The sequence below is a fragment of the Streptomyces sp. NPDC050508 genome (assembly GCF_040655155.1).
In the GTDB taxonomy this organism is placed as follows: Bacteria; Actinomycetota; Actinomycetes; order Streptomycetales; family Streptomycetaceae; genus Streptomyces.
Genome location: NZ_JBFAJJ010000026.1, coordinates 57672 through 109295, shown reverse-complemented (window position 1 = coordinate 109295; position 51624 = coordinate 57672). Strand labels below are relative to the sequence as shown.

Annotated in this window: 38 protein-coding genes and 1 pseudogene (1 of these 39 cut by a window edge); 16 read left to right on the top strand and 23 right to left on the bottom strand. The window is 70.2% G+C overall.

All coding sequences use genetic code 11. From position 1 onward, the window contains the following. Window positions 1-138 precede the first annotated feature (138 nt). Genes AB0I69_RS44120 through AB0I69_RS44100 form a run of 5 tightly spaced genes read right to left on the bottom strand, consistent with a single transcriptional unit; the run spans window position 139 to window position 5764 of the window. Window positions 139-1449, bottom strand: a complete 1311-nt coding sequence (locus tag AB0I69_RS44120; RefSeq protein WP_363101465.1) for a DUF58 domain-containing protein — start codon at window positions 1447-1449, stop codon at window positions 139-141. Continuing rightward, complete coding sequence (locus AB0I69_RS44115) at window positions 1449-2441, bottom strand: MoxR family ATPase (protein ID WP_363101464.1); 993 nt, start codon at window positions 2439-2441, stop codon at window positions 1449-1451. Before AB0I69_RS44115 ends, AB0I69_RS44120 begins: the two co-directional genes overlap by 1 nt. Then, window positions 2438-3631 (bottom strand): DUF4350 domain-containing protein, encoded by a 1194-nt coding sequence (locus AB0I69_RS44110; protein ID WP_363101463.1) that lies wholly within the window; start codon window positions 3629-3631, stop codon window positions 2438-2440. Before AB0I69_RS44110 ends, AB0I69_RS44115 begins: the two co-directional genes overlap by 4 nt. Continuing rightward, on the bottom strand, window positions 3628-4413 hold the full coding sequence (locus tag AB0I69_RS44105) for a DUF4129 domain-containing protein (RefSeq protein WP_363101462.1): 786 nt from the start codon (window positions 4411-4413) through the stop codon (window positions 3628-3630). Before AB0I69_RS44105 ends, AB0I69_RS44110 begins: the two co-directional genes overlap by 4 nt. 4 nt (window positions 4414-4417) lie before the next feature. Continuing rightward, a complete protein-coding gene (locus tag AB0I69_RS44100) occupies window positions 4418-5764 on the bottom strand; it encodes a hypothetical protein (protein WP_363101461.1) in 1347 nt (448 codons plus the stop codon). Window positions 5765-5904: 140 nt separating this feature from the next. Here AB0I69_RS44100 and mtnA point away from each other — a divergent pair, with 140 nt between their 5' ends. The 8 genes and pseudogenes from mtnA to AB0I69_RS44060 all read left to right on the top strand — a co-directional run bounded on the left by mtnA (window position 5905) and on the right by AB0I69_RS44060 (window position 15365). Further along, entirely contained in the window at window positions 5905-7044 is a 1140-nt protein-coding gene (gene mtnA / locus AB0I69_RS44095; RefSeq protein WP_363101460.1) for an S-methyl-5-thioribose-1-phosphate isomerase, read from the top strand. Between the two features lie 8 nt (window positions 7045-7052). Beyond that, window positions 7053-7742: a two-component system response regulator MtrA gene (gene mtrA / locus AB0I69_RS44090; protein ID WP_187284748.1), complete on the top strand. Its 690-nt coding sequence runs from the start codon at window positions 7053-7055 to the stop codon at window positions 7740-7742. A 1-nt stretch (window position 7743) separates the two neighbouring features. Beyond that, window positions 7744-9822, top strand: coding sequence for an MtrAB system histidine kinase MtrB (mtrB, locus tag AB0I69_RS44085; protein ID WP_363101459.1), 2079 nt, complete (start codon window positions 7744-7746; stop codon window positions 9820-9822). Next, complete coding sequence (locus tag AB0I69_RS44080) at window positions 9812-11650, top strand: LpqB family beta-propeller domain-containing protein (RefSeq protein WP_363101458.1); 1839 nt, start codon at window positions 9812-9814, stop codon at window positions 11648-11650. The genes mtrB and AB0I69_RS44080 overlap by 11 nt, the downstream gene beginning before the upstream one ends. A gap of 208 nt (window positions 11651-11858) precedes the next feature. Further along, window positions 11859-12149, top strand: a pseudogene (locus AB0I69_RS44075) (ComF family protein); the annotation flags it as partial. Between the two features lie 519 nt (window positions 12150-12668). Further along, window positions 12669-13406 (top strand): hypothetical protein, encoded by a 738-nt coding sequence (locus AB0I69_RS44070; protein ID WP_363101472.1) that lies wholly within the window; start codon window positions 12669-12671, stop codon window positions 13404-13406. 313 nt (window positions 13407-13719) lie between these two features. Next, entirely contained in the window at window positions 13720-14412 is a 693-nt protein-coding gene (gene raiA, locus AB0I69_RS44065; protein WP_363101457.1) for a ribosome-associated translation inhibitor RaiA, read from the top strand. Window positions 14413-14618: 206 nt separating this feature from the next. Next, window positions 14619-15365, top strand: a complete 747-nt coding sequence (locus AB0I69_RS44060; protein WP_363101456.1) for a response regulator transcription factor — start codon at window positions 14619-14621, stop codon at window positions 15363-15365. Window positions 15366-15368: 3 nt separating this feature from the next. Here AB0I69_RS44060 and AB0I69_RS44055 read toward each other — a convergent pair whose 3' ends face one another. Together AB0I69_RS44055 and AB0I69_RS44050 are read right to left on the bottom strand one after the other, a co-directional pair. Continuing rightward, window positions 15369-16544, bottom strand: coding sequence for a crosslink repair DNA glycosylase YcaQ family protein (locus AB0I69_RS44055; RefSeq protein ID WP_363101455.1), 1176 nt, complete (start codon window positions 16542-16544; stop codon window positions 15369-15371). A gap of 58 nt (window positions 16545-16602) precedes the next feature. Then, window positions 16603-17172, bottom strand: coding sequence for a GNAT family N-acetyltransferase (locus tag AB0I69_RS44050; RefSeq protein ID WP_363101454.1), 570 nt, complete (start codon window positions 17170-17172; stop codon window positions 16603-16605). 268 nt (window positions 17173-17440) lie between these two features. Between AB0I69_RS44050 and secA the strand changes: the two genes are divergently transcribed. Further along, window positions 17441-20254, top strand: coding sequence for a preprotein translocase subunit SecA (gene secA, locus AB0I69_RS44045; protein WP_363101453.1), 2814 nt, complete (start codon window positions 17441-17443; stop codon window positions 20252-20254). 148 nt (window positions 20255-20402) lie between these two features. On the opposite strand, the gene AB0I69_RS44040 is transcribed toward secA, so the two are convergent. Continuing rightward, window positions 20403-21056: an Rv3235 family protein gene (locus AB0I69_RS44040; protein WP_363101452.1), complete on the bottom strand. Its 654-nt coding sequence runs from the start codon at window positions 21054-21056 to the stop codon at window positions 20403-20405. Window positions 21057-21389: 333 nt separating this feature from the next. Between AB0I69_RS44040 and AB0I69_RS44035 the strand changes: the two genes are divergently transcribed. Beyond that, the gene (locus AB0I69_RS44035; protein WP_363101451.1) at window positions 21390-21905 is read left to right on the top strand and encodes a hypothetical protein; all 516 of its coding nucleotides are present in this window, start codon (window positions 21390-21392) and stop codon (window positions 21903-21905) included. 86 nt (window positions 21906-21991) lie between these two features. Then, entirely contained in the window at window positions 21992-22657 is a 666-nt protein-coding gene (locus AB0I69_RS44030) for an HAD family hydrolase (RefSeq protein WP_363101450.1), read from the top strand. Window positions 22658-22769: 112 nt separating this feature from the next. Here the strand turns inward: AB0I69_RS44030 and AB0I69_RS44025 are convergent, their stop codons facing one another. After that, window positions 22770-23336 carry a DJ-1/PfpI family protein gene (locus tag AB0I69_RS44025; protein WP_019056759.1) on the bottom strand — a complete coding sequence of 189 codons (567 nt, stop codon included), beginning with the start codon at window positions 23334-23336 and terminating at the stop codon, window positions 22770-22772. 633 nt (window positions 23337-23969) lie between these two features. Here AB0I69_RS44025 and AB0I69_RS44020 point away from each other — a divergent pair. Further along, window positions 23970-28901 (top strand): NAD-glutamate dehydrogenase, encoded by a 4932-nt coding sequence (locus tag AB0I69_RS44020; protein WP_363101449.1) that lies wholly within the window; start codon window positions 23970-23972, stop codon window positions 28899-28901. A 136-nt stretch (window positions 28902-29037) separates the two neighbouring features. Next, window positions 29038-29490, top strand: coding sequence for a GtrA family protein (locus AB0I69_RS44015; RefSeq protein WP_363101448.1), 453 nt, complete (start codon window positions 29038-29040; stop codon window positions 29488-29490). On the opposite strand, the gene AB0I69_RS44010 is transcribed toward AB0I69_RS44015, so the two are convergent. Both AB0I69_RS44010 and AB0I69_RS44005 read right to left on the bottom strand, forming a co-directional pair. Further along, complete coding sequence (locus tag AB0I69_RS44010) at window positions 29487-30335, bottom strand: ABC transporter ATP-binding protein (protein ID WP_363101447.1); 849 nt, start codon at window positions 30333-30335, stop codon at window positions 29487-29489. The two genes, AB0I69_RS44015 and AB0I69_RS44010, sit on opposite strands and share 4 nt — an antisense overlap. After that, window positions 30328-31245, bottom strand: a complete 918-nt coding sequence (locus AB0I69_RS44005; protein ID WP_363101446.1) for an ABC transporter permease — start codon at window positions 31243-31245, stop codon at window positions 30328-30330. The genes AB0I69_RS44010 and AB0I69_RS44005 overlap by 8 nt, the downstream gene beginning before the upstream one ends. A gap of 363 nt (window positions 31246-31608) precedes the next feature. Here AB0I69_RS44005 and AB0I69_RS44000 point away from each other — a divergent pair, with 363 nt between their 5' ends. After that, entirely contained in the window at window positions 31609-32235 is a 627-nt protein-coding gene (locus AB0I69_RS44000) for a TetR/AcrR family transcriptional regulator (protein ID WP_363101445.1), read from the top strand. An 84-nt stretch (window positions 32236-32319) separates the two neighbouring features. Here the strand turns inward: AB0I69_RS44000 and AB0I69_RS43995 are convergent, their stop codons facing one another. The 3 genes from AB0I69_RS43995 to AB0I69_RS43985 form a co-directional block, all read right to left on the bottom strand. After that, window positions 32320-33282, bottom strand: a complete 963-nt coding sequence (locus AB0I69_RS43995; RefSeq protein WP_363101444.1) for an ADP-ribosylglycohydrolase family protein — start codon at window positions 33280-33282, stop codon at window positions 32320-32322. Continuing rightward, a complete protein-coding gene (gene galE, locus AB0I69_RS43990) occupies window positions 33282-34262 on the bottom strand; it encodes a UDP-glucose 4-epimerase GalE (RefSeq protein ID WP_363101443.1) in 981 nt (326 codons plus the stop codon). Before galE ends, AB0I69_RS43995 begins: the two co-directional genes overlap by 1 nt. A 75-nt stretch (window positions 34263-34337) precedes the next feature. Continuing rightward, window positions 34338-35609, bottom strand: coding sequence for a glycosyltransferase family 87 protein (locus tag AB0I69_RS43985; RefSeq protein ID WP_363101471.1), 1272 nt, complete (start codon window positions 35607-35609; stop codon window positions 34338-34340). 92 nt (window positions 35610-35701) lie between these two features. Here AB0I69_RS43985 and AB0I69_RS43980 point away from each other — a divergent pair, with 92 nt between their 5' ends. Next, window positions 35702-37276, top strand: coding sequence for a glycosyltransferase family 39 protein (locus AB0I69_RS43980; protein ID WP_363101442.1), 1575 nt, complete (start codon window positions 35702-35704; stop codon window positions 37274-37276). On the opposite strand, the gene AB0I69_RS43975 is transcribed toward AB0I69_RS43980, so the two are convergent. After that, on the bottom strand, window positions 37218-37709 hold the full coding sequence (locus AB0I69_RS43975; protein ID WP_363101441.1) for a MarR family transcriptional regulator: 492 nt from the start codon (window positions 37707-37709) through the stop codon (window positions 37218-37220). The genes AB0I69_RS43980 and AB0I69_RS43975 overlap by 59 nt on opposite strands. Window positions 37710-37857: 148 nt before the next feature. Between AB0I69_RS43975 and AB0I69_RS43970 the strand changes: the two genes are divergently transcribed. Continuing rightward, a complete protein-coding gene (locus tag AB0I69_RS43970) occupies window positions 37858-38271 on the top strand; it encodes an organic hydroperoxide resistance protein (protein ID WP_019056748.1) in 414 nt (137 codons plus the stop codon). Window positions 38272-38345: 74 nt separating this feature from the next. Here the strand turns inward: AB0I69_RS43970 and AB0I69_RS43965 are convergent, their stop codons facing one another. From AB0I69_RS43965 to AB0I69_RS43930, 8 genes are all read right to left on the bottom strand, one after another. Then, window positions 38346-39644, bottom strand: a complete 1299-nt coding sequence (locus tag AB0I69_RS43965; protein ID WP_363101440.1) for a hypothetical protein — start codon at window positions 39642-39644, stop codon at window positions 38346-38348. After that, the gene (locus AB0I69_RS43960; RefSeq protein ID WP_363101439.1) at window positions 39641-41863 is read right to left on the bottom strand and encodes a CDP-glycerol glycerophosphotransferase family protein; all 2223 of its coding nucleotides are present in this window, start codon (window positions 41861-41863) and stop codon (window positions 39641-39643) included. The genes AB0I69_RS43965 and AB0I69_RS43960 overlap by 4 nt, the downstream gene beginning before the upstream one ends. Window positions 41864-41870: 7 nt before the next feature. Next, on the bottom strand, window positions 41871-44063 hold the full coding sequence (locus AB0I69_RS43955) for a CDP-glycerol glycerophosphotransferase family protein (protein ID WP_363101438.1): 2193 nt from the start codon (window positions 44061-44063) through the stop codon (window positions 41871-41873). Between the two features lie 150 nt (window positions 44064-44213). Next, window positions 44214-46475 carry a bifunctional glycosyltransferase family 2 protein/CDP-glycerol:glycerophosphate glycerophosphotransferase gene (locus AB0I69_RS43950; RefSeq protein ID WP_363101437.1) on the bottom strand — a complete coding sequence of 754 codons (2262 nt, stop codon included), beginning with the start codon at window positions 46473-46475 and terminating at the stop codon, window positions 44214-44216. 165 nt (window positions 46476-46640) lie between these two features. Continuing rightward, window positions 46641-47549, bottom strand: a complete 909-nt coding sequence (locus tag AB0I69_RS43945; RefSeq protein WP_363101436.1) for a carbohydrate ABC transporter permease — start codon at window positions 47547-47549, stop codon at window positions 46641-46643. Then, window positions 47546-48886: a sugar ABC transporter permease gene (locus tag AB0I69_RS43940; protein WP_363101435.1), complete on the bottom strand. Its 1341-nt coding sequence runs from the start codon at window positions 48884-48886 to the stop codon at window positions 47546-47548. The genes AB0I69_RS43945 and AB0I69_RS43940 overlap by 4 nt, the downstream gene beginning before the upstream one ends. 7 nt (window positions 48887-48893) lie before the next feature. After that, window positions 48894-50279, bottom strand: a complete 1386-nt coding sequence (locus tag AB0I69_RS43935) for an ABC transporter substrate-binding protein (protein WP_363101434.1) — start codon at window positions 50277-50279, stop codon at window positions 48894-48896. A 155-nt stretch (window positions 50280-50434) separates the two neighbouring features. Then, on the bottom strand, window positions 50435-51624 hold the final stretch of the coding sequence (locus AB0I69_RS43930) for an FHA domain-containing protein (RefSeq protein WP_363101470.1). 2464 nt of this gene lie beyond the right edge of the window; the window shows 1190 of its 3654 coding nt (coding positions 2465-3654); its start codon lies off the right edge, out of view; the stop codon is at window positions 50435-50437.

Sequence of the window (51624 nt, the reverse complement as noted above, 5' to 3'; positions counted from 1 at the left end):
CTGCAGGGGGGACCCTGTGGGAGAGTAGGACGCCGCCGAACAAATATTGCGAAAACCCCTGTACCGTTTATTCGGTACGGGGGTTTTCTGCGTTTAAGGGTCCTGTAAAAGGCTCTGCTTTTCAAGCAGGCCCTCTTATTACAGGCGTCCCGCACTCTTGAGAGCCAGATACGCGTCCGCCAATGCCGGCGCGAGATCGTCCGGTGTCGCGTCGACGATGGTGACGCCGGCCCGGCGGAGTTTTTCCGCGGTGCGGTCGCGTTCGGTCTGGGCGCGTGCCGCAGCCGCCGCCTCGTAGACCGCCTCCGTGTTTCCACGGGCCGTAGCCATGCGGGCGATATGCGGGTCTGCCACGGATGCCACCAGAACCGTATGGCGCTGGGTGAGTTGGGAGAGCACAGGGAGCAGGCCCTCTTCGACCGGAGCCGTGTCGAGGCTTGTCAGCAGGACGATCAGGGAGCGGCGGGGTGCTGTGCGGATCGCGGTGGCTGCCAGGCCTCGGGCGTCTGTTTCGACGAGTTCCGGTTCGAGTGTTGCCATGGCGTTGACCAGGGACGGGAGTACGTCGCGTGCCGTGCGGCCCTGGACGAGGGCGCGGACCCGGCGGTCGTAGGCGAGGAGGTCCACGCGGTCGCCGGCGCGGGATGCCAGGGCTGCCAGGAGCAGGGCTGCGTCCATGGAGGAGTCGAGGCGGGGGGCGTCACCGACGCGGCCCGCCGATGTGCGGCCGGTGTCGAGGACGAGGAGGATGTGGCGGTCGCGTTCGGGGCGCCAGGTGCGTACCGCGACCGTGGTCTGGCGGGCGGTGGCGCGCCAGTCGATGGAGCGGGTGTCGTCGCCGGGGACGTATTCGCGCAGGCTGTCGAATTCCGTGCCCTCGCCGCGGGTCAGCACGCTGGTGCGGCCGTCGAGTTCGCGCAGGCGGGCGAGCTTCGACGGGAGGTGCTTGCGGCTGGTGAACGGGGGCAGGACGCGTACCGCCCAGGGGACCGCGTGGGTGCCCTGGCGGGTGAGGAGGCCGAGAGGGCCGTAGGAGCGGATGGTCACTCGGTCTGCGTGGCGGTCGCCTCGGCGGGTGGGGCGTAGGCGGGTGGTGAGGCGGCGGCGTTCGCCGGGCGGGACCGTCAGGTGGTGGCGGGATGCTGCGAATTCTGTGCCGGGGAGCCAGCTGCTGGGGGGCCAGGCGTCGCGGATGCGGGCCCGGAGCGGGCGGCGGGACGGGTTGGTGAGCGTCAGGGTGACGTCGGCGGATTCGCCCAGGCGTACGGAGGTGTCGCCCGAGCGGGTCAGGCTCAGACGGCGTACCGGGGCGGCCAGGGCGAAGTCGCAGGCGCAGGCCACCGCCAGGGGGACGTTGACGGCCAGGATGCCCGTCCAGCTGGGCTCCCAGATGCCTACGGGGAGGGAGCCCAGGGCTGCGAGGAGGGCGGCGCGTCCGGTGAGTGCCATCAGCGGGGGACCGGGACGTGGGCGAGGATCGCGTTGATGACGGAGTCCGCTGTCACGCCCTCCATCTCGGCCTCGGGGCGCAGCTGTACGCGGTGGCGGAGGGTGGGGAGGGCGAGGGCCTTCACGTCGTCCGGGATGACGTAGTCGCGGCCGGTGAGCCAGGCCCACGCGCGCGAGGTGGCCAGGAGGGCGGTGGCACCGCGGGGGGACACGCCGAGGGTGAGGGACGGCGATTCGCGGGTGGCGCGGCAGATGTCGACCACGTAGGCGGTGATCTCGGGGGAGATCGTCGTCTTGGCGACGGCCGTGCGGGCCGCTTCGAGGTCGGCGGGGCCGGCCACGGGGCGCAGGCCGGCGGCGTGGAGGTCGCGTGGGTTGAAGCCCTCGGAGTGGCGGGTGAGGACGTCGATCTCGTCCTGGCGGGAGGGGAGAGGGATCGTCAGTTTGAGGAGGAAGCGGTCGAGTTGGGCCTCGGGGAGGGGGTACGTGCCCTCGTACTCGACGGGGTTCTGCGTCGCCGCGACCAGGAACGGGTCGGGGAGCGGGCGCGGGGTGCCGTCGACCGTGACCTGACGTTCCTCCATCGCTTCGAGGAGGGACGACTGGGTCTTCGGAGGGGTGCGGTTGATCTCGTCCGCGAGGAGGAGGTTGGTGAAGACCGGGCCGGGCTGGAAGCGGAACTCGGCGGAGCGGGTGTCGTAGACCAGGGAGCCGGTGACGTCGCTGGGCATCAGGTCCGGAGTGAACTGGATGCGCTTGGTTTCGAGTTCGAGCGCGGATGCGAGGGCGCGCACGAGCAACGTTTTGGCGACTCCAGGGACTCCTTCTAGGAGAACGTGTCCGCGGCAGAGGAGGGCGACGACGAGGCCGGTCACGGCGGGGTCCTGGCCGACCACGGCTTTGGCGATCTCGGCTCGCAGGGATTCGAGGGAGGCTCGGGCGGTGCCCGCATCCCCTGTGTACCCGGCGTTGTCAGTGGTCGGGTCCATCATGAACGGCGTACCTCTCTTTCGAGGGCGTCGAGTTGGTCGGCAAGTGCGATGAGGGCCGCGTCGTCGCTGGGCGGCGGGCCGAAGAGGAGGGCGTGCAGGGTCTGTCCGTCGCCGTGGAGGTGGGCGGAGAGCGCGGGGAGCAGGGCTTCGGGCGCGTGCGCTTGGGAGACGGGGACGCCTACGAGGGGGGCGAGGCGAGTGCGGGTGGTGGAGCGCAGGGCGTTGGCCGCGCGGTCGCGGGCGTTGGCCTTGCGGTAGAGGCGGGCGCGGCCTTCGACGGTTTCGGAGGCGCGGATCGCCACGGGGAGTCTTTCGGGCACCAGGGGGCCGAGTCGGCGTGCCCGCCACAGGGCGGCTACGCCTGCTGCGATGAACAGTTGCAAGGTGCCCCAGAGCCAGCCCGAGGGGAGCAGGTCGAAGAAGCTCTGGCTGCCGGAGTCGGTGGCCGTGGTGTCGGACAGCGAGGGGAGGTACCAGACCAGATGGGGGCGGGAGCCGAGGAGTTGGAGGGCGAGCGAGGCGTTGCCCTGCTTGTCGAGGCGGTTGTTGAGGAGGATGTCGGGCGAGCCGATGACGACGGTGTCGCCGCCCCCGGATGCGTCCGGGAGCCGGAGCAGGGTCGGCATGCCGTCGCTGGGGTAGCACTCGTCGGCGCCGGTGGCGCTGGTCGTGTACCGGTAGCCGCCGGTTTCCGCGTCGCCCGCGCGCTGGGCGGCGGGCAGGGAGCAGTCGGGGGAGAGCGGCGGCATGAGACCGGGGCCGGAGTCCGTGGTGACCTCGGGGGCGAGCCGGTCCAGGGACGGGGCTCCGGGGGCGACGAGGACCGTACGGCTCCCGGAGTTCGCGAACGCCGAGTGCAGGCCGGACTGTTGATGGTTGGTCAGCAGGTCGGGGACGGCGACCAGGAGGGTGGTGTCCGGGCCGGCCGCGGCGCGGGCCTGGGCGAGGGTGGTGACCACGCGGGTGGACACGCCCCGGTCGCCGAGGAGTTCGGCGACGGCGCGGCTGCCGTAGGGATCGGCGGAGCGCGGGTCGAGGCTGCCGTGTCGGGCGTCGGAGCGGATCGCGGCTATCGCCACGGCGGCGGCCAGGAGGATCACGAGCGCGAGGACGATGCCCCGCGCGCGGGTCCACACCTGGCGGGCGGTCGGCGAGGCCGAGGTGGCGGGGAGCGCGGCCTCCGTGGTCATTCGGCGGCCCCCTGGCTGGTGTGGTGGGCCGTGCTGTGGGCGCTGCTCGTGAGGACGGGCCTGGTCCGCTCCAGGTCGCGGTCGAGGTCGGCGATGCGACGGTACGACTGTTCGCTCGCGCCGCGTCCGCCGTATGTCACGTCGTCGAAGTGTCCGGCGGCGGCGCGCAGTTCGTCCGTGTGCGTCGGCAGTGCACGGCTTGCTTCCGCGACTGCCTCGTCGGCTGTTCGGCCGGGGCGGACATCGAGCAGGGCCCGTTCCTCCAGGGAGCGGACGATGGCACGCATGCGTTCCTGTACGGCGGGGTTCCAGTGTCCCTGGGCGGCGTGTGCCTCGGCGGCCGAGCGGTGTTCGGCGGCGCTTCGGGGGCGGTCGTCGAACAGGGCAGCGGCGGAGGTGGGTTGGCGGTGCGGGGTGCCGAGGCGCCACCACAGGGCGGCGCCGACTGCGAGGACGACCAGGATGACGACGATCAGGCCGACCGTTCCGCCGGGTGTCGCCGCCGACGCCCTGCCGAACAGCTTGTCGACCCAGTCCCAGACGGCGTTGATGGCCCGCTGCACCAGGCTGGGGTCGTTCTCGTGGTACATCTGCTTGGACAGTTCACGCCGGGCCGCTTCCCGCGCGGGGTCGCGCGGGATCGTCACCGGCGGTTCGTCGCCTGAGAGGGCCGACGCCCGTATGACTGTGCCGTGGGCGCGCAGCAGCGCTCCCGCGGTCGATTCGACGGCGTGCGGCAGCGCCGCGGGTACCGCTGTGAGAACTCCCCCCGCCAGGCTCACCGCATCAACTCCCGGGAGTAGGGCCGTGGGCGGCGGTGCCGTAGTCCTGGACGCCGGAGGCGCGGGCCAGGTCGAGGTCGAGGGCCTCGCGGCGGATGCGCTGGTCGATGTACAGGAGCACGGTGACGCCCGCCGTGATCGGGAACGAGATCATGCGGCCGATCACCGAGCCGACGCCGCTGATGATGAGGAACGTCCAGCCGAGGTCGCCGGTGCCGTTGACGAGGCCGCTGAGGCCGTCGCCGCTCAGCAGTCCGGCGATGAGGGCGAACGGGATCACGAGGATGGAAGACAGGATGCTCGCGATGATCTGGGCGAGCAGCTGGATGCCGAAGATCCGCCACCAGGAGCCGCGCACCAGCTTGGCGGAGCGGCTCATCGACTTCACGATGCCCTGCTTCTCCAGCATCAGTGCGGGCGAGGCCAGGGAGAAGCGGATCGCCAGCCAGAGGGTGAGGACGCAGCCGACGAGGCCACCGATGACGGCGAGCGCGATGCCCGCGTCCTGCGACCCGGTGACCGCCACGACGATGCCGGGCACGGTGGGGACGCCGATCAGGGCGATGGCCATGAGGATCAGCAGGATGATCAGGCCGAACAGCTTGACCACCTGGGGGCGGGCGTCGCGCCAGGCTTCTCCGGCGGTCACCGGCTTGCCGAGCACGGCGCGGCTGGTGACGGTCGTGAGCAGGGCGGTGGCGACGACCGTGCCGATGAGGACGACCAGGTAGACGACGCCGGTGCTGAGGAAGGCCTCGCTCATGCCGCGGGTCACTTCGGAGGCGCTGGCGTTCGGGTCGTCCAGGGCGTTGGTGCTGGTGAGGTCGCTGAAGGCGAAGCCCTGGACGAGGACGACGATGGTCTGCATGACGACCGCGACGCTGAGCGAGACGCCCAGGACCGTGCGCCAGTAGGTGCGCATGGTGGAGACGGCGCCGTCGAGGATCTCGCCCACACCGAGCGGGCGGAGCGGGATCACACCGGGCTTGGCCGCGGGCGGGGGACCGCCCCAGCCGGCTCCCCAGCCGCCGGGAGCGCCGTAGCCGCCAGGGCCGCCGTATCCCCCGGGGCCTCCGGGGCCGGCCGGGCCGCCGGGGTGGCCGCCGCCCCAGCCCGGGCCCGGCGGTGGGGGCGGTGGTGCCTGGCCCTGGCCCGGGGCGCCGGTGGGCGCGGACCACTGGGCGGGGGGCGGCTGCTCCTTGGACCACTGCGGGCCGTGGCCCGACGGGTCCGTGCCCGGCTGGTCCGCGGTTTGTGCGGGGCCGGGGCCGTCAGCGGGACCGGACGCGCCGGGCTCGGGCCCGTCGGGCGGGGCGGATCCGGGCGAGGCCCAGCCCGGAGTGTCGTTCATCGTCGCTCCTTCACGGTGCCCGTCCGCGGGCGCGGCGGCAGGTTGGCAGCCATCGTGCCATGGGGTGGCCGACCCGTGACCGGCCGCGGTATGGGCTGCACACCTTCAATTGTCCGCCGGATACGGGGCAGACTGACCGCATGGCTGATCAGTACGCGCAATCCGGCGAGGGCGGCCGGCCGACCGAGATACCCGCGATCCGCTGGGACGAGCCTCCCGAGGGTCCTGTGCTGGTCCTCCTCGACCAGACGAGACTGCCGGCCGAGGAGGTCGAGCTCGTGTGCACGGACGCGTCCGCGCTGGTGGACGCGATCCGCTCGCTGGCGGTGCGCGGGGCGCCGCTGCTCGGCATCGCGGGGGCGTACGGCGTCGCGCTCGCCGCCGCGCGGGGCTTCGACGTGGACGAGGCCGCGATCGCGTTGGCGGGCGCCCGGCCGACCGCGGTGAACCTCTCCGTCGGCGTGCGCAGGGCCCAGGCCGCGCACCGCGAAGCGGTGGCCAAGGGAGGTGGCCCGGAGCAGGCGGCCGGGGCAGCGTTGGCGGCGGCGCGGCGGTTGCACCGGGAGGATGCCGAGGCCAGCGCACGGATGGCCGCGCACGGGCTGGCACTGCTGGACGAGTTGCTGCCCGGCGGTGGGCACCGGATTCTGACGCACTGCAACACCGGGGCGCTGGTGTCGGGGGGTGAGGGCACGGCCTTCGCGGTCGCGCTCGCGGCGCACCGGGACGGGCGGCTGAGGCGGCTCTGGGTGGACGAAACGCGCCCGTTGCTGCAAGGTGCTCGCCTGACGGCATATGAGGCGGCGCGCAACGGTATGGCGTACACCTTGCTCACGGACAACGCGGCGGGCTCTTTGTTCGCGGCCGGGGAGGTGGATGCGGTGCTGATCGGGGCGGACCGGATCGCCGCCGACGGTTCGGTGGCGAACAAGGTGGGGAGCTATCCGCTCGCCGTGCTCGCCAGGTATCACCATGTGCCGTTCATCGTGGTGGCGCCGGTGACGACGGTGGATCCGGACACGCCGGACGGGGCGTCCATCGAGGTGGAACAGCGCCCCGGCTTTGAGGTGACGGAGATCACGTCACCCCAAGTGACGATGTCGGGACCGGGAGGGGGAATTCCGGTGGCACCCCTGGGGACCCAGGCGTACAACCCGGCGTTCGACGTGACGCCTCCCGAGCTGGTGACGGCGATCGTCACCGAAGAAGGTGCCGTTTCGCCCGTGACGGCAGAGGCGCTTGCAGAGCTGTGTGACAGGTCACGACAGGTAACGATTTAGTTAATGGGATGATGTCGTTTATGAAGGGACGAGTCCTTGTCGTCGATGACGACACCGCACTGGCCGAGATGCTCGGCATTGTGTTGCGTGGTGAAGGTTTTGAGCCGTCTTTCGTAGCCGACGGCGACAAGGCGCTGGCCGCTTTCCGTGAGAGCAAGCCCGACCTGGTGCTCCTGGACCTGATGCTGCCCGGACGGGACGGTATCGAGGTGTGCCGCCTGATCAGGGCGGAGTCCGGGGTGCCGATCGTGATGCTCACGGCGAAGAGCGACACCGTCGATGTCGTGGTGGGCCTGGAGTCGGGCGCCGACGACTACATCGTGAAGCCGTTCAAGCCGAAGGAGCTGGTCGCCCGGATCCGGGCGCGGCTGCGGAGGTCGGAGGAGCCGGCGCCCGAGCAGCTCGCCATAGGCGATCTGGTCATCGACGTGGCCGGTCACTCCGTGAAGCGGGACGGGCAGTCGATCGCGCTGACGCCGCTGGAGTTCGACCTGCTGGTCGCGCTGGCCCGTAAGCCCTGGCAGGTGTTCACGCGTGAGGTGCTCCTGGAGCAGGTCTGGGGCTACCGGCACGCGGCGGACACCCGGCTGGTCAACGTGCATGTCCAGCGGCTGCGCTCCAAGGTCGAGAAGGACCCGGAGCGGCCGGAGATCGTGGTGACCGTCCGTGGGGTCGGTTACAAGGCGGGACCGAGCTGACATGTCCAGGGACAGTGCCGCTTCGGTGTCCGGGGGATCCGGGGCCCGCGCGGGGCGGCCTGTCGGCCGGACGGCGGCGGGCTCCCGCTGGGGACGCCTGTTGGAGGGCGGGCTGCTGCAGGGCGGTGTCCAGGGCAGCCCGGTCCTCCGCCTGTTCATGCGCTGGGTGCGCCGGCCGCTGCTGCCGGTCATGCGGTTGTGGCGGCGCAACATCCAGCTCAAGGTCGTCGCCACCACCCTGTTGATGTCGTTGGGCGTCGTCCTGCTGCTGGGCTTCGTCGTCATCGGCCAGGTGCGCAACGGCCTGCTGGACGCCAAGGTGAAGGCCTCGCAGAGCCAGGCCACGGGCGGGTTCGCCGTGGCCAAGCAGAGGGCCGACGAGGCGGCCAGCGGCACTGCCGACGACGGTTCCGCGACCGACGGCAGCTCCTCGCAGAACGTCATCCAGTGGATGAGCGACCTCGTGTCGTCGCTGTCCAGCGGCGGTCAGGGCGCCTTCGACGTGGTCACGCTGCCCGCGGGCGTGGACAGCGGCGGCGGACGCAGCCCGCGCGGCTCCGGGTACGTCGACCCGTCCGCGAGCGTGCCCGAAGACCTGCGTGAGCGGGTCAACGACAGTACGACGGCGGCCCAGAGCTACACCCGCATCATCTACAGCAACGGCAAGGAGTCCCAACCGGCGCTGGTCGTGGGCAAGCAGGTCAACGACCCGAACAGCGATCCGTACCAGCTGTACTACCTCTTCCCGCTCACCCAGGAGGAGAAGTCGCTCAGCCTGGTCAAGGGAACCCTTGCCACGGCCGGGCTCTTCGTCGTCGTACTCCTCGGGGCCATCGCCTGGCTCGTGGTGCGGCAGGTCGTCACCCCGGTGCGGATGGCCGCCGGGATCGCCGAACGGCTGTCCGCCGGGCGGCTGCAGGAGCGGATGAAGGTCACCGGCGAGGACGACATCGCGCGGCTCGGCGAGGCCTTCAACAAGATGGCGCAGAACCTCCAGCTGAAGATCCAGCAGTTGGAGGACCTGTCGCGGATGCAGCGGCGGTTCGTGTCCGACGTGTCGCACGAGCTGCGGACGCCGCTGACGACCGTACGGATGGCGGCCGATGTCATCCATGACGCGCGCGTGGACTTCGATCCGATGACCGCGCGGTCCGCCGAGCTGCTGGCCGACCAACTGGACCGCTTCGAGACGCTGCTCGCGGACCTGCTGGAGATCAGCCGCTTCGACGCGGGCGCGGCGGCCCTGGAGGCCGAGCCGATAGACCTCAGGGAGGTCGTACGGCGGGTCCTCAGCGGCGCCGAGCCGCTCGCCGAGCGCAAGGGCACGCAGATCCGGGTCGTCGGCGATCAGCAGCCCGTCGTCGCCGAGGCCGATGCCCGCCGGGTGGAGCGGGTGCTGCGCAATCTCGTCGTCAACGCCGTCGAACACGGCGACGGCAAGGACGTCATAGTCAAGCTCGCCACCGCGGGCGGGGCCGTCGCCATCGCGGTGCGCGACTACGGAGTCGGGCTCAAGCCCGGTGAGGCGACCCGGGTGTTCAGCCGCTTCTGGCGGGCGGACCCGGCACGCGCGCGTACGACCGGTGGTACGGGTCTGGGGCTGTCCATCGCCCTGGAGGACGCGCGGTTGCACGGCGGCTGGCTGCAGGCGTGGGGTGAGCCGGGCGGCGGCTCGCAGTTCCGGCTGACGCTGCCGCGGACCGCGGACGAACCGCTACGGGGCTCGCCGATACCCCTGGAGCCCAAGGACTCACGCCGTAACCGCGGACTCAGCGACGCCGGTCTGCCGAGCGGGGGCGGGGACAAGCGCGCGACGGTGCCGGTGCAGCCCATGGGCGACCAGGTGCCGCCGATACCCTCGCGGGCCCCGATCAACCCGAGGCTCACCACTCCCACCGCGGACCCGACGGCGCTGCCCGGCAACGGCGCGCGCGTGGTGCCCCGGCCGACCGGCGGTACCCGGCGGCAGGAGGAGCGGTCGCCCGCGGACACTCTTCGGAGCGACAGCGCGCGCAGCACGGACCCGGCCGCCGCGCCGGAGGACTCGAACAAGCAGGGGGAGGCATCTCGTGGGCGCTGACCGCGAGGGAGGCGCTCGGCGGAAGCCGGCACGCGCGGCGGCGTACGTCGCATGTGGCGTCGTAGTGCTGGCGGGATGTGCCTCGATGCCCGACAGCGGGGACCTCCGGGGTGTCGAGTCGACGCCGCGGCAGGACACCCAGGTGCGGGTTTTCGCGATGCCACCCCAGGAGGACGCGTCGCAGGGGGAGATCGTGCAGGGCTTCCTGGAGGCGCTGACCAGCGACGATCCGCACTACAAGACGGCACGCATGTACCTGACCGCCAAGGCGGCGCGGAACTGGCAGCCGGAACTGTCCACCACGGTGCTCGCCGACGGCCCGAGCACGGAGGTCCTGCGGCCTCCCGGCGGCCGGGAGGACACCGGCACCTTCACGTACACACTGACCGGCGACCGCGTCGCCACGGTGGACTCGCAGCAGGCGTACGCGCCGGCGGACGGGAAGTACAGCAAGGCCGTACACCTGACGAAGGATGCGAAGAGCGGGCAGTGGCGCATCGACGGGCTGCCGCAGGGCGTCGTCATGGGCAACTCGGACTTCCAGCGCAACTACATGTCGGTCAACAAGTACTACTTCGCGTCGAACACGTCGGCCGGGACGACCTCACAGCCGATCGCTGTGGCGGACCCCGTGTTCGTACGGCGGCGGGTGGACCCCATGACGCAGATGGTGCGTTCGCTCCTGAACGGGCCGACCAGTTGGCTCGGGCCGGTGGTCAGGTCGAGCTTCCCCACCGGGACGGCGTTGCGAAAGGGGGTCACCTCGTTGACCCCCGACGACCAGAACAAGCTGACGGTCCCGTTGAACCAGAAGGCCTCGCGGGTGGGGCTGACCCGGTGCAACGAGATGGCGACGCAGATCCTCTACACGCTCCAGACGATGACGCCCACGGTGGACGAGGTCGAGCTGCAGGCCGCCAACGGCGCGCAGTTGTGCGTGTTCGCCGAGAACAGCGCGAAGGGCTTCGCGGCACACGGCCCCATAAAGCGCCCCGAGTACCTGTACCTCCTCGACGACAAGCACCGGCTGGTGCGGATACCCAGCGGCAGCCATGGCACGAGTGTCGTCCCGGTGCCGGGCGCGCTGGGCGAGGGCGACAAGCAGCTGCGATCGGTGGCGGTGTCGCGTGACGAGGAGACCGCGGCCGGCGTCGGCCTCGACGGGAAGTCGCTCTACGTCGGGTCGATGGTGTCGGGCGCCTCGCTCGGGGACCCCGTGCTGACCAGCCAGGGCAAGACGGAGGCGGACCGGCTGACGGCGCCCAGCTGGGACGCGCAGGGCGACCTCTGGGTGGCCGACCGGGACCCGAAGAACCCCCGGCTGCTCATGCTGCAGAAGGGCGCGGGTCAGCCGATCGCGGTGGAGACGCCGGGGCTGGACGGCCGTATCGAGTCGGTGCGGGTGGCCGCGGACGGGGTGCGGATCGCACTCGTCGTGGAGAAGAACGGCAAACGGTCGCTGCTCATCGGGCGGATCCAGCGGAGCGGGGCGACCGGGGAGCCGCCGGTGGTCTCGGTCCTCGAACTGCGGTCCGCGACCCCGGACCTGGAGGAGATCACGGCCATGTCGTGGGCCGGGGACAGCCGGCTCGTGGTGGTGGGGCGCGCGCAGGGAGGCGTGCTGCAGATGCGGTACGTCCAGGTCGACGGCTCCACCCCGGAGGGCCCGGCACCCGCGGCTCTGACCGGGGTGAAGGAGATCGCCGCGTCCGAGGACGACAAGCTGCCGCTGGTGGCCTACTCGGAGGACGGGATCGTACGGCTGCCGACCGGGGCCCAGTGGCAGAAGGTGGTCAAGGCGGGGTCGGCGCCGGTCTATCCGGGGTGAGACATTCGCCGGTCCATCTGGGGTGAGTGAGGTACTGAGAAGCGGCCGTCTCCGGCCGGGCTGAGGCTCGGCGGAGACGGCCGCTCGCGTGTTGCGGGGTGGCTCCGCACTCGTGTGGGGGACGGCTGCCGGCGCTTGCGTGGAGTTGTCCACAGGCAGTTGTCCACAGGGGTGGCCGGTCGGCGAGGGCGTTGGCACAGTGGTGGTCATGCGGGGGTGGTGGCGGGACCTCACGGATCTGGTGCTGCCGGCCGAGTGCGGAGGCTGCGGGAGGCCTCGCACGGTGCTCTGTCCTGAGTGCAGTGCCGCCCTGAACGGGGCCGTACCGAGCCGGGTACGACCGATGCCCGAGCCGTCCGGGCTGCCGGCTACGTATGCGGCGGCTCCTTATGCGGACGAGGTGCGCGCGGTGCTCCTCGCCCACAAGGAACGAGGCGCACTGGCCCTCGCAGGGCCACTGGGCGCGGCTCTGGCGGGCGCTGTGAGGGCAGGGCTCCGGGAGTGCCGGGACCGGGGCTACGAGGCCGTGACGGGGCCGGATGAGGGCTTGGCGGGGCTCGACGAGGGATGGGTGCCGGGACTTGATGAGCTGGGGGAGGAGAACGACGAGGGCGAGTGGGGCGACGGGGCTGGAGGTGTGACAGCGGGGTCGGGACGCGGTGCGGAGATTGCCGGGCCCGAAGGCGGGCCGGTTCTGCGATCAGGGGCCGCTGAGTCCGATGGTGGGCTGGCCGTGCTGCCGGCGGCTGCGGAGTTCGATGCGGCAGGGGGTGAGAGGTTGGCTGTTCCTGGGTGTGATGCGGGGGAGGCCGGGTGGTTGACGGTTTCGGGGTCTGATGCGGTGCGGGCCGGGTTGTCGGCGGTTGCCGGGGCCGACTCGGGGTGGGCCGTGCAGTCTCCGGTTCCGGGGGCCGATGCTGTGCGGGCCATGGGGTCAGCTGCGGGCGGGGCCGGCGCGGATCAGGCGGGACAGTCGGCTGGCGCCGGGCTTGGTGCGGTGCAGGGTGGTTGGTCCCGGGTGGATCAGGCGGCAGGGGCAGAACAGGCGCAGGCTAGGCAGACACAGGCACAGGCACGAGCCGGACAGACGCGGGTACGGCAGGCTCACGGACGGTCGGTACAGGTGCGGCAGGTACAGGCAGGGCAACACGTGCAGGTCGGCCATGCCCGGTCCCCGAGTGGTGGTGGGGTGACGGTGTTGCTCGTCCCCGTGCCCTCTGCGCGTGGGGCGGTGCGGGCTCGCGGGCATGATCCGGCGCGGCGGATCGCGCTCGCGGCGGCGGGGGAGTTGCGGCGGACCGGGACGCCGGCCCGGGTGGTCGCCGTGCTGCGGCAGCGGCGGTGGGTGGCCGACCAGTCGGGGCTCAACTCCCGGCAGCGGCTGGACAATCTCGCCGGTGCTCTGGAGGTGGTCGCGGGTGGTGCCCGGTTGCTCGCCGACGGTCCGGTGGTGCTCGTCGACGACCTGATGACGACCGGGGCCTCTTTGCGGGAGGCGGCGCGTGCCGTGCGTGCGGCGGTCACCGAGGAGGCGAACGCGTACGGCCGAACAGGCGGAACAGTCGGAGCGGCTTCGGCTGTGTATGCGGGTGTGTGCCGGGAAGGCAGAGGGGAACACATGGATGGATCAAAGGAGAAGGCGAGTCACATGGCACTCAGTGCACCGGGAATCGTGGGTGTGAACGGCACCGGTGACCTGATCTGTGCGGCAGTGATCGCGGCGTCGCCAGATTCCTTCGAAATAAACCGGAACTGACTGCGAACTTGCGTCGTTGCAGGTAACGACAGAGGCAATTCACCTGAACGGAGGTACGCCGCGGTAGAGGGTGACGACATCCGTCCGGGCGAGATATGTTCGGTTGTGAGAGAAAGGCGCAGGCCGCACCTCTCCTATCCGAATGCCGTGCCGTGGGTTTTCTGCAATCACCCGCGGCCATGGGGTGGAGATCTTGCCCATGGGGGAGGAGGAGGTGGAAGTCACCGAGTCCGAGGTTCCGGGGTGACCGGAGCCTGGTGCAAAAGGGAGACGCTCCGCAGCGAAGCGGAGCGATCCGGGAACGGAGTTCTGCGTGGACATCGTCGTCAAGGGCCGCAAGACCGAGGTGCCCGAGCGGTTCCGCAAGCACGTGGCCGAGAAGCTGAAGCTGGAGAAGATCCAGAAGCTCGACGGCAAGGTGATCAGCCTCGACGTGGAGGTGTCCAAGGAGCCGAACCCCCGACAGGCCGACCGCTGTGACCGAGTGGAGATCACGCTCCGCTCCCGCGGTCCGGTGATCCGGGCGGAAGCATCGGCCAACGATCCGTACGCGGCGCTCGACCTCGCGGCGGAGAAGCTGGATGCCCGGCTGCGCAAGCAGCACGACAAGCGTCACACGCGCCGTGGTGCCCGCCGGCTCACGGCAGCCGAGGTCCCCGACCACGTCCCGGGCGCGGCGACGCTCAACGGCAACGGCCACGCCGTTCCGGACGAGCAGTCGGACGGTGTGCCCACCAAGAAGATCGGCTCGCTGGAAGTGAAGGGCGAAGGCCCGCTCGTCGTCCGCGAGAAGACCCACGTCGCCTCTCCGATGTCCCTCGACCAGGCCCTCTACGAGATGGAACTGGTCGGACACGACTTCTACCTGTTCGTCGACTCCGAGACCAAGGAACCGAGTGTCGTCTACCGACGGCACGCCTACGACTACGGCGTCATCCACCTCAGCACGGACCCGATGGTCACGCAGGCACAACCGCCCTCGGCGGGCGGCACGTTGGGCGGCTGACCCACCCGGCCGACAGCTGAGCCGGTGCCCCTGGAGTGCGTGTGCGCCCCCAGGGGCACCGGTGTGCGACCACTTCGCGCCCCGCTCCGTGACCGCACTGTCGTCCGGGCATGGAATCATGGCCGCACAGGGCCCAACCGGTGGGCCGCTGCCTTGGGTTGGCGATGGCGCAGGACCACAGGCCACAGCCTTCAGGGGGAGGAACGATGGCGGACAGCTTCGGACCGATGCAGGTCGAGGATGCCGACGGCGGCGTCGTCGCCATGGGCCCGGAAGCGGGCTCGACACGCAAGGAGCCGATCAGAGTCCTTGTCGTGGACGACCACGCCCTCTTCCGCCGAGGCCTGGAGATCGTGCTCGCGGCCGAGGAGGACATCCAGGTCGTCGGTGAGGCGGGGGACGGCGCCGAGGCCGTGGACAAGGCCGCTGATCTGCTGCCGGACATCGTCCTGATGGACGTACGGATGCCGAAGCGGGGCGGGATCGAGGCGTGCACCTCCATCAAGGAGGTGGCGCCCAGCGCGAAAATCATCATGCTCACGATCAGCGATGAAGAGGCCGATCTCTACGACGCGATCAAGGCGGGCGCGACGGGATATCTCCTCAAGGAGATCTCGACGGACGAAGTGGCCACCGCCATTCGTGCCGTGGCTGATGGCCAGTCGCAGATCAGCCCCTCCATGGCGTCGAAACTGCTCACCGAGTTCAAGTCGATGATCCAGCGCACCGACGAGCGCCGACTGGTGCCCGCGCCGCGGCTCACCGACCGTGAGCTGGAGGTTCTCAAACTCGTCGCCACCGGCATGAACAACCGCGATATCGCCAAGCAGTTGTTCATCTCCGAGAACACCGTGAAGAACCACGTGCGCAACATCCTGGAGAAGCTGCAACTGCACTCCAGGATGGAGGCGGTGGTCTACGCGATGCGGGAGAAGATCCTCGAAATCCGGTGACGCTCACGCCAGCAGGCGGACGAGTTCCCTGGTGAGGGGTGCGCGCAGCTCGGGGGCGTCGACCCGCTCCACACGTACGTCCGTGCAGTCCACCCAGCTCGCGGCCTCGACCAGGGCCTGGGCCACGGACGCAACGGCCTTGGGGCCGTCCAGGGTGACCTGCTTGGCCACCAGGGTGCGGCCCTCGCGCGCGGGGTCGACGCGACCCACCAGCCGGCCCCCTGCGAGCACCGGCATCGCGAAGTAGCCGTAGATCCGCTTCGGCTTGGGGACGTAGGCCTCCAGGCGGTGGGTGAAGCCGAAGATTCGCTCTGTGCGTGCCCGCTCCCAGATCAGGGAGTCGAACGGGGACAGGAGTGTGGTGCGGTGGCGGCCGCGCGGGGGTGTCTCCAGGGCTGCCGGGTCGGCCCAGGCGGGCTTGCCCCAGCCCTCGACCGTGACCGGGACCAGGCCCGAGTCGGCGATGACCGCGTCGACCTGCTCCCCCTTGAGGCGGTGGTAGTCGGCGATGTCCGCGCGCGTACCGACGCCCAGTGATCGGCCCGCCAGGTCGACCAGGCGGCGGAGGCACTCCGTGTCATCCAGCTCGTCGTGCAGCAGTGGCTCCGGGATCGCGCGCTCGGCGAGGTCGTACACCCGCTTCCAGCCGCGGCGCTCCACGCACACCACCTCGCCGTACATGAGCGCCCGCTCCACGGCGACCTTGGCGCCGGACCAGTCCCACCACTCGCTGGTGCGCTTCGCGCCGCCCAACTCCGTTGATGTGAGCGGGCCTTCTGCGCGGAGCTGCTTGATGACCTGGTCGTAGGTGCCGTCCGGGAGGTCGTGGTTCCAGTGCGGGCGGCTGCGGTAGGCGCGGCGGCGGAAGGCGAAGTGGGGCCACTCCTCCACGGGGAGGATGCAGGCGGCGTGGGACCAGTACTCGAAGGCGTGTGTCTGGGTCCAGTACGCGTCCTCGACCGTCCTGCGGGGCACGGCGCCGAGGCGGGCGTACGGGATGAGTTCGTGGGAGCGGGCGAGGACCGAGATGGTGTCGAGCTGGACCGCGCCGAGATGGCGGAGCACGCCGCGCACGCCCGCGCGGCGGTCGGGGACACCGAGGAAACCCTGTGCGCGCAGGGCGATGCGGCGGGCGTCGTCTGCCGACAGGTCGGTCGTGGGGCGCGGGGCACTCGTCATGTCTCCGCACGATAGAGGGTGGCACTGACAACGCGGGCTGAGCTGGGGATTTGTCGCGTTACGGCTGGGCGGGCAGGTACGGCGCCGTCGACGGCAGGCCCAGGTCGGACGGAAGCAGGGAGCCCACCCAGCAGTCCCGTCGTACGCCCTTGTTGTTGATCGCGGAGCGGAGCGTGCCCTCGATGGTGAATCCGGCGTGTTCCGCGACCGCGCGGGAGCCCTTGTTGCCGACCTCCGCGCGCCACTCCACGCGGTCGATCGACACATGGGTGAAGGCCCAGCGGGAGGCGGCGACGGTGGCCTCGGTGATGTAGCCGTTGCCGCGGTGCTGCTTCGTGGCCCAGAAGCCGACCTCGCCGACGCCCAGCGAGCGCATCGTGATGCCGAGCATGCCCACCAACTCCCCTTCGGGGAGGAAGACACCGAAGGTGAACATCGAACCGTTCTGCCAGCCCTCGGGCGCCAGTTGCTCGGTGAAGCTCTGTGCGTGCTCCAGGAGGTAGGGCGAGGGGATCGTCGTCCAGCGCTGGATCTCGGGGTCCTGGGCCGCGGAGTACACGACGTCGGTGTCCTGCGGGCCGACGCTGCGCAGGAGGAGACGGTCGGTCGTGAGCGTGACGGGTTCCATCGGCCGATTCTGCTCGGGGGTGCACAAAGACGCCATCCCTTTGCGCTGTGTGAGCCAGTGATCACATTTCGTGCAATTCCTCGGAGGGGCGCGGCACCATCGGTGACCCCCGGCCGTTGTCCCCTTTGAAGCAGATGTGAAGTAGTGGACGGTCGGCGTCCCCGGCAGGCTCCCGGCGTGGTGGGGTCCTCGCATACGATGGCCGTTGCTCAGTTATGTCATTGGAAACCGACCGTCCCAGGCCCGACCGGCAAGGAGACCAACCCCCGTGTCCGTCCTCTCGAAGATTATGCGTGCAGGCGAAGGCAAGATCCTGCGCAAGCTGCACCGCATCGCGGACCAGGTCAAGTCCATCGAAGAGGACTTCATCGACCTCTCCGACGCCGAGCTGAAGGCCCTCACCGAGGAGTACAAGCAGCGCTACGCCGACGGTGAGACCCTGGACGACCTGCTGCCCGAAGCGTTCGCCACCGTCCGCGAGGCCGCCAAGCGCGTCCTCGGCCAGCGTCACTACGACGTGCAGATGATGGGCGGCGCAGCGCTGCACCTCGGCTACGTCGCCGAGATGAAGACCGGTGAGGGCAAGACCCTGGTCGGCACCCTGCCCGCGTATCTGAACGCCCTCTCCGGAGACGGCGTCCACATCATCACGGTCAACGACTACCTGGCCGAGCGCGACTCCGAGATGATGGGCCGCATCCACAGGTTCCTGGGCCTTGAGGTCGGCTGCATCCTCGCCAACATGACCCCGGCCCAGCGCCGCGAGCAGTACGCGTGCGACATCACCTACGGCACGAACAACGAGTTCGGCTTCGACTACCTGCGCGACAACATGGCGTGGTCGCAGGACGAACTGGTGCAGCGCGGCCACAACTTCGCGGTCGTCGACGAGGTCGACTCGATCCTCATCGACGAGGCCCGTACACCGCTGATCATCTCCGGCCCGGCCGACCAGGCCACCAAGTGGTACGGCGACTTCGCCAAGCTGGTCACCCGCCTGAAGAAGGGCGAGGTCGGCAACCCGCTCAAGGGCCTGGAGGAGACCGGCGACTACGACGTCGACGAGAAGAAGCGCACGGTGGCCATCCACGAGGGCGGTGTCAGCAAGGTCGAGGACTGGCTGGGCATCGACAACCTCTACGAGTCGGTGAACACCCCGCTGGTGGGCTACCTGAACAACGCCATCAAGGCCAAGGAGCTCTTCAAGAAGGACAAGGACTACGTCGTCATCGACGGCGAGGTCATGATCGTCGACGAGCACACCGGCCGTATCCTCGCCGGCCGCCGCTACAACGAGGGCATGCACCAGGCGATCGAGGCGAAGGAAGGGGTGGACATCAAGGACGAGAACCAGACCCTCGCCACGATCACCCTGCAGAACTTCTTCCGCCTCTACAGCAAGCTCTCCGGCATGACCGGTACGGCGATGACCGAGGCCGCCGAGTTCCACCAGATCTACAAGCTCGGCGTCGTCCCGATCCCGACCAATCGGCCGATGGTCCGCAAGGACCAGTCCGACCTGATCTACCGCACCGAGGTCGCGAAGTTCGAGGCGGTCGTCGACGACATCGCCGAGAAGCACGAGAAGGGCCAGCCGATCCTCGTCGGTACGACGTCGGTCGAGAAGTCCGAGTACCTCTCGCAGCAGCTCGCCAAGCGCGGCATCCAGCACGAAGTGCTGAACGCCAAGCAGCACGACCGTGAGGCGCCGATCATCGCCCAGGCCGGCCGCAAGGGCGCCGTGACCGTCGCGACCAACATGGCCGGCCGCGGTACGGACATCAAGCTCGGCGGCAACCCCGACGACCTCGCCGAGGCGGAGCTGCGCCAGCGCGGCCTCGACCCCGAGGAGCACATCGAGGAGTGGGCGCAGGCCCTGCCCGCCGCCATGGAGAACGCCGAGCAGGCGGTCAAGGACGAGTTCGAAGAGGTCAAGGACCTCGGCGGCCTCTACGTCCTCGGTACCGAGCGGCACGAGTCGCGTCGTATCGACAACCAGCTGCGTGGTCGCAGCGGCCGTCAGGGCGACCCGGGCGAGTCCCGCTTCTACCTCTCCCTCGGGGACGACCTGATGCGGCTCTTCAAGGCCCAGATGGTCGAGCGCGTCATGTCGATGGCGAACGTCCCGGACGACGTGCCGATCGAGAACAAGATGGTCACGCGCGCGATCGCGTCCGCCCAGTCGCAGGTCGAGCAGCAGAACTTCGAGACCCGTAAGAACGTCCTCAAGTACGACGAGGTCCTCAACCGGCAGCGTGAGGTCATCTACGGCGAGCGCCGCCGCGTCCTGGAGGGCGAGGACCTGCAGGACCAGGTCGTGCACTTCATGGACGACACGATCGACGCGTACATCACCGCGGAGACCACCGAGGGCTTCCCGGAGGACTGGGACCTCGACCGCCTCTGGGGCGCGTTCAAGCAGCTCTACCCGGTGAAGGTCACCGTGGAGGAGCTGGAGGAGGCGGCCGGGGACCGGGCCGGTCTGACCGCCGAGTTCATCTCCGAGTCCATCAAGGACGACATCCACGAGCAGTACACGGGGCGTGAGGAGCAGCTCGGCTCCGAGATCATGCGTGAGCTGGAGCGCCGGGTCGTGCTGTCGGTCCTGGACCGCAAGTGGCGCGAGCACCTCTACGAGATGGACTACCTCCAGGAGGGCATCGGCCTGCGCGCGATGGCCCAGAAGGACCCCCTGGTCGAGTACCAGCGCGAGGGCTTCGACATGTTCACCGCCATGATGGACGGCATCAAGGAGGAGTCCGTCGGCTACCTGTTCAACCTGGAGGTCCAGGTCGAGCAGCAGGTCGAGGAGGTTCCCGTCGAGGACGAGAAGCCGTCGCTCGACAAGGAGGACACGGTGCCCGCGCAGGCGAGCGGCCGTCCCGAGATCCGTGCCAAGGGGCTCGACGCCCCGCAGCGGCCGGACCGGCTGCACTTCTCCGCGCCGAGCGTGGACGGCGAGGGCGGCATCGTCGAGGGCGACTTCACCAGCGACGACGAGCCCGTGCGCTCCGAGGCCGACGGCCTCACGCGCGCGGAGCGCCGCAAGCAGGGACGCCGGGGCAGCCGCCGCAAGAAGTGACGGTCGCTCCACGAGCGTGACGGGTGCCCCTGAGTGAGGGGCTGAGCCTGTCGGCCGCTCCCGCGAAGAGGCTGTGAAGGGCCGGGCATCGTGAAGGTGCCCGGCCCTTCGGCGTGCCTGCCCAGAGGCCCGGGGCCAGGCGCCGCCGTCAGTCGTCGTCCGGGTGCGGGGCGCGGGAGCCGCCCAGTTCCACAGCCGTGCAGCGCCAGCGGAGGTCCGCGCCCCGTTCCAGCCGGAAGGCCATCGCCCGTACCTGATCACCGGCGCCGATACGTGCGAAGGCCTCCACGGCGCCCTCGCGGGCGACGTAGTAGCCGATGTCGCGAACCACCGGGCGGGTGCCGCGGGTGGCGCGCAGGGGGCCGTGTTCCGCGAGGCGGGCCAGTTCGTCGTAGGCGCGGCCGGCAGTGTGCCGGAGCATCCAGTGGACGGGCCGCTGACCGCTCAGTACGGCGAGGAGACGGTCGGCGAAGAGGTCGGTGGGGCGCGGCTGTGGGACGCGGCTGCGGGCGGCCTGGGCGGGCACGCTGTGGGGTTCGGCGTGAAGCGGGGTGTGGGGAGCCGCTCGGCCCGCTGCGGGAGTCGACGTGGTAAGGGCTGAGCTCTGGCCGGCCGTCCGCGTGGACGCTGTACGGGCTGCGCCCCGGACGGGAGCCGGAGCCGCGCTCTCCGCCACAGGCGCCGTACGCGACGTTCCCCCGCCCTGTCCGCGAGGCGAACCCGTGCCGGGGCGGCGGGGGTCACGGCGGGTCGGAGGGCGGGTCGGGGTGTGCTGGGCGGTCCTGGTCATGACCTTGTGCATGGGGGTCCCCGTTGGTTCGGCCCGGGATGTACCGGGAAGTAACTTGCTGGTTGGGGATCTTGTACGGGGCCATGGGGGCCGGTAGCAAGGACGTGGCGGGGTGGGTCGGAGGGGCCGGAATGTTCACTTATCCGAGTGATCGGGAGGGCCGGAAGCCCGTCGCCGCAAGAGCGTGCCGGGTGAATCACCGGCGTGGGGTGGACGCCCTCAGAGGTGCGGGTGGGGACTCGATGGGGGACCCGCGCACGTATCCTGGAGGCCCTCCCGGAGGCACGGCACCGTCCGTGGAACCGTCCTCCCCGAGGCACTCTCCGACTACGAAAGCGGCCAGCCATGCGCGTCTACGTCCCCCTGACCCTCTCCGGTCTCGCCGAGGCGTACAAGACGGGCGAGCTGGGGACGGGACCCTTCGTCGCGTACGCCGTCACACCCGCGCTGCGTGAGTGGTACCTCTCCGACGACATCGAGGAGTTGGAGTACGCGGCGCTCAACCGGGCCGCGCTGGCCTCGCTGCGGCTGCTGGCGGCCGACCCCGAAGCGCCGCGGCGCCGGGTTGTGGTCGCCGTCGACGTACCCGACGGCACCGCGCACGCCGACCCCGACCGCGGACTCGACCCGGTAGCGCTCGGCGAGGTGCGGGTCGGCGGAACGGTGACGCTGGCCAAGGCCGCGGCCGTACACGTGGATCTCGGCGATGCGGAGGGCGATGTGAGCGCTGCCGCCGACGCGCTCCCGGCGGCCGACCGCGGGGACGACGACGCGCAGTTCGTCGTGGACGGGGCCGAGGACCACGAGCTGCTCTGGTATGCGACGCAGGAGATCCCGAACCTCGTCGGACTGGCCGACTGAGCCTGTTCGGCGGCGGTGGGATTGCCGTATGTGCCCGCTGACCTGCGATTCTCTTGATTGTCAGTGGCGGCGGGTACGTTTTTGGCATGGGGATGCAAGGAAGCGCGCACATCGTCTGGGACTGGAACGGCACGCTGTTCCACGACAATGACGCGATCATCGGAGCGACGAACGCGGCGTTCGCCGAGTTGGGGCTGACGCCGATCACGATGGAGGAGTACCGGGCGCTGTACTGCGTGCCGGTGCCGAAGTTCTACGAGCGGTTGCTGGGGAGGCTGCCCACCGACGCCGAGTGGGAGGTCATGGACGAGACCTTCCATCGGTACTACGCCGAGCATCGCGTCGTCTGCGGGCTCACCGAGGGCGCGGCGGAGCTGCTCGCGGGGTGGCGGACCGCGGGGCGCAGCCAGTCGATCCTCAGCATGTACGGCCATGACGAACTCGTCCCGCTGGTGCGGGAGTTCGGGATAGAACCGCACTTCATACGGGTCGACGGGCGCACCGGGCCCTCCGGTGGCAGCAAGGCCGAGCACATGGTGCGGCACCTCGGGGCGCTGTCCGGAGTGGACCCCGTGCGCACCGTGGTGATCGGGGACGCCGCCGACGACGCGGTGGCCGCCCTGCACGTGGGCGCGCGGGCCGTGCTCTACACCGGGGGTTCGCACAGCCGGGCCAGCCTCGAAGTGGTCGGCGTACCGGTGGTGGACTCACTCGCGGAGGCCGTCGCGGAGGCGGAGCGGCTGGCGGCGTGACGCGCTGCGGGACGAGCGGCTGGCGGGCCGCGGCACCTCAAGAGCACGGCTCACGAAGAGCCGTGCTCAAGAGACGCCGCGCACTCCCGTCACGTCATGCCGACCGCCGAGGTCATGTCACCGGCGCCTTCGCTCGCAGGACCGTGAGGAACTCCCGCATCCAGCTGGAGTGATCCGGCCACGCGCGGGCGGAGACCAGCGTGCCGTCGACGACCGTCTCGGCGTCCTGGAAGGTCGCGCCGGCGGACTGCATGTCGAGTTCGAGCGCCGGGTAGGCCGTGACGCGCCGGCCGCGCAGGCCGTCGATCGCGGCGGTGAGCAGGGGGCCGTGGCAGATCTGGGCCACGGGCTTGTCCGTGTCGAAGAAGGACTTGAGGATCTTGCGGAGTTCGGGATCGTTGCGGAGGTACTCGGGGGCCCGCCCGCCGGGGATGACGAGGGCCGCGTACTGGCCGGGATCGACCTCGGAGAAGGCGAGATCGGCGGGCCAGGTGTAGCCGGGCTTCTCGGTGTAGGTGTCGAAGCCGGGTTCGAAGTCATGGACGACGAACTGGAGCTTCTTGCGCTCGGGGGCGGCGATGTGGACCTCGTAGCCCTCCTCGCGCAGGCGCTGGTAGGGGTAGAGGACTTCCAGTGACTCCGCTGCGTCGCCGGTGACGATGAGGATCTTCGCTGTCATGTCGGTGCGCTCCTCTGTGGCCGTGGCATGCGTCTGCGTCGGGCGTCATGAGCTCATGGGCAGTCGGGCGTCATGGGCTCTCGGGCAACGTGCCTCGCGCCGGGGTGCTTGCCAAGGGGTCGCGCCGCGCGGACACCGTCACCATCCCGACTGCCCTTGAATACGACGATTTCATGCTGTGCGCCCCTGTGCATAACGTCAAAGTTCCACCCTCTGTTTTGTACACAAGCGGCTCATGACGAGCCCCCGGTGAGGAGCGATAGCCTTGTGGCGTGATCAGCGCGATATTTCGCGGGGGCATCGTCGCCCCTGCTCTGCGCCCGGCGACCACGGACCACATCCGTGACCGGGCGGCGGTCGCTGGTCCCCGGGCCTGTACGGCAGGCCCTCGCGGGCGGGACGGAGCTCCAAGGGCTCCCAGGACGCCGTGCACACCCCCGGTACCGGCGCGGCAGAGAGCAGCGTCACACCCTTCGGGCGTGCCGAAAATGGCTGATAACCCACCGCTCATCTCACCTTGCGGCATAGCGTCGGAGCAGACCGGAGAACCCGGGCCGTGGCGTCGAGCCGCAGGGGAAGACACCGTACTTCCTTCTACGTCACGCAACGGCGCGCGACAGGAGCCAGAGGACAATGCAGACCAAGCTGGACGAAGCAAAGGCCGAGTTGCTTGAGAGGGCTGCTCGGGTAGCTGAGAACAGCCCGGTCGGGGGGCACCTACCGACCGGGACGACGGACGAGGGCACCCCGGACCGGGACACCGTGCTCGCGTTCCTCCAGCGCTACTACCTGCACACCGCCCCGGAGGACCTCGCCGACCGCGACCCGGTCGATGTCTTCGGCGCCGCCTTCTCCCACTACCGGCTGGCCGAGACCCGACCCCAGGGCACCGCCAACGTCCGGGTGCACACCCCGACCGTCGAGGAGAACGGCTGGAGCGGCAGCCACTCGGTCGTCGACGTGGTCACCGACGACATGCCCTTCCTCGTCGACTCGGTGACCAGTGAGCTGACGCGGCAGGGACGCGGCATCCACGTCGTCATCCACCCCCAGGTCGTCGTCCGCCGCGACCTCACCGGCAAGCTCATCGAGGTGCTCACCGCCCCGCCCACCGGCGAGCTGCCGCACGACGCGCACATCGAGTCCTGGATCCACGTAGAGATCGACCGGGAGACCGACCGCGCCGATCTGAAGCAGATCACCGCCGACCTGCTGCGCGTCCTGTCCGACGTCCGTGAGGCCGTCGAGGACTGGGAGAAGATGCGGGACTCGGCCCTGCGGATGGCCGACGAGCTGCCCACCGAGCCGACCGCCTCCGACCTGTCCTCCAACGAGGTCGAGGAGGCCCGCGAGCTGCTGCGCTGGCTGGCCGCCGACCACTTCACCTTCCTCGGCTACCGCGAGTACCAGCTGCGCGAGGACGACTCCCTCGCCGCGGTCCCCGGCACCGGCCTCGGCATCCTGCGCTCCGACCCGCAGCACGCCGGCGAGGACAGCCATCCGGTGAGCCCGTCCTTCGAGCGGCTCCCCGCCGACGCCCGGGCCAAGGCCCGCGAGCACAAGCTGCTCATCCTGACGAAGGCCAACAGCCGTTCCACGGTGCACCGGCCGTCGTACCTCGACTACGTGGGCGTGAAGAAGTTCGACGAGAACGGCGAGGTCGTCGGCGAGCGCCGCTTCCTGGGCCTGTTCTCCTCGGCCGCCTACACCGAGTCCGTCCGCCGGGTTCCCGTGATCCGGCGCACGGTCGACGAGGTGCTCGAAGGCGCCGGGTTCTCGCCCAACAGCCATGACGGGCGCGACCTGCTCCAGATCCTGGAGACGTACCCGCGCGACGAGCTGTTCCAGACCCCGGTCGACGAACTCCGCTCCATCGTCACGTCCGTGCTCTACCTCCAGGAGCGCCGGCGGCTGCGCCTCTACCTGCGCCAGGACGAGTACGGCCGCTACTACTCGGCCCTCGTCTACCTCCCGCGCGACCGCTACACCACGGGCGTCCGCCTGCGGATCATCGACATCCTTAAAGAAGAGCTCGACGGCACCAGCGTCGACTTCACCGCCTGGAACACCGAGTCGATCCTCTCCCGGCTGCACTTCGTGGTCCGCGTCCCGCAGGGCACCGAACTGCCGGAGCTGTCCGACGCCGACAAGGACCGCATCGAGGCCCGCCTGGTGGAGGCCGCCCGCTCCTGGGCCGACGGCTTCGGCGAGGCGCTGAACGCCGAGTGCGGCGAGGAGCGCGCCGCCGAACTGCTGCGCAGCTACGGCAACGCCTTCCCCGAGGGCTACAAGGCGGACCACACCCCCCGCGCCGCCGTCGCCGACCTGGTCCACCTCGAACAGCTCACCGAGGAGCAGGCCTTCGCGCTCAGCCTCTACGAGCCGGTGGGCGCCGCCCCCGACGAGCGCCGCTTCAAGATCTACCGCAAGGGCGCCTCGGTCTCCCTGTCCGCCGTCCTGCCGGTCCTCAGCCGCCTCGGCGTCGAGGTCGTGGACGAGCGGCCGTACGAACTGCGCTGCTCGAACCGTACGACGGCGTGGATCTACGACTTCGGGCTGCGCATGCCCAAGTCGCAGAACGGCAACGGGGACTACCTCGGTGACGACGGCCGCGAGCGGTTCCAGGAGGCCTTCGCCGCCACCTGGACCGGGCAGGCGGAGAACGACGGCTTCAACGCGCTGGTGCTGAGCGCGGGGCTGAACTGGCGTCAGGCGATGGTGCTGCGGGCGTACGCCAAGTACCTGCGGCAGGCCGGTTCGACCTTCAGCCAGGACTACATGGAGGACACCCTCCGCAACAACGTCCACACCACCCGGCTGCTCGTCTCCCTGTTCGAGGCGCGGATGTCGCCGGACCGGCAGCGCGCCGGGCGCGAGATCGTGGACGCCCTCCTCGAAGAGGTCGACGCGGCCCTCGACCAGGTCGCGAGCCTCGACGAGGACCGCATCCTGCGGTCCTTCCTGACCGTCATCAAGGCGACCCTGCGCACCAACTTCTTCCAGGAGGCGCTCGGCGGGCACGCGCACGCGTACGTGTCGATGAAGTTCGACCCGCAGGCCATCCCGGACCTGCCGGCGCCGCGCCCGGCCTACGAGATCTGGGTGTACTCCCCGCGCGTCGAGGGTGTGCACCTGCGCTTCGGCAAGGTCGCGCGCGGTGGCCTGCGCTGGTCGGACCGGCGGGAGGACTTCCGTACGGAGATCCTCGGCCTGGTCAAGGCGCAGATGGTGAAGAACACCGTCATCGTGCCGGTCGGCGCCAAGGGCGGCTTCGTCGCCAAGCAGCTGCCGGACCCGAGCGTGGACCGGGACGCGTGGCTCGCCGAGGGCATCGCCAGCTACAAGATGTTCATCTCGGCCCTGCTCGACATCACCGACAACCTGGTGGCCGGCGAGGTCGTCCCCCCGGCGGACGTCGTCCGGCACGACGAGGACGACACCTACCTGGTGGTCGCCGCCGACAAGGGCACCGCGACCTTCTCGGACATCGCCAACGGAGTCGCCGAGAGCTACAACTTCTGGCTCGGCGACGCCTTCGCCTCCGGCGGTTCGGCCGGCTACGACCACAAGAAGATGGGCATCACCGCGCGCGGCGCCTGGGAGTCCGTCAAGCGGCACTTCCGGGAGCTGGGCGTCGACACGCAGACCGAGGACTTCACGGTCGTCGGCGTCGGCGACATGTCCGGTGACGTGTTCGGCAACGGCATGCTGCTCAGCGAGCACATCCGCCTGGTCGCCGCCTTCGACCACCGGCACATCTTCCTCGACCCGACCCCGGACGCGGCCACCTCGTACGCCGAGCGCCGCCGCATGTTCGAGCTGCCGCGCTCCAGTTGGGCCGACTACAACACCGACCTGCTGTCGACGGGCGGCGGGGTCTTCCCGCGTACGGCCAAGGCGATCCCGGTCAACGGACACATCCGTGAGGCCCTCGGTATCGAGGGCAAGGTCTCCAAGATGACGCCGGCCGACCTGATGAAGGCGATCCTCAAGTCGCAGGTCGACCTCTTGTGGAACGGCGGCATCGGCACCTACGTCAAGGCCAGCACCGAGTCCCACGCGGACGTCGGCGACAAGGCCAACGACGCCATCCGCGTCGACGGCGCCGACCTGCGCGTCAAGGTCGTCGGCGAGGGCGGCAACCTGGGCCTGACCCAGCTCGGCCGGATCGAGTTCGCCCAGCAGGGCGGCAAGATCAACACGGACGCGATCGACAACAGCGCGGGCGTGGACACCTCCGACCACGAGGTGAACATCAAGATCCTGCTCAACGGCCTGGTCACCGACGGCGACATGACCGTCAAGCAGCGCAACAGGATCCTCGCCGAGATGACCGACGAGGTCGGCGCGCTCGTCCTGCGCAACAACTACGCGCAGAACACCGCGATCGCCAACGCGCTCGCCCAGTCCAAGGACATGCTCCACGCCCAGCAGCGCTTCCTGCGCACCCTGGTCCGCGAGGGCCACCTCGACCGGGCCCTGGAGTTCCTGCCCACCGACCGCCAGATCCGCGAACGGCTCGCCCAGGGACAGGGGTTGACCAGCCCCGAGACGGCCGTCCTGCTGGCGTACACGAAGATCACGGTCGCCGACGAGCTGCTGCGCACCACGCTGCCCGACGACCCGTATCTGCGCACCCTGCTGCACGCCTACTTCCCGACCGCGCTGCGCGAGAAGTTCGCCGAGCAGATCGACACCCACGCGCTGCACCGCGAGATCGTCACCACGGTCCTCGTCAACGACACGGTCAACACCGGCGGTACGAGCTTCCTGCACCGCCTCCGCGAGGAGACCGGGGCCTCCCTGGAGGAGATCGTCCGGGCGCAGACCGCGGCCCGCGCGATCTTCGACGCCGCCGAGGTGTGGGACGGCGTGGAGGCCCTCGACAACACCGTCGAGGCGCCCGTCCAGACCCGCATCCGCCTGCACTCGCGCCGCCTGTGCGAGCGCGGCACCCGCTGGCTGCTCAACAACCGGCCGCAGCCGCTCCAGCTCGCCGAGACCGTCGAGTTCTTCGGCGAGCGCGTCGAGCAGGTCTGGTCCCAGCTGCCCAAGCTGCTGCGCGGCGCGGACCTGGAGTGGTACCAGGAGATCTACGACGAGCTGACCGGCGCCGGCGTCCCCGCCGAACTCGCCACCCGCGTCGCCGGCTTCTCCTCCGCCTTCCCGGCGCTCGACATCGTGTCCGTGGCCGACCGCACCGGCAAGGACCCGATGGACGTCGCCGAGGTCTACTACGACCTCGCCGACCGCCTCCACATCACCCAACTCATGGACCGCATCATCGAGTTGCCCCGCGCGGACCGCTGGCAGTCCATGGCCCGCGCCTCCATCCGCGAGGACCTGTACGCGGCCCACGCGGCCCTGACCGCCGACATCCTCGCGGCGGGCAACGGCACCTCGACTCCCGAGCAGCGCTTCATCACCTGGCAGGAGAAGAACGCGGCGATCCTGGGCCGGGCACGCACGACTCTGGATGAGATCCAGAGCTCGGAGACGTTCGACCTGGCGAACCTGTCGGTGGCGATGCGCACGATGCGCACGCTGCTGCGCACGCACTCGTAGTTCCCACGACGGTCCATTCGTAGTTCCTACGACGACGAGGGCGCCCCGGGCCGCAATGGCTCGGGGCGCCCTTTTCACGGAGTGCCTTAGGAGTAATCGAGGGGAGGACTTACTCAGCCGCGCTAAGCCTGGTCACGTGACTCTGAACCTCACCGAGGAACGCGTGACCGCACCCGTCCGCCCGGTGCGAAAAGTCGTCCTGGAAGTCGTGAAATTCGGGATCGTCGGCGGCAGCGGCGTCCTGGTCAACTTCGCGGTCTTCAACGTCCTGCTGCACGGTCTGCGGTGGCCCGCGATGCTCGCGACCGTCCTGGCCAGCTGCGTGGCGATGGGCGCCAACTACCTCGGCTTCCGCTACTACACCTACCGCGACCGCGACGCCCCCGGCGCCCGCCGGATCGCCCTGTTCTTCGTCTTCAGCGGCATCGGCGTCCTTATGGAGAGCGGCCTCTTCTACGTCGGCTACCACGGACTGGGCCTCCACGGTCCGCTTGAGGCGAATGTCGTGAAGGCCCTGTCGATCGTGCTCGCTTCCGCGTTCCGCTTCCTGGTCTACCGCACCTGGGTGTTCCAGGAGGAGGAACTCTAGGCGGCCTTCTCCTTGGGCTTGTCGGCGCCGCCCGTGAAGGCCTCGTACGCCTCCAGGACCTCCTCCGTCGGCCCGTCCATCCGCAGCTCACCGCGCTCCAGCCACAGCACGCGGTCGCAGGTGTCGCGGATCGACTTGTTGTTGTGGCTGACGAGGAAGACCGTGCCCGCGTGCTGCCGCAGCTCGCGGATCCGCTCCTCCGAACGCCGCTGGAACGACCGGTCGCCCGTCGCCAGTGCCTCGTCGATCAGCAGGACGTCGTGGTCCTTGGCGGCGGCGATGGAGAAACGCAGCCGGGCGCCCATGCCGGAGGAGTACGTCCGCATCGGGAGGGTGATGAAGTCGCCCTTCTCGTTGATCCCGGAGAAGTCGACGATGCTGTCGTAGCGCTCCTTGATCTGCTCCCGGGACATGCCCATGGCCAGGCCGCCGAGATAGACGTTGCGCTCGCCGGTCAGGTCGCCCATCAGGGCCGCGTTGACGCCGAGGAGCGAGGGCTGGCCGTGGGTGAAGATACGGCCGTTCTCGACCGGGAGCAGGCCCGCGACCGCCTTGAGGAGCGTGGACTTGCCGGAACCGTTCGTGCCGATGAGCCCGATCGCCTCGCCCTTGTAGGCGACGAAGGACACCTTCTTGACCGCGTGCACCGTGCGCACGCCCGCCGCCTTCTCGGCCTTCTCGCGGCGCAGCATGCGGTTCAGGGCGGCGGTCGCGGAGCCGCGTCCGGCGCCGGTCCCGTTGACCCGGTAGATGATGTCGACGCCGTCGCAGACGACGGTGGGGATCGTGCTGTCCGCGGCCACGGGGGTCCGCTCGGTGTGGTACTCGATGGTCTGCTCAGCCACGGCCGTACGTCTCCTCAGCCTTCCAGAAGTAGATGAAGCCGCCGACTCCGGCGAACAGCGCCCAGCCCGTCGCCGCCGCCCACACGTGCGGGGGGAGCTGGCTGGAGTGGAAGCTGTCGATCAGCGCGTAGCGCATCAGGTCGATGTAGACGGCCGCCGGATTGGTCTCCAGGGCGATCGTCACCGCGCGCGGCAGGTGGTCACCCTTGGTCAGCTTGGAGATGCTCCACATGACACCGGACAGGTACATCCAGGTGCGCAGGATGAACGGCATCAGCTGGGCGATGTCCGGGGTCTTGGCACCCATCCGCGCCATGATCATCGAGACGCCGGCGTTGAACGTGAACTGCAGGAACAGCGCGGGGATCACGAGCAGCCAGGAGACGCTGACCGGCACACCGAAGCAGATCAGGATGACGAAGAGCGCGGCCATCGAGAACAGCAGCTGCTGGAGCTGCTGGAGCGCGAACGAGATCGGCAGTGCGGCCCGCGGGAAGTGCAACGCCCGGACCAGGCCGAGGTTGCCGGAGATCGCCCGGGTGCCCGCCATGATCGAGCTCTGCGTGAACGTCCAGATGAACACCCCCGTCACCAGGAACGGGATGTAGTCCGGCACGTGCTTCTTGGTGCCCAGCAGCACACCGAAGATGAAGTAGTACACCGCCGCGTTCAACAGCGGCGTCATCACCTGCCAGACCTGACCCAGCTTCGCCTGGCTGTACTGCGCGGTCAGCTTGGCGGTGGCGAACGCGGTGATGAAGTGGCGTCGCTCCCACAACTGCCGTACGTACTCGGGCAGGGAGGGGCGGGCGCCACTGACCGTGAGGCCATGGCGGGCGGCGAGCGCCGCGAGGTCGTCTTCGTCGGCCGGGGCCGGCGAATGGGGCGGTGTGTGGAGGACCTGGCTCACATCCGCTGCTTTCGCTCGGGGGGAGGGGGTGCGGTGCGTGCGTCCGGCTGCCGTGTTCCGTTGCCCGACGTTTCCTTACGCTTCTCTTTACGTTCTCTTACGTCGGGACGGGACCGTATCGTCGCAACGTGAGCGTAGGCCGATTCGGCGTCGGAACGCAACCGTTTCGTCGTGACGGATGTGATCGCGCCGTTAGGTTTTGGGTCGGGACGAGTCAGTTGAGTCGGTACGGTCTCGGCGTCGGGACGCGACGGTTGCGTCGCGAGGACGGGTCGGCTCCGTCGCGGGGACGGAACCGTCTCGTCGTGACGCGCCCCGCGTCGGAACGCAACCGTTTCGTCGCAACGCCCCTATGCTTGGCCTATGACGACGAACGCCGACGAGCCCCAGACACGTCAGCGCCGCCGCACCCCCGCGGGGGCGGCCGTACTCCGCGAGGATGTGACCGAAGCCATTCGGGCGGCGGTCTTCGAGGAGTTGGCGGCGGTCGGGTATGCCCGGATGTCGATCGAGGGGATCGCGCGCCGCGCGGGTGTCGGCAAGACGGCGGTGTACCGCCGCTGGCGTTCGAAGCTGCACCTGGTGCTCGACGTGGTGTCGGCGATTGCCGTGATGGGGCTGCCGACACCGGACACCGGTTCGCTGGAGGGTGACCTTCGGATGTTGTACGAGGTGACCTCACGGGCCCTGCGTCACCCGATCGCCTCGCAGATCATCCCGGACCTCCAGGCCGAGGCGGCCCGTAACCCCGAGATCGCCGACGCCATGCAGAAAGCGCTGCGCGAGGGCCAGGAAGGTGTGGCCAGCAAGATCCTGGCGGCGGCGGAACACCGCGGTGAGCTCCGCCCCGGCATGGACGAGGACCTGGCCCTGGACCTGATCTCCGGCCCCCTGTACTGGCGTGCCGTGGTGATCCGCAGCCCGAAACTGCCGAAGGGGTACCTGGGGGCGCTGGCCCGGGCGACCACGGAGGGGCTCAAGGCGCTGTAGGGCTTCGCCGTATCCCTGATGACGGTGGGCGGTGGTGGAGGTGCTGACGGCGATGGCGCCAGTGAGCCCCGGCCGGTCGGCGAATCAGTCTTCCCGGTGGTCCAACCGCCGTGCCAGTTCACCGAGTTCCGCCGTGCGCAGTACCCGCCCACCGAATCCCGGCAGCGGCACGTGGAGCAGCTCGGTCCATCGCTCGGGGATCGCGGCGCTCCCGTACACCGCCCCCGCGAGTCCGCCCGTCACGGCGGCGACGGTGTCCGTGTCGCCGCCGAGGTCGATCGCGGCGCGTACGGCGTCCTCGTAGGAGGACGTGGTCCGCAGGGCCCAGACGGCGGAGCCCAGGCAGGGCCAGACGGCGCCGTTGAACTCCGTCGCGCGGTCGGGGTGCCAGTCGGGGGCGAGGACGGCGCCGTAGCGCTCCCGGTGGTCGGGGTGGACGGACCGGAGTGTCTCCGCGACGGCGTCGAGCGGGTCGCCGCCGTCCAGCGCGATGCGCGCCAACTCGTGGAAGACGGCGGTGCCTTCCCAGGCCGCGCGGTCTCCGTGGGTGAGGGCGGCGATGCGGCGGGCGGCGTCCATCGTGGCGTCGCGGCCCGCGCGCGAGAAGTGGACGGCCGACGGGGCGGCGCGCATCAACGCACCGTTCCCGGCGCCCCGTTGGCTCGTCCGGAAGTGCACTGCGGCGGCGAGGTCCCAGGGGTCGCCACTGGTCAGTACGGCCTCGGTCTGCAGGCCGATGTCCTTGGGGTCGGCATTCGCCCAGCGCTTGAACCGCCCGAACATGTCCGGGAGTCGGAGCCCGCCGCACTCCAGCAGCGACTCGGCGACGAGTACGGCCATCTGCGTGTCGTCGGTGGCCTCGCCTGGGTCCCAGCCGCCGCCCCCGCACATCTCGCCGCCGTGACCGGCTGCCGGAAAGCGGGCGGAGAAGGCGCCTTCGGGCCCGAACTCGAAGGGCGCGCCGAGCGCGTCACCGACGGCGGAGCCGAGGACGGCGCCCAGGGCGCGTTCGGCTCTGGAACAGCCGTCCACCAGGCCGGAGTTCATCAAGCCCGTGCCGCCTCCGGATGCAACCGCACCCAGCCCTCCCAGGCCGACGTGATCATGTCCTGGACGTCGAGCTTGGCCTTCCAGTCCAGTTCGGCGGCGATGCGGTCGGCCGAGGCGACGACGCGGGCCGGGTCGCCGGGGCGGCGGGGATGGACGGTCGGGGGGCGGTCGTAGCCGGTGACCGCGTTGATGCGGTCGATCATCTCGCGGACCGAAACGCCTTCCCCGCGGCCGATGTTGAGGGTGAGGGCGCGGCCGGGGGAGGCCTGGAGGGCGCGGGCCGCGGCGACGTGGGCCTCGGCGAGGTCCACGACGTGGATGTAGTCGCGGACGCAGGTGCCGTCCGGGGTGGCGTAGTCGTCGCCGAAGATGCGCGGGGGCGCGTTCTCGGTGAGCTTCTCGAAGACCATGGGGACGAGGTTGAAGACACCCACGTCGGCGAGTTCGGGGGCCGCGGCTCCGGCCACGTTGAAGTAGCGCAGGGACGCCGTCGACAGGCCGGTCGCCCTGCCCGTCGCGCGGACCAGCCACTCACCGGCGAGCTTCGTCTCGCCGTACGGCGACATCGGCACGCACGGCGTCTCCTCGGTGACCAGGTCCACGTCCGGCATGCCGTAGACGGCCGCCGAGGACGAGAACACGAAGGACGGGACGCCGGCCGTGGTGACCGCCTCCAGGAGGACGCGCAGGCCCTCGACGTTCTCCCGGTAGTAGTGCAGCGGCAGGTCCACCGACTCGCCGACCTGCTTCTTCGCCGCCAGATGGACGACTCCGGTGACGTCCTGGTCGGCGAGGGTGCGCGCCACCCGTTCCGCGTCCAGGGTCGAACCCACCACCAGGGGCACGCCGTCGGGCACGCGTGCGGCGATGCCGGTGGACAGGTCGTCGTAGACGACGGCCTGTTCGCCCGCCTGGGTCATCGCCCTCACGACGTGCGCTCCGATGTAGCCGGCGCCGCCGGTGATCAGCCAGGTCATGTGCGGCCGTCCCCTCCGTCACTGCATGTCACTCGATCCGTGGTGGCGCGTCCCTCACGCGCCGGCCACAGTCAATCAGGCGCCGGAGTGGGCCGCGGTCAACTGCTGGGACTCCCCGTGCGGGCCGGAGGGCAGCACGCGCGTGTGTGCCGTCGCGGGGACCGCCCGCGACGACCGCCACAGGCGGACGAAGGAGAGGACGGCCGCGGCGGCCAGCAGACCGTTGCGTACGACCATCAGGGCGCAGCCCGTCCAGGTGGAGTGGATGACGTCGACGTACAGGACGGGGAACTCGACGGAGCTGACCGCACTCGCCGCCAGGATCAGCATGGCCACCGGGCGCTGGGTGGTGTGCCGGGCGGTCAGGCAGACGGCGGCCAGGCCGAGCAGCCAGATCATGTACTGGGGACTGATGACCCGGCTGGTGACGGTGAACAGCAGGACGGCGCTCAGCGCGGCGTCGAACGGGGTCGCGTCGGTCCAGCGGCGGGCCCGGACCCGCCACAGCAGCAGGAGCCCGAAGGCGACCGCCGTGAGCGCGAGGGAGGCGTCGGCGACGGCGGAGACGTACGGTCCCGTGAACTCCATCGCGCCGTACCTGTAGTGCACCTGGCCCGGCCAGCCGGCGTGGGTCGCCAGGCCCAGTGCCGTGCCGCCGAGTGACTCGATCTGTACGCCCCTGCCCCCCTGTTGGCGCAAGAACGCGAAAGGATTGTTGAACAAGGCTACGAGACCCATGAGCGACAAGGCCCCCGTCACCACGGCCGACGTCCACACCGACCGCGTCGTCCGCCCCCTCGGCATCCCCAGCAGCACCAACGCCGGCCACACCTTCACCAGGGCGCCCAGTGCCGCGAACGCGCCGCACGCACGCGTGGAGCGCGACAACGTCAACAGGGAGATGACGGCGAACGCCGTGACCTGCACGTCGTAGCGGACGAGCGGCATGTGCAGGAGGAGGGGGAGGCCGACGATCCAGTACGCGGTGCCGCGCAGGCTGTGGCCCGGGCGGGTGCCCGCGCGGGCCAGTGTCAGGGTGATCAGCGCGTCGGTGGCGAGGGTGAGGGCGACGAACGCCTGGAAGTACGTCAGGTCCGGCAGCAGCGCGGGGGCCAGGAGGACCGGGCCGGCGCCCGGCGGGTACTGCCACAGGGGGTCGTGGGCCGGGAACGCGCCGTGCGAGAGGACGCCGTACCAGTGGTGGTACAGGCGCCACACCTCCCGTGCGACCCCGCCGCGGCCGAGCAGGGGGAGGCTGTTGTACGCGAGGAGAAGGAGCATCCCCGCGCGGGTGGCGAGCCAGGCGAGGGCGAGGACGAGGCGGCGGTGTCTGCGGACGGCGTTCATCATCGCGGATCGTAAGCCGGGTGAATACCGCATGAGTGCTAATACGCCGTCAATCGTTGGTAAGAGCTTGCTAACAGTACAAAATCAGCCATGTGGACAGCCAGGACGAGGACGAGTGCAAGCGGCGGCTCTGGTGGACGAGGGCGGAGGCCGTGGCCGTGGTGGTGCCCGCGGCCGTCATGCTCGCGCTGGGGCTGTGGGGTCTCGACCGCGGCGGAATGTGGGGCGACGAGGGCGTCACGTTCCTGGTGGGGCGGCGCACGGTGCCGCAGATCTGGCGGCTGCTGCACGGTGTGGACGCGGTGCACGGCCTGTACTACCTGTTCATGCACGTCGTCCTCGCCGTCCGCCCCGACGAGGTGGCCCTCCGCCTGCCGTCCGTGTGCGGAGCGACGGCGACGGCGGGCCTGGTCGCCGCCCTCGGCGTACGCCTGGCCCGCCCCCGGGTCGGCCTCTGGGCCGGCCTGCTCTACGCGATCACCCCGCTGACCGGCCACTACGCGCAGGAGGGCCGGTCCTACGCCCTCGTCGCGGCGGGCGTGGCCGGCGCGACGCTGCTGCTGGTGCGGGCACTGGACGAGCGGCCGGGGCGCGGGCGGTCCTGGTGGCCGTACGGCGCTGTCCTCGCCGTGACCTTTGTGCTGCACGAGTTCGCGGTCCTGGTGCTCTGCGCGCACGCGCTGACCCTGGCGGCGGCGCGGGTGCCCAGGGCGGTGTGGGCCGGCTGGGGCCGTGCCGTGGGTGTGGCGGGGGGTGTCCTGCTGCCCTTGGCGTGGGTGTCCCAGCGGCAGTCGGGGCAGGTGGCGTGGCTGAGGACACCGGACTGGGACACGACGGAGCGGCTGGCCCGGGAGTTCCTCGCCGTCGCCCCGACCGGAGTCGTGTTCTGGACCTCGGTCCTGCTGATCCTGGTGGGACTCGGCGCGGGACGGCTCGCGGCGGTCGCCCTGCCGTTGCTGGTGGTGCCGCCGGTGCTGCTGCTGACGGTGTCGCAGTTCCGGCCGCTGTTCCACGAGCGGTACGTGCTGTACGCGCTGGCGGGGGCGCCCTTGCTGGCGGCGGCGGGCGCGGACCGACTGGTCGGGGTCATGGGCCGGCTGCGCCTGAGGAGCCCCGCTCCGCCGGTCGCCCTCGCCGGTGTCCTCACGGTCGCCGTCGCCTTCCTCCACGGCCTGCCGACCTACCGGAACGACCGCTCCCCGGCCCACCGCCCCGAGAACCTCGCCGCGGTCTCCGCCCTCGCCGGTCGTGAGATGCGGCCCGGTGACCCGGTGCTGTTCCTGCCGTCGTTCTGGCGGGTGACGGCGTTGGCGTATCCGGGGCCGTTTGTCGGTGCCCGGGACATGGCGTTGGGGGAGTCGGGGTCCGGGTCGGGGACGCTCAGCGGGCGGGAGGTGGCGCCGGGGGAGTTGCGGCAGCGGCTCGCCGCCGTGGACCGGGTCTGGATTGTGGCGCAGTCGAATCTGCTGCCCTCCCGCTGGGTTCCCGGTGACCCGACCGATCAGGTCAAACTCGACGTCGTGGACGAGGAGTTCGCGCGTCGGCAGGAGTACGTCCGCGGGCGCGTGAAGCTCGGCCTCTACGTCCGCCGTATGCCTCCGCCGGTGCTCACGGGTGCTCCGGCGTCGCCGCCTCCGACAGTGCCGCCGCGTCCAGCGCGCCGGTGAGTTCGTCGAGGCGCTCACGCAGGGCGCGGATCTCGTCGATGTCGAAGCCGGTCGCGCCGAGGATGCGGCGCGGCACGTTGAGGGCGCGCTCGCGCAGGGCGACGCCCTCGTCCGTGAGCCGTACCTCCACCGAGCGCTCGTCGCGGGCGCTGCGCTCACGCCGTACCAGACCGGCCGTCTCCAGCCGCTTGAGCAGCGGGGACAGGGTGCCGGAGTCGAGTCGCAGGTGTTCGCCGAGCTTCTTGACGGGCAGTTCGCCGTGCTCCCACAGCACCAGCATCACCAGGTACTGCGGGTACGTGAGCCCGAGGTCCTTGAGGATCACGCGGTAGACGCCGCCGAACGCGCGTGACGCGGCGTTCAGGGAGAAGCAGATCTGCTGGTCGAGGCGGAGCCAGTCCGTGCTGGGGGAGGCGGCGGGAGTGGTGGTCATGCCTCCAGGATAGCGCTAGCGGGCCATTTAGTTGTGTGCAATTGAATTGTGTGCTCTACTTATCGTCGTGAGGCGGTCCGGACACCCGGGCCGGCCACCCCCGTAAAGACTTCTGAAAGACCAAAGACCTCTGAGAGGGACGGTTTCCATGGACGCGATCTACACCGCCGTAGCCACCGCCACCCACGGCCGTGACGGCCGTGCCGTCAGCAACGACGGCAAGATCGACCTTCAGCTCGGCATCCCGGTCGAGATGGGCGGCAACGGCCAGGGCACCAACCCCGAGCAGCTGTTCGCCGCCGGTTACGCCGCCTGTTTCGGCAGCGCCCTCGGCCTCGTGGGCCGGCAGGCGAAGGTCGACGTCACCGACGCGGCCGTGACCGCCGAGGTCGGCATCGGCAAGCAGGGCGAGGGCTTCGGCCTCAAGGTGACCCTGCGCGTCGAGCTCCCCGACACCGTGGACGAGGCGACCGGCCGCAAGCTGGTCGAGACCGCCCACCAGGTCTGCCCCTACTCGAACGCCACCCGCGGCAACATCGAGGTCGACCTCGTCATCGAGTAGTCACTACGACGCTGCTACGACCCCGGCGACGAGCGCTGATCACCTCGTCGCCGGGGTCGACGGCTTGCCCCGCGTCACCTCGCCGCGCGAGCCGGTTCCCCAACCCCCTGCCCCGGAACGGGCGTTGACGTCGGCAGAGCCACCGCCGCCTTCCCCCGCACCACGGTCTCCAGCAGCAACGGCACTCCCACCACCGGCAGTAGCCACACCAGCACGATCAACCGCCCACCCCACACGCTGATGTCGGGATGCGCGGCCTGCGTGAGAATCCCCGTGAACGCGGCCCCGGTCAGGAACACCCCGAACGCCGGCCGCCGCGAAGCACCCCACACACCCGCCCCCAGCGCAGCCGCGAGCATCGGCTGCCACAGCTGCTGCCGCGTCCACTCCAGCCAGAAGTTCGCTTCCAGGTGCAGGAATTCGGGCCACAGGCGGGTGCGGTCGGGGCGGGCGTAGTGATCCGTGAGCAGGTCCTGAAGACTGTCGGTCTGGGACGGATAGTGCAGCGCGCTCGCCAGAACCAGCGTGCCGAGCACGGCAGTTGCCCCGAGCACGGCGACCGCCACCAGCGCGCGCCCCGGAGCCCGCCCGCGCCGCCACCGTCCTACGGCGACCAGCGCGCCCGCACCCGCCAGGCACAGCCCGAGGAACAGGGACTGCGAGTGCTTGACGGTGAAGAGGAGCACCAACGAACCGCCCACCAGGGCGAGTCCGACGCGCGTCCGGCGCCCCTTCAGCACCAGCGCGCAGCCCCACACCGCCGCCAGCGTCAGGGCCGTCATCAGCCCCTCGGTCATCGGGCGCATCGACGTCGTCCCGCACGGCAGGACGTAGTAGAGGGCCTGCCCGGTCAGCGCGAGCGGCACCGACACGGACAGCGTGCGCAGGATCAGGAAGACGAGGATCCCGCCCGCGACGGTGAGGACGACACTGGCCGACCACATCCCCCAGACCGGACCGAGCAGCGTCACGAACGGCACCAGGAACACCGGGTATCCGGGCCGCACTTCGAAGATCCGCATGAACCGTTCCGACGTGAACGGCGTGATGAACCCGCCCGTCTGCCCGGCCCGCAGCCGCGCGTCCACGCCCCGCCACTCCGCCGCCCGGCACTTCTTCGCGACCCGCGCGGCCGGGTCCTTGCCGTGGAAGTTCAGCGGGTTCACACTCTGGTCGCGCCGCGCGTTCGCCCCCTGGCTCGCACAGGAGTAGTCGATGGCGACGGTCGCGGCCTCGCGCTCGCTCGCACCGCGCAGACTCATCGCGTACGACAGGTAGTTCTTGGTGTCGGGGGTCGCCCGGCCGGTGACATTCGCGAGTTGAAGCACCGCGAACACGGCGGCCAGCACCAGCACCCAGGTACGCGGCCTCATGAGGACGCCAACTGGTCGTGCGCGCCGGCGGGGGAGGGGACCCGCGCGCCGGACTCGGTCTGCGGCTGCCAGTCCTCCTCACCCAGAAGCAGTGTCCGTACGACCCTCTCGGCGGCCCGTCCGTCCTCGAACTCGCAGTACTGCGACCGGAATTCGGACCGCAGCCGCGTCGAGTCCTCGTCCCGCCAGGCGCCCGAGGCGAACAGCCACGCCAACTCCCGGTAGGAGCCGGACACATGGCCCGGTGGTGCCGCGGTCACGTCGAAGTAGGTGCCCCGGCTGGCCGCGTACGCCTCCCGGTCGTCGGCGTGCAGCACGATCGGCCGGTCGAGGTTGGCGTAGTCGAACATCAGGGCCGAGTAGTCGGTGACGAGCGCGTCGGAGGCCAACATGACGTCTTCCACCGAGGGTTCGTCGGTCGCGTCGACCAGGACTCCGCGCCGGTGCAGGTCCGCGAGGCCCATGCCGCGCGCGGGGCCGGTCGCGAGGGTGGGATGGAGGCGGACGACGAGGGTGTGGTCAGGGCCGAGATCCTCGGCGAACCGGGCCAGGTCCAGCCGGTCGACATGCCCGCCCCGGATGTACTCGCGGCGGGTCGGCGCGTACAGCACGACGGTGTGCTCGGCGGGGATACCGAGCCGCTCCCGAACTGCCGCCCCCGCTGCCGGTGTTGCGCCGACGAGGACATCATTGCGCGGACTCCCCGTCCGCACCGACGCGAAGTGGCACGGATACGCCCGCTCCCACACCAGTTCCGAGTGGCGGTTGGCGACCAGGCTGTAGTCCCAGCGGTCGGCGCGGCGCAGCATCTGCGGGATGTCGAGGCCGTACCGGGCGCCGGGCTTGTCCAGCAGGTCCGCCGCCATGTACTTGAGCGGGGTGCCCTGGTGGGTGTGGACGTAGACGCTGCCGGGGCGCTTGGTGAGGGTGCCGGGCCAGTTGACGTTGTTCACGAAGTACTGGGCGCGCGCGGTGAGTTGGTGGTAGCGCGGGGTGTTGAGGAGGACGTGCTCGACGTCCGGCGGCAACAACGCGGCCTGTTCCGCGTCCTGTACGACCCACACGCCCCGGAGGTGCGGGGCGATCTCCCGCGCCTTGTAGTACACGGCGGCCGGGTCGCCGAGGACCCCGAGGTGCGAAAAGGCCGAGTAGACAACGAGGTCGGGGTCGAGCGACCGGCGGGCGTGCAGCGCGGCCCAGCCGCCCTTGACCTGTTGGGCCGCCGACTTGCGTGCTTGCAGCGCCCGTCGTTCGAGCTGCCGGGCGGCCCGGCCCGCCTGTCGCCGCACCCGGTACCGCGCGTAACTGCCTTCCAGAGCACGGACTTCGGCGTCCACCGACGCACCATCGGGCTTGTGCTTGGCGAACAGCTCGGCCGTACGGCGAAAGAACTCGGCCTTGTCGGACGGGGGCAGCCGGTCCGGCTTGCCGAGGATGTCGAGACAGTGCTCGCCCATCTTGCGGTGCAGGTACGGCCGCCAACTCGCCAGCTCCGGGCGGGAGTCGACGAACGCGAAGACCCGCTCGTACTGGTCGTGGATGTCGAAGTGCTTGCGGCTGGTGGTGGACAGGATGTTGCCCTGACGGCGCTGCCGGTAGTTCAGACAGATCCGGTCGAGGGTCGCGATCCGCTCGGCGCTGAGCAGCACCGGGAACGTCCAGGGCGTGTCCTCGTAGTAGCCCGGCGGGAACTCGAAGCCGTGCTTGTGGACGAACTCCCGGCGGTACACCTTGTTCCACACGACCATCAACAGGTCGAGGATCTCCGGGTGTTCGGCGACCGTGAAGGTGTCGTCGACCTCCGTCAGGACGTGCGCGAGGACGTTGCGCCGGGTGCCGCCCCACCAGTAGGTGCGCGCGTAGTCGAAGACCAGGACGTCCGGGTCGCCGCTCGCGTCGAGCCGGTCGGCCATCGCGCGCAACGCGCCCGGGGTGAGGGTGTCGTCGCTGTCGAGGAAGAACAGGAAGTCGCCGGTGGCCAGGGGCATTCCGGCGTTGCGGGCACGGCCGAGGCCGACGTTCTCCGGCAGGTGCAGCACCTGTACGCGCGGGTCGCGGGCCGCGTACTCGTCGAGGATCGCGCCGCAGCCGTCCGGCGAGCAGTCGTTCACGGCGATCACTTCGATGTCCTGGTAGGACTGCTCCAGAACCGAGTCGAGGCACTCGCGCAGAAAGCCCTGCACCTTGAAGACGGGGACGATGACGCTGAAGCGGGGCACTTCGGGTTCAGCTCCTTACGAGGGTGGCGGCGGGGGCCGGGACGCGCTCCGCGAGCGGGATCACGGGCGGGATCGCCTCCGGCGGCTCGCCGAGGAACACCCGGCGTACGACCCGCTCGGCGGCCAGTCCGTCGTCGAACTCGCAGAAACGGGACCGGAATTCGGCCCGCAGGGCGGTGGACGCCTTGTTCGCGTACGAGCCGTCGCGGAACACCTGGGCCAGTTCCTCGGGCGTGCTGGTCACCGGGCCCGGCGGCGCCTCCATGAGGTCGAAGTAGACGCCCCGCGTCTCCCGGTAGACGTCCCAGTCGTCGGCGTACACGACGATCGGCCGGTCGAGGTTGGCGTAGTCGAACATGATCGACGAGTAGTCCGTGACCAGCGCGTCGGCGGCCAGGCACACGTCCTCCGAGGAGCGGTGCCCGGTCACGTCGATGATCCGGCCGCTGCTCTTCGCCCGGCCCTGGTCGTAGAAGTAGTGGGCGCGCAGCAGCACGACCACGTCATCGCCGGCCGCCGCGCAGAACGCCTCCAGGTCGAGGCCGGTGTCGAAGCCGGTCTGGTAGTCGCGGTGGGTGGGCGCGTACAGGACGGCCGTCTTGCCCTCCGGGACGCCCAACTCCCGCCGTACACGCGCTACTTCGTCCGCCGTGGCCGTGCAGTAGACGTCGTTGCGCGGATAGCCGTACTCCAACGCCTCGTACGAGCCCGGGAAGGCGCGCTCCCACATCTGGGTGGAGTGCCGGTTGGAGGAGATGTTGTAGTCCCAACGGTCCACCCGGCCCAGCAACTTGGCGAAGCTGCCGGTCGCGGCGGCCACCACCGGGTACGTCGACTGGTCGACGCCCATCTTCTTCAGCGGGGTCCCGTGCTGCGTCTGCACATGCACGCTGCCGCGCCGCTTGACGACGCCCTCCGCGAAGTTGGCGTTGTTCACCAGGTACTTGGCGCGCGCCAGCACCTCCCAGTAGCGCCTGCTGCCGACGATGGCGTGCTCGACGTCCTTCGGTACGGCGTCCACCGCGTCCGGCTCGACCAGGAACACCGAGCGGATGTGCGGGGCGAGTTCGCGCGCCTTGGCGTGGATCGTGGCCGGGCTGCAGGCGTAGCCGCGTCCCCAATAGGCGCTGTAGACAGCCAGGTTGGGGTCGAGCGGGCGGCGCAGGTCGCGGGCGTAGCGCAGGCGGGTGCGCAGCATCCGGGGGCGCGGGACCCGCTCGGCCGCCCCCGACGCCTTCCGGTTGGCACCGCGCAGCGCCCGGAACGCCGTGTACGCCCCCGACGCCAGCAGCCGGTGCTGCACGCCCACACTCCCGCCCGGCGCACGGAAACCGGCGGGCCGGTGCGTGCGGTAGAGCCGTCCGGCCCGGCGGAAGAAGGCGCGGTGCCCGGAAGGAAGCCGTTCGGGGCGGGAGGCGGTCTTCAGCACCACGGCGAAAAGCTGCTCGAACAGGGCGTGCGACCGCTCGGGAGCCAGACCCTGCGCCGCGGTGAGCACCAGGCCTGCCTGGTCGAGGAGTTGGTGGTGGTGCTCACCCGGCAGGTTGAGCCGGCTGCCCTGCCTGCGCAGCAGATGCCGTACGACCACCGAGCGCAGGACCGCCACCCGCTCGGCGGCGACGGTGACCAGGCCGCCCCAGCCCAGGTCCGTGAACCGGCCTTCAGGGAAGGTGAGTTGGTGGGTGGTGAGGAAGGCGCGGCGGTAGGCCGCGCTCCACGCCGGTAGCTGTACGCCGGTCAACTGTGGTGCCTGGGCGGTGGAGAAGGCGCCCGCCGGGGTCTTCGCCAGCAGCGGGGCCGCCGGGTTGGTGGGCTCGCCCTCCCACCACGGGGTCCGCTCGTGCTCGAAGTACAGGACGTCGACGTCACCGGTTTCGGTCAGCCGGGCGTCCAGCGCGGCCAGTGCGCCCGGGGCGAGGGTGTCGTCGCCGTCCAGGAACAGGACGTAGGCGCCGGTCGCCGCCCGCAGGCCGGTGTTGCGGGCCCCGCTCAGGCCCGCGGACGGCGGTGAGTTGACCGGGGCCACCCGCGAGTCCCGTCCGGCGTGGCCGGTGGCGACGTCGGCGGCCGGGGAGCCGGGGGCGTCGCAGACCGGGATCAGCTCGAAGTCGCCGTAGGACTGCGCGAGGACCGAGTCCAGGGCCAGGGACAGCCGGCCGGCGACCCCGTGGGACGGGACGATGATGCTGAAGCGGGGCATTCTGTTCTTTCTCCAGTGGTCCGGAGGGGAGGTTCCCGGTCAGTGCGCGCGGCGGCCGGGGCGCCCGATCGGACGCCAGGTGGTCGGCCGGGTCGGCGTCGGCCGCGAGGGGCTTGATGGCATGCGAACTCCCCGGTGTGGGAACGGCGTTCAGAGGCGGTCGGTGACGGGCAGGGACGTCGTGGGCTGCGGCACGGTGGTGAGCGGGGAGCGCGTGAGGCTCGCGGCGGCCGACGGGACCGGGTGGCGCTCGGCGAGCGGGATGACCGGCGGGAGGTCGGTCTCGCCCAACACCACGTGGCGTACGACCCGTTCGGCGGCGCGGCCGTCGTCGTAGGGGCAGAAGCGCTCGCGGAACGCGGTGCGCAGTTGGGTCGAGCGGGAGCCGCGCCAGTGGTCGGTCGCGAAGATGTCGATCAGCTCGTCCTCGCTGCGCGCGACCGCGCCCGGCGGGAAGGCCCGCAGGTCGAAGTAGGTGCCGCGGGCCGCCTCGTAGGCCTCCCAGTCGTCGGCGTGGATGACGATCGGGCGGTCGAGGTTGGCGTAGTCGAACATCAGGGACGAGTAGTCGGTGACCAGCGCGTCGGAGGCCAGGCAGAGGGACTCGACGCTCGGGTGGTCGGTGACGTCGATGATGCGGCCGGACGTGTGGGCGGTGAGCGGGCCCTCGTGCCAGTAGTGGGCGCGGGCCAGCACGACGAAGCGCGGGCCGAGGCGGCGCAGGACGCGGTCGAGGTCGATGTGGGCGCGCTGAACGCGGCGGTAATCGCGGTGAGTTGGGGCGTAGAGGAGGGCGATCGTGTCCTGCGGGATGCCGAGGGACTCGCGCAGGCGGTGCACGTCGGCCGAAGTCGCCTGCTGGAACACGTCGTTGCGGGGATAGCCGTAGGCGAGCGTGGTGTAGCTGCCGGGGTAGACCCGCTCCCAGGTCAGGGTGGTGTGGCGGTTGGGGGACAGGACGTGGTCCCATTTGTCGACGCCCTTGAGGAGCTCGCCGAAGTCCATGTCCCGTGCGGCTGCCGGGCGTTCCTGGAGGTCGAGGCCCATGTGCTTGAGGGGCGTGCCGTGTTGGGTCTGGATCATGACCTGGCCGGGGCGCTTGACCAGGCGGCGGTCGAAGTTGACGTTGTTCACCAGGTACTTGGAGCGCGCCAACGCCGTCCAGTAGGCAGCCGTGTTCGGGCGCAGCCTGCGGGTTGCGGCCGGGATGGTGTGGTGGTGCTCGGGGCGGGCGATCCACGCGGTGCGGATGTGCGGGGCGTGGGTGCGGAACGCCGTCTCCAGTGCGCCCGGGTTGCAGCTGTGGCCGCGGCCCCAGTAGGCGGCGAACACCGCGCGATTCCTTAGCGGGAGCCGGAGTTGGACGCGGTAGTGCAGCTGGAGGACGGCCGCCTTGAGCGTGCGGAGCGCCTTCGCGGTGAGCTTGACCGCGCTGCGGCGCCAGCTCATCGCCCGCTGCACGGCCCGGAACGTGCGGTGGACGCCGAAGTGGACGAGCGTGTGGCGCATCCGGGTGCGTACCGGGACCGTGGTGCCGGGGATGCGGTAACGGCGGTAGTGGGCACGGGCCTTGCGCAGGAACTCGGCGCGGGTGCCGCGCGGGAGGCGGTCGGGCTTGGTGAACACGGTCGCCAGGTGGTCGACCATGCGGCGGAACAACACCGGTCGCCACTGGGCGAGTTCGGGGCGTGCGTCGACGAACGCGAAGACACGGTCGTACTGGTCGAAGACGTCGAAGTGCTTACGGCTGGTCGTGCCGAGGATGTTGCCCTGGCGGCGCTGGCGGTAGTGGACGCAGACCCGGTCGAGGGTCGCGATCGTCTCGGCGGCCATCAGGACCGGGTAGGTCCACGGGGTGTCCTCGTAGTAGCCGGGCGGGAAGGCGAAGCCCTCGCGCTCGACGAACTCCCGCCGGTACGCCTTGTTCCAGGCCACCATGATGACTCTGAGGAGGCCCGGGCGGTCCTCCAGGCGGAAGGGCGCCGGGCCCTGTTCGGTCAACTGGACGGCGACCTTGTTGCGTTGGGCCTCGCCCGACCAGAAGGTGCGCGCGTAGTCGAAGACCAGGACGTCCGGGTCGCCGGTCTCCTTGATGCGGTCGGCGATCGCGCGCAGCGCGTCGGGCGTGAGCGTGTCGTCGCTGTCGAGGAAGACGAGGTAGTCGCCGGTCGCCTGTTCCAGACCGGCGTTGCGGGCACGGCCGAGGCCCTGGTTCTCGGGGAGATGGACGGCGCGCACACGGGCGTCGCGGGCCGCGAACTCGTCGATGATCGCGCCGCAGGCGTCCGGCGAGCAGTCGTCGACCGCGATCAACTCCAGATCGGGATACGACTGGGAGAGCACCGATTCCAGGCATTCGTGCAGGTACGCCTGGACCTTGTACGCGGGGACAATGACACTGAACCTGGGCAAGGGACATCCATGGGTCGGTCGGCGCGGGCGTTCTGCCCGGGAACGGCCGATGGAGTGACTTGGTTACGCCGCGTACGGCATACGGGGGACCCCCGGTGAACGGGAAGAGGCGGACCGGTGACGGCCCGCCTCCCGAAATATGCCTGGTTCGTTGCTGTTTGAGGGCTATTTGACCGCGCCTGCCATCACACCGGTCACGAACTGCCGCTGGAACGCGAAGAACACGGCCAGCGGGATCACCATGGAGATGAACGCACCGGGTGCCAGTACGTCGATGTTGTTGCCGAACTGGCGTACCTGCGTCTGCAGTGCGACCGTGATCGGCTGGGTGCTGGACTTCGTGAACACCAGCGCGACCAGCATGTCGTTCCACACCCACAGGAACTGGAAGATGCCCAGACTCGCGATGGCGGGCCCGCCCAGCGGCATCACGACGCGGGCGAACAGCCGTAGCTCACCGGCGCCGTCCAGCCGTGCCGCCTCCAGGAGTTCACGCGGGATCTCCGCGAAGAAGTTCCGCAGCAGGAACACCGCGAACGGCAGTCCGTAGCCCACATGGAACAGGATCACCCCGAAGATCGTGCCGAACAGGCCGAGTTTGCCGAAGAGTTCGGCGATCGGGATCAGCGCCACCTGCACCGGCACGACCAACAGGCTGACCACGCCCAGGAACCACCAGTCGCGGCCCGGGAACTCCATCCACGCGAAGGCGTAGCCCGCGAGCGAGCCGATCACCACGACGAGGATCGTCGCCGGAACCGTGATCAGGACCGTGTTCCACAACGAGTTGGTGATGTCGCTGTTCTCCAGCAGCGTCTTGTAGCTGTGGAAGGTGAGTTGGGAAGGTTGGCTGAAGACCTTCCACCAGCCGCTCGCGCTCATGTCCTCCGGGCTGCGCAGCGAGGACAGCAGCAGTCCGAGCGTCGGCACCAGCCAGAACAGGCCGACGACGATCAGGAACACCCGGACCAGACCCCCGCTCGCCGCCGCCGCGAGCCGCCCACCGAGCGACTCCCGCGCCTTGACGACCTCAACCGGCCCGGTTTTCGCGAGACTTCCGGCATCCGTGGTCATCGCCGTACCTCCCGCCTGAGCCTGCGCACATTGAAGAGCATCACCGGAATCACCAGCAGCAGCAGGAACACCGAGATCGCGCTGGCGATCCCCGGCTGGTCCTCCGAGAAGCCCTTCCGGTACAGCTCCAGGGCCAGCACGTTCGCGTCGTCCTGCGAGGAGCCCGGGGCGATGATGAAGACCAGGTCGAAGATCTTCAGCACGTTGATCATCAGCGTGACGACGACGACCGCGAGCACCGGCGCCAGCAACGGCACCGTGACCCGGCGGAACACCTGCCACTCGTTCGCGCCGTCGACCCGCGCCGCCTCCAGCAACTCCCGTGGCACACCCGCGAGTCCGGCGGCGATCAGCACCATCGCGAACCCGGCCCACATCCACACGTACGACCCGATGATGGCGGGCGTGACGAGCGACGGGCCGAGCCACTCCACGCCGTTGTACGGCGCCTTGAAGTTGCTTGCCGGGAGCCGGAGTTGGGCCCCGTCGGCCTTGGCGGGCAGTGCGAAGGTGCCGTCGCCGGCGGCCTTCGTCGACGCCACCACCTTGCCGTTCTTGACGGCCTCGATCCTCATCCCGCCGTAGCCGAGTTCGGACGGGTCAACCGCGCCGAGCCTGCCGACGCCCTTGCCGCGGGTGAAGTCCTGCCAGGTCGTGCCGGTGATCTTCCCCGGTTCGGCCTTCGCGGCCACGGCCTTCTTCGCGCTGCCGGGCAGCTGGTCCGGGGCGACGCCGACCAGCGGGAGCGTGACGGTCTGGCCCGTGTGGACCGTCGTACTGGTGATGAAGCCGCCGTGGTCCGCCTTGAGCGGCGACTGCCGGCCCGGGTGGGCGTTGGGGAACGCCGAGGCCGAGGTGAACGTGTCGTGGATGCCGACCCAGACCGCGTTGGCGACGCCCTTGTGCGGGTCCTGGTCGTAGACGAGGCGGAAGATGATGCCGGCGGCCAGCATCGAGATGGCCATCGGCATGAAGACGACCAGCTTGAACGCCGTTCCCCAGCGCACCCGTTCGGTCAGTACCGCGAAGATCAGACCGAGGACGGTGGCGACCGTCGGCGCGAAGATCACCCAGATGATGTTGTTCTTCAGGGCGGTGCGGATGCCGTCGTCGGTGAACAGGGCCTTGTAGTTGTCGAATCCGGCGAAACCGTCACCGGCCTGGTTGCCGAAGCTGCGGACCAGCGAGTACCCGATCGGGTAGACCACGAGCGCGCCGAGCAGCACCAGGGCGGGCAGCAGGAACAGCACTGCCACGGTCCTGCGGGTGCCGGTCACGCTCTTGCGACTGCGGGGAGGGACGGGGGCCCCGGGGGCCTCCGCCGCTGCCGATGCCATCTCGGGATCAGCTCCCGCTCGCGTACGCCGCCGCCGCGTCCTTCTCCAACTGCGCCTGCGTACCCGCGATGTTGGTCGGGTTCTTCAGGAAGTCCTGGAGGTCCTTCCACTCGCCCTTGCCCGGTGTACCGCCGAAGGACTGCGGGGCCTGGTCGGACATGTCGAAGCGGAAGTCGTCACCGGCCGCGATCAGCGACTTGGCGATCGTGCGCTGCACCGCGTTCGGGTACGCCGAGTCCGGCACGTTCTTGTTGGGGGAGAGATAGCCGCCGAGCTTCGCCTGGATCGTCGCCGCGTCCGGTGAGGCGAGGAACGTCGCCAGCGCCTGGGCCGCCTTGGAGTTCTTCAGGATGACGGCCGCGTCGCCGCCGGAGACCACGGGCGAGGTGGAGCCCACCGCCGGGAACGGGAACACCTTCGCGTCGGTGCCCACCTTCGCCTTCGTCTCACCGATGTTGACCTGCACGAAGTCGCCCTCGTAGACCATCGCGGACTTCGGCTGGTCGCCGCCGGTGAAGGTCTGCGTCACGGACGCCGGGAACTCGGTCTGGAGGGCGCCGTTCTGACCGCCCGCGATGTACGCCTTCTTGCCCCAGATCTGGGCGAGCGTGGTGAGGGCCTCCTTCACGGAGGGGTCCGTCCACTTGATCTTGTGCTGGGCGAGCGCGTCGTACTTCTCCGGGCCCGCCTGCGAGAGGTAGACGTTCTCGAACCAGTCGGTGAGCGGCCAGCCGTCCGCGCCCGCGATCGAGAACGGGGTGACCCCGGAGTCGTAGACCGTCTGCGCGGTCGTCAGCAACTCCTGCCAGGTCTTGGGCTCCTTGGCGCCCGCGTTCGCGAAGACCTTGGCGTTGTACCAGATCAGCGACTTGTTGGCGGCCTTGTAGTACACGCCGTACTGCTTGCCGCCGACCTTGCCGATGTCCTGCCAGCCCTGCGAGTAGTTCTTCTGCAACTCCGCGATCGCTTCGGGTCCGAGGGGCTTGGCCCACTTCTTGTCGACGGCCTGTTTGATGGCGCCGGGCTGCGGCAACAGCGCCACGTCCGGCGGCTGGCCGCCCGCGATCTTCGAGCCGAGGAAGTTGATGATCGGGTCCTGGGCGGGCACGAAGGTGACCTTGGCGCCCGTGCGCTTCTCGAACTCCGCGAGGACCGTCTTGAAGTTCTTCTGCTCGGCACCCGTCCACACGGCGGCCACTTCGAGGCTCGCGCCGTTCAGCTTGGGGAGGGTGACCGTGCCGGTGCTCTCGGAGGGGGTGCTGGATTTGCCGCTGTCGCTCTTGTTGCCGCTGCCGCCGCAGGCGGTGAGCGAGAGCGCCAGTGCCCCCGCGGCGACAACTGCCGCTGTGCGTACGGTGGTACGTGTCCGGTTTGTGCTGCTCGTGCTGCGCATCACTGCCCCGTTCTTCGTTCTTCGTCGAACGCTCGAACGCTTCCGTGCGCACTGGTCTACGCCCGGTACTTGAACGCGGCAAGATGGCGTCCGCTGTCAAGTACGGGATCGTGATTGTGTCGTGACGTGGGGTTGTGTGGGCAACCTGTGAACGATCAGAGGAGCGACGGGACCTCCGCCGCCGACACCGAGCGCGTGGCCCGCTCCAGCGCGCTGGCCAGGAGCGCCAAGTCCGTTGGCCCGTTGCCCAGTTCGCGGACCGGGCGGCGGGCCGGGGAGTCGCCCATGCGCTGCCACTCCAGGGGGACGACCGTGGGGCGGAGCGTCGCCGTGCGCGGGATACGGCCCGTCACACGGCCACCCTGGAAGGGGGTCGCCCGGCCGTCCGGCAAGGTCAATCGGCCACGCCCCGGAGCGGGTTCGTCCGGGCCCTGGGTCGTCGCGTCGAGGGTGACGCGGAGGGTGATGTGCCGGGCGGGTTCGGTCTCGGACGTACGGGCCTCTACGGCCGCCGCTGCCACCAGGTGCACGCCGAGCCGCTCACCCTCGCGGGCCACCGCCTCCAGCGCGCGTATGACCGAGCCGGCGGCGGGACGCCCGGGGGAGCCCAGCGGGGGTTTCACCAGGGCGTCCAGGTCGTCCACCACCACGACAAGCCGGGGCAACGGCGGTGCCGCCTCCGTCTGTTGACGGGCCGCCGCCGACGGGCGCAGCCGGATCGTCGAACTGGTCGGGGACTCCAGATCCCCGGCACCGGACGTGCCGCGCTGGGCGATGATCCGCCCCGACACCTCGTGCCGCGAGTGCCACTCGACGAAGCCGATCATGCCCAGCAACTCGGCCCGCCGCTTCAGCTCGGCGCTCAAGGACTGCGCGAACTCCCGCATGCGCACAGGGTCGTTGGCGGTCAGGTGGGTGGTGACATGCGGTACGTCCGTGCAGACCCGCAGGCCCTCGCCGTGACCGCCTCCCCCAGAGGGGGTACCCCCAGCGCCGACACTGTCCCGGCCGTCCATCAGCACGATGCCGAGCCGGTCGGGGCGCTCGGCGGCGGCGAGGGACGCCACCACCGCCCGCAGCAACTCCGTACGGCCGCTGCCCGGCGGGCCCTCGATCAGCAGATGCGGTCCGTCGGCGGCGAGGTCCGCGCTGACCGGCCCGCGAGGACCGGCGCCGAGCACCGCCCAGGCCCGGCCGCCGAGCGCGTCCTTGTCGTCGCCGGCGTCCGCCCAACGCGTCAGCAGGGACGCCGGGGTGGCCCGGGCCAGCCCCAACTCGTCGAGCAGCCGCGCCGATGGGGGCAACGGCGCCGACACGCGCGTGTGCCGCTCACCTGCGGGACCGT

What these genes read in the sequence shown, in the direction of transcription:
- AB0I69_RS44120 (WP_363101465.1), bottom strand. Translation starts at nt 1,449, where the DNA reads ATGGCACTCACCGGACGCGCCGCCCTCCTCGCAGCCCTGGGCTCCCTC.
- AB0I69_RS44115 (WP_363101464.1), bottom strand. Translation starts at nt 2,441, where the DNA reads ATGATGGACCCGACCACTGACAACGCCGGGTACACAGGGGATGCGGGC.
- AB0I69_RS44110 (WP_363101463.1), bottom strand. Translation starts at nt 3,631, where the DNA reads ATGACCACGGAGGCCGCGCTCCCCGCCACCTCGGCCTCGCCGACCGCC.
- AB0I69_RS44100 (WP_363101461.1), bottom strand. Translation starts at nt 5,764, where the DNA reads ATGAACGACACTCCGGGCTGGGCCTCGCCCGGATCCGCCCCGCCCGAC.
- mtnA (WP_363101460.1), top strand. Translation starts at nt 5,905, where the DNA reads ATGGCTGATCAGTACGCGCAATCCGGCGAGGGCGGCCGGCCGACCGAG.
- mtrA (WP_187284748.1), top strand. Translation starts at nt 7,053, where the DNA reads ATGATGTCGTTTATGAAGGGACGAGTCCTTGTCGTCGATGACGACACC.
- mtrB (WP_363101459.1), top strand. Translation starts at nt 7,744, where the DNA reads ATGTCCAGGGACAGTGCCGCTTCGGTGTCCGGGGGATCCGGGGCCCGC.
- AB0I69_RS44060 (WP_363101456.1), top strand. Translation starts at nt 14,619, where the DNA reads ATGGCGGACAGCTTCGGACCGATGCAGGTCGAGGATGCCGACGGCGGC.
- AB0I69_RS44055 (WP_363101455.1), bottom strand. Translation starts at nt 16,544, where the DNA reads ATGACGAGTGCCCCGCGCCCCACGACCGACCTGTCGGCAGACGACGCC.
- AB0I69_RS44050 (WP_363101454.1), bottom strand. Translation starts at nt 17,172, where the DNA reads ATGGAACCCGTCACGCTCACGACCGACCGTCTCCTCCTGCGCAGCGTC.
- AB0I69_RS44040 (WP_363101452.1), bottom strand. Translation starts at nt 21,056, where the DNA reads ATGCACAAGGTCATGACCAGGACCGCCCAGCACACCCCGACCCGCCCT.
- AB0I69_RS44035 (WP_363101451.1), top strand. Translation starts at nt 21,390, where the DNA reads ATGCGCGTCTACGTCCCCCTGACCCTCTCCGGTCTCGCCGAGGCGTAC.
- AB0I69_RS44030 (WP_363101450.1), top strand. Translation starts at nt 21,992, where the DNA reads ATGGGGATGCAAGGAAGCGCGCACATCGTCTGGGACTGGAACGGCACG.
- AB0I69_RS44025 (WP_019056759.1), bottom strand. Translation starts at nt 23,336, where the DNA reads ATGACAGCGAAGATCCTCATCGTCACCGGCGACGCAGCGGAGTCACTG.
- AB0I69_RS44020 (WP_363101449.1), top strand. Translation starts at nt 23,970, where the DNA reads ATGCAGACCAAGCTGGACGAAGCAAAGGCCGAGTTGCTTGAGAGGGCT.
- AB0I69_RS44000 (WP_363101445.1), top strand. Translation starts at nt 31,609, where the DNA reads ATGACGACGAACGCCGACGAGCCCCAGACACGTCAGCGCCGCCGCACC.
- AB0I69_RS43995 (WP_363101444.1), bottom strand. Translation starts at nt 33,282, where the DNA reads ATGAACTCCGGCCTGGTGGACGGCTGTTCCAGAGCCGAACGCGCCCTG.
- galE (WP_363101443.1), bottom strand. Translation starts at nt 34,262, where the DNA reads ATGACCTGGCTGATCACCGGCGGCGCCGGCTACATCGGAGCGCACGTC.
- AB0I69_RS43985 (WP_363101471.1), bottom strand. Translation starts at nt 35,609, where the DNA reads ATGAACGCCGTCCGCAGACACCGCCGCCTCGTCCTCGCCCTCGCCTGG.
- AB0I69_RS43975 (WP_363101441.1), bottom strand. Translation starts at nt 37,709, where the DNA reads ATGACCACCACTCCCGCCGCCTCCCCCAGCACGGACTGGCTCCGCCTC.
- AB0I69_RS43970 (WP_019056748.1), top strand. Translation starts at nt 37,858, where the DNA reads ATGGACGCGATCTACACCGCCGTAGCCACCGCCACCCACGGCCGTGAC.
- AB0I69_RS43965 (WP_363101440.1), bottom strand. Translation starts at nt 39,644, where the DNA reads ATGAGGCCGCGTACCTGGGTGCTGGTGCTGGCCGCCGTGTTCGCGGTG.
- AB0I69_RS43955 (WP_363101438.1), bottom strand. Translation starts at nt 44,063, where the DNA reads ATGCCCCGCTTCAGCATCATCGTCCCGTCCCACGGGGTCGCCGGCCGG.
- AB0I69_RS43945 (WP_363101436.1), bottom strand. Translation starts at nt 47,549, where the DNA reads ATGACCACGGATGCCGGAAGTCTCGCGAAAACCGGGCCGGTTGAGGTC.
- AB0I69_RS43940 (WP_363101435.1), bottom strand. Translation starts at nt 48,886, where the DNA reads ATGGCATCGGCAGCGGCGGAGGCCCCCGGGGCCCCCGTCCCTCCCCGC.
- AB0I69_RS43935 (WP_363101434.1), bottom strand. Translation starts at nt 50,279, where the DNA reads ATGCGCAGCACGAGCAGCACAAACCGGACACGTACCACCGTACGCACA.